Genomic DNA, 57671 nt, shown 5'->3' on the forward strand with positions numbered 1-57671 from the left:
TTTTTTTTTTTTTTTTTCTTCTTTTTTTAATAAAAAAACCCCCCCTTCGTCTCTTTTTTTCCAACCACATATTTGGTTTCTTCCAACAAAAGGAAGGGGGGGCAGCTCCTCCAGAAAAATTTAATTTTTTTTGGGTTAGGGGGGGGGCGTGTTTTCCCGCGGGGGGCCCTTTATGGTTTTTTAAAATGTTTGTTAAACCCAGATTTTTTTTACCCCGGGGTTTTTGGGGCGGGGTTGATGGGGGGTGTTTTAAATTCTTCGAATTTTAAGCCCTAATTTTTTTGTTTTTAACGGGCCCTTTTCAAGTTTTTTTTTTTTCCCAAATAATGTTTTTTTTTGGGCGGGGGCCCAGTTTTGGTTTTCTTTTTTTTCCTTTTTCAGGGTTCGGAAGTTTTTTTTGGTTTTTAAAAAACGCCCTGGGCTTTCAAAAAGGGTCGTGGCCAAAAACGAAGGTTTAAACCAAATAACTTCCTGCCTTCCTTTTTAGGTTTTTGGCGGGAATATTTTCCGGTAACCCGTTGAGGCCCCAGGGGGGGAGGAGCAGAAAAGCCCGCATCTTGGTGTTTAAGGGATCTCCTTCCCGCGGTTCCAATTTTGGAGGCGAAGGGAGGGTAAACTTCGGGAAAATTTTGCCGCAGGGGGTGTGGCTTATGCGCCACCGGTTTTATTGGGTTTTTTTTGTTGTTTTTTGGTTTTTCACTTTGGGGATACTTCCGCTTTCATTCCCCGAAAACCTTGCTTGACTTTTTCCCCGCCCCTGGTGCCATACAGCCGGGCCGAAAAAGACGTGACTATTGCCAATAAGTCCCTGACCAATTCGGATTGTGCGTCTTCCGGCTCTTTTTCAGCTATTGTATTATGTTTGTTAAGTTTTATCAAGGTTTGTCAGAAATAAGACAGCTATTACGCAACCTCCTTTTATTTATCCTGTACTGCTTTAACAACCACCCGGCTGCCCTCCACCGCAATCACCAGCACCGGTGTGCCGGCCAGAATAAATTCCCCTTCGGTGACCACGTCCACCCGTTTACCGTCAATCAGGGCTGCGCCGGCCGGGCGCAAAGGGGTAGCGGCAACTCCCGCCAAACCCACAAGTTTGGCCAGCTCCTGCCGGGGCGCCAGATAGCCCTCCTCCCGGTGCTGCCGGTTAGCCAGGGTAATTTTACGCCAGAAGTTAACTTTGTTAGCCAGCCAGATGCCCCCCAGCAGCGCCGCTATGGTTAAGAGCAGGGCCAGGGTTAAAGCCTGGGTGGCATGAAAGACATCCACCGATACCAGTAATATTCCCCAACTCAGGAGGATTACCCCCAAAACACCTGCTACGCCAAAACCCGGCACAAAAAATATTTCCACCAGGAGGGCAATCAGCCCTAAAGTAAAGGCGAGGGTAGCCAACCAGCCGGATATTTCAGCCAGATACAACATCCCTTTCACCTGCCTCGTGTGTGAAAATTATATCCTAAATTATCGTCAACCTTACCGCAATTTTATTATAACTTTGTCAGCCAGCCAAAGATAATCTTAACCCGGCAATTTAAAAAATGCCTGGCAAATACCTGCCAAGCATTTTTATGTCAGTTCTTTCTTTATTATCTAAAGTTTTTGCGCTTACGAGCTGCTTCAGATTTCTTTTTTCTTCTTACACTGGGTTTTTCATAATGTTCGTGTTTGCGTGCCTCAGCCAAAACGCCAGCCTTTTGACAGGACCGCTTAAAGCGCCGGAGGGCACTGTCCAGTGTCTCGTTTTTGCCTACTCTAACTTCCGCCACTCAATTTCCCTCCCTCCGCCAAACCATAAACCTGGAACAGACACCAAATGTATGTCGAGGTAAAGTTTACAAGAACACAACACCACTTAATTATAACTTGAACCTGGCCATCAGTCAATAATATATTAACCCGGCGGCCACTGCATTGATCTTCCTCCGATTAAATGGAAATGGACATGGTACACCGTTTGGCCGCCCTCTTCTTGACAATTGGCAACCACCCGGTATCCCCTGGCCAGCCCTAATTCCCTGGCCAATTTGGCCGCTGTCAGCACTATATGACCCATGATGTCGGCATCTTCGGGACCCAAATCCTCAAGGGAGGAAATATGCTTCTTGGGGACGATCAGCACATGCACCGGCGCCACAGGAGCAATATCTTTAAAGGCATAAACCTTCTCATCCTGATATACTACCTGGGACGGTATTTCCCCGGCAACAATTTTGCAAAAGAGGCAGTCTTGCACCAATTACACCTCCCCCCAAGAAAAGTAACCTGTTTTTAAATAGTCTTTCCTAAAAGTTTATTCAACACACCCGCATTATTATCCTGCAAGTTTGTTAAATAATTCTGCCTTTTAACCAAGCGTCGCCGGCTTCCTCAATATGAACTGTAACAATTTTGCCTCGCAAAGACTCATCGGCAGGGAATACCACCTTAAGATAGTTATCACTGTGGCCCTCGTAAAATCCCGTCAGTTTCTCACAGGGTTGTTCCACCAGCACCGCCAGGTTTTTACCCACTTGCCGGACAGCAAAATCATGGGCCAACCGTTGCCCCAGTGCAATTAGCCTTTTGCTGCGGTCTTCTTTAACGGCCGGCGGTACCTGGTCAGGCATAGCCGCCGCCGGCGTGCCTTTGCGGGGCGAGTATTTAAAAACATGGATGGACGCAAAAGCCGCCCGGCTTACAGTTTGCATCGTGTTTTGAAAGTGTGCTTCCGTTTCGCCGGGAAACCCCACAATTACGTCGCTGGTAATGGCCACCCCGGCAATGGTTTGTTTGATGTGATCGATTAATTCCAAAAATTGACCCGCCGTATAGCGGCGCTGCATGCCAGCCAGAATTTGATCATCGCCGCTCTGCAGCGGGATGTGCAGGTGACGGCAAATATTGGGGTGATTGGCCACCGCCGTAATGAGTTGTTGGTTAATGTCATGGGGTTCCACCGAACCCAACCGCAACCTGGTAAGGCCGGGCAGCCGGGCCAGCCGCTCCACCAGCCAGCCCAGGTTGATGCGGGGGTCCGCTAAATCCTGACCGTAGGCACCGATATGGATGCCGGTTAAGACAATTTCTTGGTAGCCCTGTTGGATCAATTGAGTGGCGGAACGCACAACATTTTCGGGCAGGCGGCTCCGCACCGGGCCCCGGGCGTAAGGAATAATGCAGTAGGCACAAAAGCTGTTGCAGCCCTCCTGAATTTTTAAAAAGGCCCGGCTTTTGCCCTGCTCGGTGGGTACCGGCAGTTCGTCAAAACAGTCCTTTGCCATCACGTCGGCCACTGCCTGCACCGGCGCCGTCCGGCCGGCATATTCTTCCACCAGTTGAACAATCCTGCTTTTATCAGCAGTGCCCACCACCAGGTTAACCCCCGGAATCTCCAATACTTCTCCCGGTGATGTCTGGGCATAACAGCCGGTTACCGCTATCACTGCCGCCGGGTTTTGTTTGGCGGCCCGCCGAATCATTTGCCTTGATTTGCGATCCCCCAGGTGGGTAACCGTGCAGGTATTAATTATATAAACGTCGGCCGGTTGCTCAAAGTCCACCACCCGGTAACCGGCCCGGCGGAACAAATCGGCCATGGCGGCAGATTCATACTGGTTTACCTTGCAGCCAAGGGTATAAATAGCGGCAGTTTTCATCTTCCTTTGCCTCCTTAGCCCAGCTCCCCGTAATGATACAAGACCATGGTTAAGGCCGCCGGTCCTGCCGTTTCGGTGCGCAGGATGCGTGATCCCAGAGTAACCCGGTAACATCCCGGCCGGCTGACCTGGGCCGCTTCAGCCGGCGTAAAACCGCCTTCCGGCCCAATAAACAGGTAAACTTCCGAGGGGGTCGGTACCATTTGCAGCACTTGTTTAAGACTTTGTTGTTTTTCTTCCTCCCAGGGCAGCAAAACCAGCGCTCTGTCAGGCAGGGCAGCCAGCACCTCGTGCCAGCGACGTAATTTTTGCACTTCCGGTACACAGGTGCGGCGGCACTGTTTGGCAGCTTCCACCGCCACCCGCTGCCACCGTTCCTGACGCTCTGCCGCCTTTTTGTCATCCAGCTTTACCACCGACCGGTGGGCTGCCAGGGGAATAATGCGGTATACGCCCAGTTCAGTACATTTTTGTATGATGGTTTCCATTTTGTCGCCTTTAGGCAAACCTTGCACCAGGGTTACCCGGAGGGCCGCTTCGGCGGCAGCCGCTTCCTGGGCCAGTAACATACAGAGGATCTCCTCTTTATGTATCTCACTTATGACAGCCTGATAAACACTCCCGGCGCCGTCCAGCAGAGTCAGGTTATCGCCTGTGGTCAGACGCAAAACCCGGCTGATATGTTTTACATCCGGTCCGGTAATACGGGCGGTGTTGCCTGTAATTTGCTCAGGCGGCACAAAAAACCGGGACATGCTTAACCCTCCCAAACACTAAGGTAAGATACCCACTCACCGTCCGCTTTGCTCTCTAACACCCGAAAGCCGGTCTCCAGAAGCTTGGCTTTTACTTCATCGGCCCGGCTGTTAATAATGCCCGAGGTAATAAAAAAGCCGCCTTTCTTGAGAATCCTAACCACATCCGGAGCCAGCCGGATAATGACGTCGGCCACAATATTAGCAATAACTGTATCCACCGGCTGACTTACCTGGTCCAGCAGGTTGCCGTGCAGCACTTCTACCCGGTCCTGGACTCCGTTCAGCCGTACATTGTCCCGGGCCACTTTAACCGCCACTTCATCCAAATCCACCGCCAGCACCCGGGCAGCACCCAGTTTGGCGGCAGTAATGGCCAGGATGCCTGTGCCGGTACCTACATCCGCCACCATTTCCCCGCCTTTTATAATGCCTTCCAAAAATTCCATGCACATGGTAGTGGTGGGGTGGTTGCCGCAGCCAAAGGCCATACCGGGATCCAGCTCCAGGACCAGGCGCCCCGGGGGTGGCGTGTATGCTTCCCAGCTGGGTTTTACCGCCAATTTCTGACCAATTTCCACCGGCTTGTAGTAAGCCATCCAGGCCGTGGCCCAATCCTCCTCGGCCACCCGGGCGGTTTCCCAGCTGGGCACAGCGGGCAGGGGCAGCTCGGCCAATTTTGCCTGCAGCAGGGCCAGCCGGTCCTCCAGGTCCGCTCCTTCGGGCAGATATGCCTTTACCACAGGCAACGGGCGGTTTAATACCTCGGGGGGAAATTCATAATGATCCCAGATATTAGCTTCAATGTATTGAGAAATTAAGGCGGGGTCTTCAATGACAACCCCGCCGGCACCCAATTCGTCAAAAATGTTGCTCACCATATCGATACCCTCATGGGGTACATGGACGGCGATTTCCAGCCAGTTCAAAACAGTTCTCCTCCCTACCGAGAGTTTGCAGGCTACCTTTATATTGTGTTTTAACAGTTGCCGTTTGGATGAGGCAGTATTATTTTATCCCATAAAGGCATCCTTCATTTTTTCAAAAATATTCTTTTCTGATCCTTTGGGGGGCTTTTCGCCGCTCAGCTTGGCAAATTCACGCAGCAAATCCTTTTGTTTTTCATTCAGTTTAGTGGGCGTTACCACCTTAACCCGCACATGCTGGTCACCCCGGCCGCTGCCGTTAAGATAAGGAATACCCTTCCCTTTGATGCGGAAGACGGTACCGGTCTGGGTACCTTCGGGCAGTTTGAGGTCTGCTGTACCGTCCAGGGTGGGTACTTCGATAACATCGCCCAGCGCCGCCTGAACAAAGGAAATATCGACGTCGCAGATTACATCGTTACCTTCCCGCCGGAAGAATTTGTGCGGGCGTACTAAAATGTAGACATAAAGGTCGCCCGGCGGGCCGCCCCTGAGACCGGCTTCTCCTTCGCCGCTCAAGCGCAGGCGCGAACCGTCATCCACCCCGGCAGGGATTTTAACGTGAATAGTGCGGAACTTTTTAATCTGGCCGGCACCCCGGCAGGTGGGACAGGGCCTTTCAATAACTTTTCCGGTGCCGCGGCACGCCTCGCAGGTATGGCTCTGCACAATGCGGCCAAAGGGCGTATGGGAAGCATACTGTACCTGCCCGGTACCCTGGCACACGCTGCAGGTCTTAGGCCGGCTGCCCGGTGCCGCCCCGCTGCCGCCACAGGTATCGCAGGTTTCGGTGCGGGGCACCTGGATATCCCGTTCCACTCCGAAAGCCGCTTCTTTAAAAGATATTTCTAAATTAACCCGCAGGTCACTACCCTTTTGGGGACCGGTACGCTGCCGCCCCATACCCCCGAAAAACATATCAAAAATATCGCCCAGGCCGCCAAAATCGGCACCAAAACCACCAAAACCACCGGCCCCGAAACCCTGGCCGTCGGTGGCAGCGTGGCCAAACTGGTCGTAGGCCGCCCGCTTGTCAGGATCGCTCAACACCGCATAGGCTTCGGCTATTTCTTTAAATTTTGCCTCGGCTTCCTCTTTGCTGCCCTTGTAAGCATCCGGGTGATACTGACGGGCCAACTTGCGGTACGCCTTTTTGATGTCCTCCTGGCTGGCGCCCCTGGGCACGCCTAACACCTCGTAATAATCTCGCTTTGCCATGCTTCACCACCTTACATTCATAAATTACAGGGGAACGGTCATTCCCCTGTAATATCCACTGCTTTATTATATTACATTATATTATAAGCGCCTATTTGTTGTCGTCTTTTACTTCGTAATCTGCATCCACCACATTATCCTTTGCCCCGTCGCTGCCACAGCTGCCGCCGGCGCAGCCGCCGCCCGGCGCAGCCTGCTGGGCCTGCTGCTGGTACATGGCTGAGGTCAGTTCGTACAGCGGTTTGGTAAGTTCTTCCAGTTTGTTTTTAATCAGGTCAACATCATTGCCGTTCATGGCCTGGCGCAACTGTTCAACCGCCTTTTGCACGGCTTCCACTTTGGCTTGGTCGGCTTTATCGCCCAGGTCTTTAATGGTCTTTTCTGCCTGATAAATCATGGAATCGGCCTGGTTTTTCACTTCTACCGCTTCTTTGCGTTTCCTGTCTTCTTCAGCATATTTTTCGGCTTCATTTACCATTCTGTTGATTTCATCTTCAGACAGGGCACCGGTGCCGGTAATGGAAATGCTTTGGGCTTTGCCGGTACCCAAATCCTTGGCGGATACCGACACAATACCGTTAACGTCAATGTCAAACTTCACTTCAATCTGCGGTACACCCCGGGGTGCCGGCGGGATGCCGGTTAATTGGAACCTGCCCAGGGTTTTGTTATCAGCCGCCATGGGACGCTCGCCCTGCAGCACGTGAATTTCCACGGTCGTTTGGTTATCAGCCGCAGTGGAGAAAATTTGGCTCTTAGAGGTAGGAATGGTGGTGTTGCGTTCAATCAGTTTGGTAAACACACCGCCCAGGGTCTCAATACCCAGCGACAGGGGTGTTACGTCCAGCAACAGCACATCCTTCACTTCGCCGGACAGCACCCCGGCTTGAATAGCCGCCCCAATGGCCACACATTCATCAGGGTTAATGCCCTTGTGGGGTTCTTTGCCCAGGAACTTGCGAATGGCTTCCTGAACAGCCGGAATCCGGGTTGAACCTCCCACCAGCAAAACTTTATCAATATCTTTTACATCCAATCCGGAGTCGGCCAGAGCCTGACGGGTGGGGCCCATGGTTTTTTCCACCAGATCGGCGGTCAGTTCTTCAAATTTAGCCCTGGTTAAGTTAATATCCATGTGCAGCGGCCCATCCGCCCCCACCGAAATAAAGGGCAGGTTAATATTGGTGGTGTACACGCCGGATAATTCAATTTTGGCCTTTTCGGCCGCTTCTTTCAACCGCTGCAGGGCCATTCTGTCTTTGGTCAGGTCAATGCCGGTGTCCTTTTTAAATTCAGCCACCAGGTAATCAATGATGCGCTGGTCAAAGTCATCGCCGCCCAAACGGTTGTTGCCGCTGGTGGCTTTAACTTCAAACACCCCGTCGCCCAGCTCCAGAATGGATACGTCAAAGGTACCGCCGCCTAGGTCATAAACCAGAATAGTCTGGTCTTCTTCTTTATCCAGGCCGTAAGCCAGAGCAGCTGCCGTGGGTTCGTTAATAATCCGCAAAACCTCCAGCCCGGCAATTTTCCCGGCGTCCTTGGTGGCCTGGCGCTGGGCATCGCTGAAGTAGGCAGGCACGGTGATAACCGCCTGGGTCACCGGCTCACCCAGATATGCTTCAGCATCTGCCTTTAGTTTAGATAAAATCATAGCGGAAATTTCCTGGGGAGTATACTCCTTGCCGTCAATGGTCACTTTATGGTTGGTACCCATATAGCGTTTAATGGATAAAACCGTCCGGTCGGGGTTGCTGACCGCTTGGCGCTTGGCCACCTGGCCCACCAGGCGCTCACCGGTCTTGGAAAAGCCTACGGCGGAAGGGGTGGTCCTGCCACCTTCGGCGTTGGGAATAACAACCGCTTCGCCGCCTTCCATAACTGCTACACAGGAGTTAGTAGTTCCTAAGTCAATACCAATTACTTTTCCCATCTTCCTGCCTCCTGAGAAAAAATATTTACTTGGTTTTGCATGGGGTCGGCCTGCAGCTGTCTGTCTATGAAACAGCCACCTTTACCATCGCAGGCCTGATTACTTTGCCCTTTAAGTAATAACCTTTTCTTAATTCCTCAACAACGGTATTTTCCGGTTGGTCGGCATCTGTTACCTGCATTACTGCTTCATGCAAGTTGGGATCAAAGGGCTCTCCCTGGGCCGGTATGGGCGCCAGGCCTTCGGCGGTAAGTACTTCATATAACTGGCGGTGAATCATCTGCACCCCGCTGATAAACTTTTCTCCCCCGTCACCGGCGGAGGCCAGGGCCCGCTCAAAGTTATCCAGCACCGGTAAAAGGTTTTTAATCAGGTGCTCGGCGCCAAATTTCAAGAGATCTTCCTTTTCCTGACGGCTGCGGCGGCGCAGGTTTTCGTAATCCGCCTGCAACCGTAAAGCCCGGTTATAGTTGTCGGCCGCCTCGCTGGTTTTTTCCCGCAGCAGCTTTTTTAATTCCTCCGGGTCATCAGGCAAGTCATCCGAGACAGCGGCATGCTCGGCCTCCAACTGTTCCGCAGCCGCCTCAGCCGCAGTGGGGCCGGCCTGCTCCTGCTCCGGCCGGTTGGCTTCCTCGTGCTCTGCCTGAGCCTGGTTAATTTTTTCTTGGGTCACTGTATCACCTCACCTATACTCCCGCTTCCAATCCTTCGCCGCCGGATTGCCGGTGCTCTTTCATTTTAATGATGGTATCAATGCGTAAAATTGCTTCGGCAATTTCGCCGGCTGCTTTGAGCGCATGAATTTTCACCAGGGCCGGGTCCAGCACACCGGCTTCATACATATCTGCAATTTCCCCGGTATCGCAGTCCACCGCCAGGGAATTTTTATTTTGTTCCGCCTGCGCCGCCAGTACATCGCCGATTTTTTCCAGCGGGTTGAAACCGGCATTGGCGACAATTTGCGCCATCGGCCGGCGCAGGGTTTCGGCGACACAGCCCACTCCATAGGCAGCCATGCCCCGGATGCTTTCCCGCACTTTCTCCACTTCCCGGGAAACCGCCAGCTCCAGGGCGCCGCCGCCGGGTACCACACCGCCTTTAACAGCAGCCTGCACCGAACTGGCTGCATCCCTGGCGATGCGTTCCCGTTCCCCCACTACTTCCTGGGTGGCGGCGCCCACCAGCACCGTGGCCATAGGTTTGCCCCGGCCGTTTAAAACCCAAACCTGCTCCAGCTTCTCGTCTTCCAGTACTTGGCCGGCCTGGCCCAGGAATTTCTCCAACTCAGCCGGCTCCTTCTTTAAACCGGTACGTTTGATCATACGGGCCCCGGTGTGTTCTGCCGCCCGGCGCAACTCCTTATTTAATACCCGCTGCACCACCATCACGCCGGCATCCGTCAGCATATCTTCCGCCGTGTCATCCACGCCCCGGTCTACCAGCACCAGGCCCACTCCCAAATCAATAATTTTTTGCACATTATTTTTAAACTCTGTCTGCAGCTCTAAATAACGGGCAAAACCGGCCTCGGTACCAAGGGCCTCGTCTTCTATTTCTTCCGGCTCCAAGGCATCGTCAAGCACCAGCACTTTAACCTCTGACAGCCGGCGAGGCATTTGCTTGTTCATGGTTTCCTTATTAATGATGACGCCCATGAATACCTGGTTGGCGGCTCCTTCTTTGGCCGTCACCGTATCGGCCAGTTTGAAATTGACATCCAATAATTTCTCCCTGCCAATCAAACGGGCCGCTTCCACCACCAGGTCGGCAATATCCCGGTGTTCCCGGCCGGCCACCAGCGCCACTTGCTGCAGCCAGGGGTGCTGCAAGTCTTCCAGCGGCACCGCCTGTTCCTTCATTACTTCCAGGGCCCGCCGTACTCCGGCCCGGATCCCTTCAATCACCCGGGCCACCGGCACCCCCTTGACTACTTGCTCCACACCGGCCCCCACCAGTGCGCCGGCCATGACAGTGGCGGTGGTGGTGCCGTCCCCGATTTCTTCCTGTTGGGCTTTGGCAATGTTAATTACCAGCCGGGCGGCCGGATGGTTAGCTTCCATCATGGTCAGGATAGTCACCCCGTCGTTGGTAATGACTACCTCGCCAAATTTATCCACCAGCATGGTATCCAGGCCCTTGGGCCCCAGAGTTCCTTCCACTGCTGAGGCAATGGCCCGCACGGCATTTGAATTGGTCATCAAGGCAGCCAGCTTTTCATTAACTTCGGCCCCCTGACTGGCCTGTTGTTTGAGACTCACCGGTGTTCCTCCTTAAATTAAACCTGACCCTTGAGCAGCCGCTCCAGGGCGCGGGATAAATTTTTAGACATACAGTCAATTACGGTAACCACCCTGGCGTAATCCATGCGGGTGGGACCCAAGACGCCAATGGTACCCAGGATTTTTTCTCCCACCTGGTAAGTGGCAGTTACCATACTGCAGTTTTGCATTTCTTTTCTGGGGTTTTCACTGCCTATCTTAATGGTAATGCCCCGGGCGTCACCCGGCAGTTCCAGTATATCCCGCAGGGTGTTTTCTTGTTCCAGCAGCGAGAGCAAAACCTTGACTTTCTCAATATTATGAAACTCCGGCTGGTTCAAAATATTAAATACCCCTTCAAGGTAGATTTTATCCTCACTGACCGAAGTGATGCGTTCCTGGATCAATTCCAGAGCCAGATCCAGAATATGGCGGTGTTTGGCCAGCTCAAAATAAATTTCTTTGATCAGGGTCAGCCGGATGCTGTCCATGGTCCTGCCCTGCAGCTTAGCATTTAATACGCCGGAAATTTGATCCAAGTCCTGCTGGGTAATGTTCTCCGGCACGGTCATCATTTGGTGGTGCACCGCACCGGTATCCATCACAACAATGAGAATGGCCTGGGCAGGCGCAATCAGAACCAACTGAATGTGTTTATATGAGCTGCCGCCAAAATACGGTGTCTGCACCAGGGCGGTGTAATTGGTAAGCTGCGACAGCATACGACCGGTACGGTTTAAAACCTCTCCCACTTCCCGAACTTTGTTTTCGTAACCGCGCCGGATAGCAGCCTGCTCCTGCTCGGGGAGCTGTTCCGTTTCCATCAGACAGTCTACATAGTAACGGTAACCAAGGTGGGACGGAATACGCCCGGCAGAGGTATGGGGCTGCTCGATATATCCCATTTCTTCCAGGTCTGCCATTTCATTTCTAATGGTAGCCGGACTGACGCCCAGTTTGTATTTGCGGGAAATAGTCCGGGACCCCACAGGTTCTGCGGTAGAAATATAATCTTTTATGATGGCCAACAGAATTTTTTGTTTTCTTTCATCCATTTTCACGTCGGCTCACCCCCTGCCGCACCTTGTTCGGGTGTTAGCACTCTAAGTCGATGAGTGCTAATCTAATTTAAAATGTAGCAAATGGAAAAAACTTTGTCAATGGCTAACAAGTGGCAGCCGCACCCCTGCTGCCGCATCAGCTAGACAAATTGGGCAAATACCTGATTGGCCAGCGGTAATCCCTTTTCTGTTAACTTAAGATACCCAGACACTAACTCTACTAAACCACTGTTTGTTAACTGCCGGATTTGTTGGGCAAACACCTCGGTCAGCGAAACCCCGAACCTCTGATAAAATTCCTGCAAATTGACGCCCCGGAGCAGACGCAGGCCTAAAAAAACCGTTTCCTCCATTTGCTCACGGCGGGACAGCTGCTGCATTTCTTGGATCGGCCTTTGCCCCGCCTGCAACAACATAAAATATTGATCAACATCTTCTACGTTGCCCCAGCGGCAACCCATGAGGTGGGAGTGGGCCGCAGGCCCCAGGCCCAGGTACGGGCGGTTGTGCCAGTAAAGCAAATTGTGCCGGCAGCTGTAACCCGGTCGGGCAAAGTTGGAAATTTCGTAATGCCGGTAGCCGGCAGCGGTTAATATTTCAATCACACTGTAATACATAGCCAGTTCCCGTTCTTCCGGGCAGGCCGCCAGCCGGCCCTGCTCCACCGCCGCTGCCAGGGGAGTTCCTTCTTCCAACTGTAAGCTGTAACAGGACAGGTGATCCGGCTGCAGGCTAAGTATTTCATATACAGACTGCCGCCACTGGGCGGCAGTCTGGGTGGGCAAACCAAAAATTAAATCCAGGTTAAGATTGGCAAAGCCCGCCCGCCGGGCAAACTGCACTGCCTGTCTGGCCTGCGCAAAATCGTGAGGACGCCCGATAAGTTTAAGCAATGACGGGTGGGTAGACTGCACTCCCAAACTGAGCCGGTTAAAACCTGCCGCCCTCAGTTCCTGTAAAGATGTCCGGGAAACGGTGCCGGGATTGGCTTCGACAGTAATCTCGGCATCGCCGGCAACGGTAAAAACCCGGGAAACCAGCTCCAACAGGCCGGCCAACTGCCCGGGCATAAGACAAGTGGGCGTACCGCCGCCCACAAAAATGGTTGCAATTTGTTTGTCTGAACTGTCCAGCATATCCCCGTAATAACAAATCTCTCGCTGCAGGCCTTCCAGATAATGTTCCACCTTTCCCCGGTTAATGGGGTAAGATGTAAAGTCACAGTACAGGCACTTTTGCAAGCAAAAGGGGACATGGATATACAAGCCAATTGTCACGGCTTTCACCCGCTTACGGCTTTATTCTTCAATGCTTAAGACAGCCATAAATGCTTCCTGGGGAATCTCCACGTTGCCCACTTGTTTCAGGCGCCGTTTACCCTCTTTTTGTTTTTCCAGCAGCTTTCTCTTACGGCTGACGTCGCCGCCATAACACTTGGCCAGCACGTCTTTACGCAGGGCTTTTACCGTCTCCCGAGCTATTATTTTATTACCGACGGCCGCCTGAACCGGAATTTCAAACATATGCCTGGGAATCAGGGAACGCAGCTTTTCCACCAGGGCCCTGCCCCGGCTGTAAGCCCTTTCCCGGTGAACAATGCAGGACAGGGCATCCAGTATCTCGCCGTTTAACAAAATATCCATCTTCACCAGGTCGGAGGCACGGTAACCTACCATCTCGTAGTCCAGGGAAGCATAACCCCTGGTTCGTGACTTAAGCTGGTCAAAAAAGTCATAAATAATTTCCGATAAGGGAATCTCATAGGTCAGCATTACCCGGTTGACTCCCATGTACTCCATGTTGCTGTAAATGCCCCGTTTGCCCTGGCACAGCTCCATAACCGTTCCCACAAAATCTTTGGGCACCATGATGGTCGCCTTAACAAAAGGCTCTTCAATTTTTTCGATTTTGTTTACCGGCGGCAGGTTAGTGGGGTTGTCAATTTCCAGCACCTCTCCTTTGGTGGTGGTTACCCGGTACACCACACTGGGGGCGGTGGTAATAAGATTTAAACCGTACTCCCGTTCCAGTCGTTCTTGAATGATTTCCATATGCAGCAATCCTAAAAAGCCGCAGCGGAAACCAAAACCCAGGGCTTCGGAAGTTTCCGGCTCGTAAATCAGGGAAGCGTCATTTAGCCGCAGCTTATCCAGGGCGTCCCGCAGATCTTCGTAATCAACCGTATCTACCGGGTACAAACCGCAAAACACCATCGGTGTCACCTTGCGGTAACCCGGCAGCGGCGCCGGGGCGGGGTTATCGGCGGAGGTAACGGTGTCGCCCACCCGCACATCCTGGACGTTTTTCATGCTGGCGGCCACAAAACCGACCTCGCCGGTACTTAATTCATCCACAAAGACCATGTTGGGATTAAAGACACCCACTTCGGTAACTTCAAATTCCTTGCCGTTAGCCATCATGCGGATCCGCATGCCGGGTTTTAACGTCCCCTGAACAATCCGGATGTAGGCTATAACGCCCCGGTAGGAATCGTAGTGGGAATCAAAAATCAAGGCTTGCAAGGGGGCCGCCGGATCTCCCTGCGGCGGCGGAATTTTGTTGACCACCTGTTCCAGAATTTCTTGAATACCCAGGCCTGTTTTAGCGGAAGCCAGCACCGCTTCCGAGGTGTCCAAACCGATGACATCCTCAATTTCTTGCTTGACCCGTTCCGGCTCAGCGCTGGGCAGGTCAATTTTATTAATAACCGGGATAATTTCCAGGTCGTTTTCCAATGCCAAATATACGTTGGCCAAAGTTTGGGCTTCGATGCCCTGGGAAGCATCCACCACCAGCAGGGCCCCTTCACAGGCAGCCAGGCTGCGGGAAACCTCGTAAGTAAAATCCACGTGACCGGGAGTATCAATCAGGTTTAACTGGTACTCCTGCCCGTCGGCAGCTTTATAAAAGAGACGTACTGCCTGAAGTTTAATGGTAATGCCTCTTTCCCGCTCCAAATCCATCTTATCCAGCACCTGCTCGGTCATTTCCCTTTCGCTGAGGGCACCGGTTTGTTCTAATATTCTGTCAGCCAGAGTAGATTTGCCATGATCAATATGTGCAATAATACAAAAGTTTCTGATACGGTTTTGGGGTGTTGCCATCCATACTACCTCCAGTTCTGGAAAACGACATACTCTTTTATTATAGCACCGGAGGAAGCAGGCTTTCAACCAGAAATACGGGACTTAGGGGTTCCTGCCGGGCCGGCAAAAAAGTTGCGCAAAGGCCACCGGGCCGGCCTTTTGCAACTTGGGTTTACAGTCCGCCGGCAGGCCATTGTTCTGTGATTACCTGTTTAATTACGGCAGCTTTTTCATTAATCAGGGGCATGTCTTTGATTTGCTGCCAGGCCCGGACGGCCCGCTCACGGGCAGCCGGCAGGTCGGCCGTTAGTTTTTCTCCCATTACCTGGATCTGCAGCACTCCGGGGGACGGTCGTTCCAGACTGTATAGACTCACCGGCCGGGCCGGTAATACCACGTCATTAAAGCAGCGGTGAGCGGTAACAATTCCCCCGGCCACAACAGACAGGAACACCGCCAGGGCCAGCATATAACGTAGTTTGGGCAAAAAAAGCACCTCCCCGATAAGGATGTGCCAAACTGTAAACAAACATTTCCGGTGGTTTATGATCCCCTTTAGCTCCGGTCTACGCACCGACAGCACTATGATTCGCTACAGTCGCCATTGGGGTCGCCTCAAACGGGCCATCCTGGCCCGGTTCGGCTGGCGCCCACGTCCTGTGGGCGCCACCCCATGGCTCCTTCCGCGCATCAAGTGCTGTTACCGGTGCTTCGACAAGTCGCTGGCAGGGGATCATAAAAACACCACAACCTTGTTTTTCAACCTTTGTCGACAGTCTGGCACCTCTTTGATAAGGATGTGCTTTAGAAACAGTTTATATACATATTTTGCCAGGCAGTTATATTTGTTTGCTTGCGCCGGTTACCTGCTCCACGGTCCGGTCTGCGGCGGGCGCCGGTGCTTCGGCCGGCGGGCCGCCCTCCGGCGGCAAGATTTGCCTGGCTTTCACTTCTTGCCGCACCAGTTGGGCCAGGGCGTGGGCCAGCATTTCCCCGCTGGCCAGCGCCTCTGTCAGGGAATTGTTATCGGTGCCGATTTCCAGCAGCAAGGCGCCGGGATGCAGGAACTGGTTATAGCGGCCTTCTTTAACCCTTACTCCCAGGCATAAACCGGGATACAAATGATTGATTTGATCGGCCAAGCGGCAGGCAAACCGGTAATTTTGCTGCCAGTCAGGAAACTCTGCCCGGGCATCAGACCCGACAATAATTAAAATAGGTGCCACTTTTTTTCCCTTTACCTCCACCAGGCTGTCCTGACGGCTTCGCCCGGCATCCCGGTGAATATCCAATAAAGCAATCAGGTGGGGATGATTCTCCACAATTTCCTGGGCGGTTTTTTTAGATTCAAGATAGGAGGTGGCATAACGGGCGTCGTGAATCCGGTCTGACAAAACCACCGGAATGCCATACTGTTCTTCCAGTGTCTTTTGCACAGCTTTGGCCACCGTCACCACGCCGCCCCGCCCTCCGGTCAGGCGGTCCCGGCCGTCTGTCAGCAGGTAAGTTTCGCCGGTATGGGTGTTATAAATCCCCACCAGCGCCTCCCGGCCTGTTGTCTGTTCGGGGGATAGGTTTGCCTGTTCAGGCTTCACCGAGTCACCGGCTCTTATCTCTGTCTCTGCCGGATTAATTTGCGCCAGCATAGGTATTTGAGCCTGCAGTATGCCTACCGGGTAATTGGCCAGACCGGCGCTGCCTGCCAGCCAGCACACCAGTGCCGGACGGAGATTTTCCATTTCTTCCGGCGTATCCTGCCAGGCTAAGGCGGGCAAGGAAGCCAGCAGCAGGCTCCGGGGATCCTGCAGCACCTTTTGTACCAACCAGTCGATTGATTGAGTAAAAGTTTTACCGATAAGCTGGTTTGACTGCCAAAAGCCAAATGCCAGAACAACCCGCAGCAGGACAACACCAAAAATAATCAGCATGACAGCGGTTGTATGATTTTTTCTTCGGCTTCCCCAGTAATATCTGCCTATTGCCATCACCCCCCGCCGGGGCTCTTATATTTTAAGATATGCCCGGCCGGGAAAGGGTATGTTAGACAGCAAGCCAACTGTCCTGACAAAAAAGAAACCTTACCCGGGAGGCAGGTTTCTTTATTTTGCTTTGTCAGCGCACCACGGTAGGTACCATCGCATCAATAAGGCCGATAATAAAAGCAGAAATCAGGGCACCAAACACACTGACATTGAGTAAGTTGGGAATGATAAATTGTGCCAGGTAAATAACTATCGCTGCCGTGATAAAGCCAACCAGGCCGCGGTTACGGGGAGATACCCGCTCGCCCAGCAGGCTTTCAGCTATATAGCCCATTACCGCAATAACCACCGCCGCAATAAGTGCGCCGATAAAACCACCGCGTACCACAAAGCCAGGAGACAGCCAGCTTACCACAATTAACACCAGTGCCGATACAATAAACCTGACAATCAAGCCTAACAAAACATTCACCTCCATTGATAAATTCTGTTATTATCATGTACCAAAATGGGTTATCATATACGAAAGCTGCTTGCATTTTACTTTTGAGCGTGGTAAAATACTGCTTGTTGGGGAGGTGAGAAAATTTGCCTAATATAAAGTCTGCTGCCAAGCGGGTTGAACTTACACGGAAACGCACCATTCGTAACGCCAGTATTAAATCCGCTGTAAAAACCGCCATTCGCAAATATGAAGAAGCTCTGGTAAATGCGGGTCAGGAAGCAGCGCAGGCTGCTCTGCGCAAAGCTCTGGTTGCTCTTGATAAAGCTGTTACCAAAGGCGTTTTACATAAAAATGCCGCAGCTAGAAAAAAATCTCGCCTAACCAAGCGTTTTAACAAAATTGCTGGTTAATAACAAAACCACCCTTAGGGTGGTTTTTTACATTAGCCTTAACTTTATTAAAGTATTTTCTATGGCGGGCAAGAACTCCTGCCGGCCGCTTTTAATGTCGGCATCAATTTCTGCCAGTTGCTCCAAAGCCCACTGCAGTTTGCGCAAACCGCTCTGACGGGCCTGCTGCAGTGCCTTTTTTACGACAAAATCCTGCAGTCCCAGTTTGCCGGCTACTTCCCTTTCCGGGCAGCCTTCCTGGATGAGGGCTGCGGCTTGCAAAGCAAGGCGAATCTGGCGGGCCAGCATAGCCAGAATTTTCGGCGGCTGTTCTTTAACGGCCAGCAGCTCACGGATTCCGGCCAGGGCACGGGAGGTACGCCCGGCCACCGCATCATCCACCACCGCAAATATATTTTGTTCCAGACTGGGTACCACCAACTGCGAGACGTCCTGGAAAGTAACGGTGTCCCTCTCCCCCAGGTAAGCGAGAAGTTTGGCAATCTCGTTGGACAGGTTTTTCAGACCCGATTTGCCATTGGCCTCGACTAAATACCTGGCGGCAGCCGGGTCAATTTTTTTGTTTGCTGCCTTTAATTTTTGTGTTACCCAGCTAACCGTTTCGGCAGGTTTAAGGGCTTTAAACTCGATGGCCTGTCCCACTGCCGTTAAGGCTTTATATAGTTTTTTCCGGCGGTCTGCCGGTTCACGGCTTAAAAAAACCAGGCAGCTGGCGGACGAAGGATGGTTTAAATAATTTAACAGGGACACCTCCTGGCTGTCTGCTTTGCTGTCTGCCGTCTCCCTGGCGCCGGTGTCTTTAGCTTTACCCCTGGCGGCAAACCAGGGCGTATTTTTGACGATGATCAGCCGCCGCTCAGCCAAAAAGGGTAAATTTTCTGCCAGGGCTGCCACCGCTGCCGGCCCGGTGGTTTCCCCATCCACCAGGTCCAGGTTGAAATCCGCCGCCTGGGGCAGCAATACTTCTTTAAATTTCTCCACCGCCATCTCCTGCAGGTATTCCTCCGGGCCGTACAACAGGTATACCGGGTAAACCTGCCCCCTGGCCAGGCTGTTCAGCAAACTTTGATAATATTCCATTTAGTCGGTACCGCCCGGTGCGGCTAATTTACCGGTTACTGAAGCAACCTTGCCCTGCATGGTGCCAGGCTTATCCCGCCGGTCATCAATCCGGATGGTGGTACTTACCCTGGCGGCACCTGCCAAAAAGGGCTGCTCGTGCATTTGGCTGACCAATTCCAGTAGCCTTGGCAGTTCCCCCTCCATCACGGTTCCCATCGGTGTCAGCTGGTATTTAATATCTGTCGCCTGTTCCAATACCTGCAGGCACCCGGCCACATAGCTGCTTAAACCGGTAGTGCCGGTTCCCAGCGGTATAACAGTTACCTCTACAATAGCCATAGATGCTCACCTCTCTACACTATTTCCGGTCAATACTATTATATTACAGCCTGGCCTGCCTGACAAAGTGATTCCGGCACGCCGTTAACAGCATCATATAAGCCCGCCAAAAACAGTGGCACCTGCTTCAAAACTGATGGTAAAGTTTAGAGTGGTGGACGGGTTAATATAAATAACCAATTCCGCAGCCGCCGCCAGACGCCTGGTACCCGGTGAAAACTCCAGATCAAAGGGTATGCCAAGTTTAATCAGCAGGGCGATCACGGCGTTTAGCTGGGTAACTTTCAAGGCATCGCTGCTGAATAGGGCCTTAAAGGTGTCATGAGCCAGCAAAACATTAATTTCCTTAAACCCTTTCGGCATTGTTACCGCTTCCTTTTGATTTTTGTTCATTTTATGCCCTTTGACCGTAAGGGGTTCAGACTGTTTTGCCTAACCTTTGTCGCAGCTTTTATTTGCCTGTTTTTACCGTCCATTTGGTTCCGTCGGTGTTTAGTATAACTGCTCCCTGCAAGTCTGTCCGGTAAATGTTGCAGTTCAGTTCTCTGAGGTTTTCCAGAGCAGCTTCTGCCGGGTGGCCGAAACGGTTGTTGGCTCCCACCGAAATAACCGCCGCCGCCGGCTGCAGCAGGTTGAAGAAAGCCGGGTGACCGTAAGCGCTGCCGTGGTGCGGTACTTTTAAAACCTCTGTCCGGGAAAGACCGCCCCCTTCAATTAAATCCCGCTGGGCCTCAGTTTCTATGTCACCGGTCAACAAGGCTGTCCTGCCGCGATAATTGATTAACAGCACCAGGCTGTTGTTGTTGGCGTCCGACCTGGTGCCGCTATACAAAGTCTGCGGCCCTAGGAACCGCATGTCCACCGCAGGATCAACCTTTAATTGTTGCCCGGCGACAGCTGTTTGCAGGGGAATTGCTTGCCGCCTGATTTGTTGCAGCAGTAAATCGTAGCCGTCATCCCCCTTGTGTGCGGCCTCCTGTCCGTAGGGCGATACCAAGACCAGCTTAACGGGCATGGCCTTGATCACGGCGCCAGCACCGCCGGCATGATCGTTATGGGGATGGGTAATCAGCAGCACATCCAGTTGATTGATCCCCAACCTGTGCAAATAGGGTACCACCACCTGATTCCCCGCTCCCTTGCCGCTCACCAATTCTTCCGGCCAGCCGCCGGCATCCACCAGTACGGTTCTTTTATTGGGCGTAATAATCAGGGTGCTGTCCCCCTGACCCACATCGATAAAATGCAGTGCCAGCCCGTGATTCACCGGCCGCAGCAGGCAGATACCGGCCAGCAATAAGCCTAAGGCCAAACAAGCGGCCCACCGCCGGTTGCGGCCCGGAACGGCCAACCGGCTGATCAGTTGTTTAATCGCCGCCTGCCGCTCCGGCCGCCTCAGTAATTCAAACACTCCCACCAGCATCAGATAGTAGACAGCCACCAGCCACAGCGGCGGCGCCGGAATGTACCAGGCCGCCCCGGGCAGAGCATGGCAAAATTGCACCAACCAGAGAAACAGCTCGGTCAATAACCCGGTGGCCACATTAATAAATTGGGCCAGCGGCAGCAGGATTACCCCCAGAAGCAGGGCTGTACCTCCAAACAGCATAATCAGCGCAACCAGGTGGGCTGTCAACACATTAGCCAGCAACGAAACCGGCGATACCAGGTTAAAATACAAGACCACCGGCAACCAAGTGGCCAGCTGGGCAGCCAGCGGCACAGTCAGCAGCGAACAAACATAGCCGGGCAGCCGGTGGCAAAAACGGTTCAGTTGCGGCGTTAAATACAGTAGCCCCCAGGTGGCAGCAAAAGACAGTTGAAAACCAATATCAAATAAATCAAGGGGGTTAACCAGTAAAATTATCCCGGCGGCGGCAGCCAGAGAAGTGGGCCAGTCGTTCTGCCGGCCCACCTGGCGTGCCAGCAAAAGCAGCACCGCCATCACGGTGGCGCGGCAAACCGCCGGTTCCAACCCGGTCATTACAGCATAAAAAAGCAGCACCGGGATAGCAATAACAGCGGTATAAGAGCCGGGTACCTTCAGCAGCCGCAAGAGAGCCAGCAAAGCAACAGTTACCACGCCCACATGATAGCCGGATACGCTGAGGATGTGGACCAGCCCCGTTTGATTAAAAGCCAATTGTACTTCCTGGGGAATTTCGCCCCGGGTGCCGAACAAAAGACCTTTAACTACCGCAGCGTTGGTTTTGTTCATGGTTTGATCGATTATCTTTTCCAGGCTGTCCCGTATCCCATAGGCCAGCCGCCACAGCCGGTTGCCCCCGCTGCCCAGGATCTTGACAGTCTCCCCGTCAGGCACCGTAAGAACAGCCGCCATACCCTGCCTGTTTAACCAGGCCCGGTAGTCAAAAGCGCCGGGGTTGCCGGGCGGCGGCGGCCGGTTGATAAACCCTGTCAAGGCCAAGCGGTCGCCGTAGCGAATATCCTTAACCGTACCTTTTATTTTAACTCGCAGCACTGCTTTAACAGGACTTCCGGGAGTATCGCCAACGGCAAATTTAAAAAAAACCGCCTCCGCTCTTACGTCCGGCCGGTCTATCACCGTTCCTGCCAGCTGCACCTGCCGGCCCTGCCGGTCGGCCGGCAGGTCTGACACCGCAGCCCTTTGATTGGCTGTTACCAGCAGGCCCAGGGTAAAAAAAAGACAAAAAAGAACCCAGCCATTGATGCGCCAGGCCCTGATGAAACCTATTACTGCTGTGCAAAAGGCAATAACCGCTGCTGTCATGGCGGCGGCAGTACTTATTTCACTGTAGGTGGCCCCAAGAATCCCCAAAGCCAGGGCCAATACCAGCAAAACCAGTGGGCGTTGCATCTTATCCCCCTGCGTAAAGGCGCCAAAAACCGGTTACCTTATCAATGTACTGCAGGGTTTCTCCGTAGGGAGGCACGCCCCGGTGGCGGTCCACCGCAGCCGGCCCTGCATTATAGGCTGCCAGTGCCAGTTTTACGTCACCTTTATACTTGTCCAGCATGGACTTCAAATAGCGAACTCCCGCATCTGCATTTTGTGCCGGATCATAAGGATTGGTTACCCCCAGACTCCGGGCGGTGCCGGGCATTAGCTGCATCAGGCCCATGGCACCCGCCTCGGATGTGGCACCTGGATTAAACCCCGACTCCACACGGGCCACCGCCTTGCACAGGGCAGGATCCACCCCATGGCGCAGGGCTGCCTTTTCAACCACAGCCTCATAGGGTTTGCTGCCCCGGGCCGCCTTAAAAGCCTCGGCCGCCGCCTGAGCGGCAGCCATGGCCGGTTTTTGATATTGCGGCAGCCAGGGTACCGCTGCCACCGGCGGGGCAGCCTGCGCCATACCGGCCGGCCCGGAACCTGCTTGCGCCGCCAGCAACCGGGCCAGCAGCAAAGAAAACTGTGAATCATGCTTTTCAGTTAACGAAACACTGTTGCGGCCGGCCGCCATTGCTTGCAAAAGGATCAGCCTGCACAACATAGATGTTTCCATGTGCTCACTCCTTAAACCGCCCAATAGCTACCGGACGGTGATTTTATGCTGCAGCTGAGCATATTTTTTCTCACCGATGCCGGAAACATTTTGCAAATCCTCGATGGTCTGAAAAGGGCCGTTAGCCTGCCGGTATTGAATAATTCTTTCCGCCAGAGCCGGACCAATCCCAGGCAGGGTATCCAACTCCGCCACACCGGCGGTGTTAATATTTACCAAGCCGCCGGAAGAACTAACCGGTGCCCCGGACGGCTGCGACAAGCCGGCGGCAACCGCAGTTTGGTGGCTCGACGGTGCTGTTTGGAGAGCCGCCTGTTGCTGTTCCTGCCGGAGCGGAACTACCAGCTTGCGTCCGTCCTTTAACGGTTCCGCCAGGTTTAAGGCACCCACATCAGCCTCCGGCAGGGGCACCGCCCGGACCAGGGCATCATTTACCCTGCTGCCTGGCGGCAGTTTATACAGACCCGGCTTTTCCACCGCTCCCACCACATGCACCACCGGACCGTTGTCACCGGCTTGCTCAGGCTGGCCGCCGGCGTTGGTCAATTCCACCGCCGGTTGCGACCGCTGGGCATACTGATAGCCGGCCACAAAAAGGACAATAGCTGCCACTATGATGATGAGGCCTTGTTCTTTACGACCCAGGTTCAACATAGGCACGCCCTCCCCAAAACCCGGCAGTTTAGCGGAGAAAATGTCCTGTCAGGTTTGCCTGCGCCAAGTTTTTTAATACTTCTATCTGATCTTACATTTTCCTGCAAAGCTCTCAAAAACAAAGCACCAGGTACCGGCAAGGTGCTGCCGGCCGGATTTTACTTGGTTGCAGCATCATGCTGGCAATCCACAATCAACTGCCCTTTGGTATTCAAAGTGGCCAGTAAAACTTTTTTGGGGTGCAAACCCTTTTCAGCAAGCCGTTCCTTTAACCATGCCTCACTAAGGTTTATTTTGCTGAGATTTTCCTTTAACACATCACCGTCCATTACCAATACGGTGGGCAAACCTTCATATTCGGTAGATATACCTAAATCTTCCGGGGTTACCGGCCGTTTCTGGGAGCGGGGAATAACGCTTAAGCGGCCGGAGGTTTCTAAAATGGCATATTCCACATCCTCAATATTATGGTAACCTTTTTCCCGCAGCTGGCTTAACAAGTCATCCAGGTTATAGCGGGAAGAACGCATCTCATGTTTTAACAACTTGCCGTTTTCTATAATGATTTGGGGCGTGCCGTATAATAATTTGCGCAGCGGACGATTAATTAGCGTCAGATAAGAAAAGCCCACCTCTAACAGCCCCAGGGTGGCAATGGGAATTATGCCGTGCCAGATGGGAATATCCAAAGACTCCATGGGAATGGCCGCCAGCTCTGCCAGGATGATGGCCACCACAAAGTCAAAGGAAGAAAGCTGACCGATCTCCCGCTTGCCCGTCAGCCGGACAATCACCAGTACCGCCAGGTAGATGACAACGGTTCGCCAAACATGCGCCAACAGTTCTTCCATACCTCCACCTCCGTAGGCATCTACATCTTAGTATAGGATGGCTGACGGCGGTACATACATGAATAATAATAAGGCACCCGCCAGGGGTGCCTTATTTTACGACTATATTAATCAGCTTGCCGGGCACGGGAATAACCTTAATTACCTGTTTGCCGGCAATTAACGCTTGTACCGATGCTTGATCCATCACGTATTGCTGCATTTCGGCAGGACTCATGTTGGCCGGTATATGCAAGCGTTCCCGAACTTTGCCGTTTATTTGAACAACAATTTCCACTTCATCTTCCACCAGGGCAGCCGGGTCGTAGGCGGGCCAAGGCTGGCGGTGCACGCTGTCTCGGTGTCCGGTGGCCTGCCATAATTCCTCCGCAATATGCGGGGCAAAGGGAGCCAGCAGGATAATCGCGGTGTTTACCGCTTCCGCCAAGACAGCCGCATCCCGCTCCACTTCCGCCACTTTATCGCGGTAGGTGTAAAGACCGTTAACCAGCTCCATAATGGCACTGATGGCGGTATTAAAGTTAAAGCGGCCGCTGATATCCTCGGTAACTTTTTTGATGGCATAATGGGTTAACCGGCGCATTTCTTTGTGTACGCCTACCAACGAAGTTCCCGGTTGGATAGCCGGGGCGGCAGCTACCTGGTCTTGCACAGAATAAACCAGACGCCATACCCGGTTAAGGAAGCGGTGGCAGCCTTCAACCCCCCGGTCGCTCCATTCCAAATCCCGCTCGGGCGGCGCCGCAAACAGGATAAATAACCGTGCTGTATCTGCCCCGTAGCGTTCAATAATTTCTTCCGGACTGACCACATTGCCCTTGGATTTAGACATCTTGGCCCCGTCTTTTAATACCATGCCCTGGGTCAGCAAATTGGCGAAAGGCTCCTCCGCATTAACCAGGCCCAAGTCATAAAACACCTTGGTAAAGAACCGGGAATACAGCAGGTGCAAAATGGCGTGCTCAACGCCGCCGATATACTGATCTACCGGCATCCAGCGGTCGGCTTTGGCTTTGTCCCAGGCCTGCCCGGTATCCCGGGGGCTGGTATAACGCAGGAAATACCAGGAGGAATCCACAAAGGTATCCATGGTATCGGTTTCCCGCTGGGCAGGACCGCCGCACTGCGGGCAGACGGTATTAACAAAGTCCGGCCGGCTTTTTAAAGGTGATTCCCCGGTGGGCTTAAAGGCTACATCGGTAGGCAGCAGCACCGGCAACCGGTCTTCCGGTACAGGCACAGCGCCGCATGTTTTGCAATAAATTATGGGAATCGGTGTACCCCAGTAGCGCTGGCGGGAAATTAACCAATCCCGCAGCCGGTAATTAACTACCCCTTTGCCAATGCCCTTGGCTTCGGCAAATTGAATTACCTTACGAATCCCCTGCCGGTTGGGGGTTCCGTCAAAGGGACCGGAATTTACCATAATGCCGTCGCCGGTGTAGGCATCGGTCATCTCAACCTCATTTAAAGGCTGTGCCGGCGAAGGATGAATAACAACTTTAATGGGCAGGTTATATTTTTTGGCAAACTCAAAGTCCCTCTCGTCGTGAGCGGGCACGCCCATTACAGCACCGGTACCGTAATGATAAAGCACATAATTGGCGGTTAAAATGGGAACCTGCTCGCCGTTAAAGGGGTTGATACAATAGGCTCCGATAAACACCCCTTCTTTTTCTGAGCTGGTGCGGGCCAATTCAGTTTGATTGCTCACCCGGTTAACAAATTCGGCCACTGCAGTTTCCTGGGGTGTACCGGCAGACAGCTTGGCCACCAGGGGGTGTTCCGGCGCCAGCACCATGTAAGTAACGCCGTAAACAGTATCCGGCCGGGTGGTGAAAACTGTAATTTCATCCCCGGTAGCAGCTGCTTTAAAGGTCAGCTCAGCTCCTTCGCTGCGGCCGATCCAGTTTTCCTGCATGATTTTAACCTTATCGGGCCAGCCCGGCAATTTTTTCAGATCATCCAGCAACCGCTGGGAGTAATCGGTGATACGGAAAAACCACTGGTCCAGTTCTTTTTGTTCCACCGGGGCACTGCAGCGTTCACAGGCACCCTCAACAACCTGCTCGTTGGCCAATACCGTGGCGCAATCAGGGCACCAGTTGACCCGGGCATGTTTTTTGTAGCACAAGCCTTTTTTGTATAGCTGGAGAAACAGCCACTGGCCCCAGCGGTAGTATTCGGGGTGGCAGGTGGCCACTTCCCGCCGCCAGTCATAACTTAAACCCAGTTGTTTGAGCTGCCCCTTCATGTGTGCAATATTATCCCAGGTCCAGGTGGCCGGCGGAATGCCGTGCTTGATGGCGGCGTTTTCAGCAGGCAGGCCGAAAGCGTCCCACCCCATGGGGTGCAAAACATCGTAGCCCTGCATGGTTTTAAAGCGGGCAATAACATCTCCGATGGAATAGTTGCGCACATGGCCCATGTGTAATTTGCCGGACGGGTAAGGGAACATTTCCAGGCAATAGTATTTAGGCCGTTGGGAGTCATCCGGTACCCGGTAAATATCCTGTTCTTCCCAATACTGCTGCCATTTGCTTTCTATTTGTTTAAAGTTATATTGTTCCTGCAAAACACTTGCCCCCTAGTCGTACTGTAATAGCGGAAAGCCAAACTCGTATTCCTCGCAAATTTTACCACGAACGGTGCGGTTTTTCAACAATCCTAAGCTGTTTCAATTTTGGTCAGGCTCTCCAGACCCAGGGTGCTAATGGCCTGTTCGCGCAATTTAAATTTTTGAATTTTACCGCTGGCAGTGGTGGGGTAGCTGTCGGTGAATAAGACATAAGAAGGTATTTTATATTTGGCAATTTTATCTTTACAGTAAGCCTGAACCTCTTCTTTGGTTAAACTGTATCCTTCCCTTAATTGAATGTAGGCCAGCACTTCCTCGCCGTACTTTAAGCTGGGCACCCCGATAACTTGCACATCTTTTATGGCGGGGTGGGTATAAAGAAATTCTTCAATCTCCCGTGGGTAAATATTTTCCCCGCCGCGAATAATCATATCCTTCAAACGGCCGGTAATTTTAAAGTAACCTTTTTCATCCATAATTCCCAGGTCACCGGTATGCAGCCAGCCCTCCCGGTCGATGGCCTGGGCGGTAGCTTCCGGCATTTTATAATAACCTTTCATTACATTATACCCTCTGGCGACAATTTCACCCTGAACACCCGGCGGGCAATCTTCCCCGGTTTCCGGATCTACGATTTTGGCTTCCACATTGGGAATCACCCGTCCCACCGTGGTTACCCGCAATTCAATGGGATCTTCAATCCGGGTCATGGTAATGGCCGGCGAGGCTTCGGTTTGGCCGTAGGTGATGGTAATTTCGCGAGCACCCATCCGGTTTACCACCGCTTTCATTACTTCAATGGGGCAGGGCGATCCGGCCATAATGCCGGTACGCAGGCTGCCGGTATCATAATTTCTCTTATTCATTTCCTCCAGTTCCATAATGAACATGGTAGGCACCCCGTGCACCGCCGTGCATTTTTCCCTCTCAATGGTTTCCAGCACTTTCACCGGGTGGAAAACTTCCAGCGGCACCATGGTAGCACCGGATACCACACAGGTCATAGTACCCAGCACACAGCCAAAGCAATGGAAAAAGGGCACCGGAATGCAAAGGCGGTCCCGGGGGCCAAAGGCCATGCAGTTAGCAATGCTGTGAGCATTGTTTACGATGTTAAAATGGGTCAACATAACACCCTTAGGAAAGCCGGTGGTGCCGGAAGTATATTGCATATTAATTACATCGTCAGGATCCAGGCTGGCCTGGCGGGCATCCAGTTCTTCGTCAGTTACCTGATCAGCCAGCGTCAGCAGATCTTGCCAGTTTAGCATACCCGGCGGAGTTTTATCTCCGATAAAAATAATATTTTTTAACAGGGGCAGCCGGGCCGACTGCAGCTGACCGGGCGGGCAATCGGCTAACTCCGGGCATAACTCATTAACCATTTTTATATAATCTGATGTTTTGGTGCCGCTGATCATCACCAGGGTTGTGCTGTCAGACTGCTTCAGCAAATACTCCAGCTCAAAGGTTTTGTAATTGGTATTGACAGTTACCAGGACAGCCCCCATTTTACCGGTGGCAAATTGCAAAGTTACCCATTCCGGCACGTTGGTAGCCCAGACGGCAATATGTTCGCCCTTTTGAATCCCCAGGGCCATCAGCCCTTTGGCCACCTTACGGCAAAGCTCGTTAAATTGCCGGTAACTGTAACGAAGATTGCGTTCGCTGTAAACCAGTGCCTCATGGTCAGGTTGTGCCGCCGCCACGCGGTCTAATAACGCTCCTATTGTAATTCTGTCCAATTCCTGCATAATATCCCTCCTGATTATTTTCCGGAAAATTCTGTTTTATGGGGCGTCAGATTTTTAGGCCCTGTCAAAAGCAAACAGGCTTTAAAAATATAAAAACCTCTCATCCCATAGGGACGAGAGGTTACTCCCGCGGTACCACCCCGGTTGATAAGCAAATGACTTATCCCCTTAAAAGCTGTAACGGGCATACCCGGTTTAAGGTAATATATTTCCCCCAAACAACTCCGGGGCGAGATTCAGCAATTTGGCCCACCGCCTTGCACCAACCGGCGGCTCTCTGCCGGGTTACACCGCTTACTGCTCCCCATCACCGTCAATAATGTATTTGCTTTTGTTTTTATATAGTGGTTATTATAACCAGACAATTCACTTATGTCAACGAATGTTTTGTTAATTTTACTTGTTGGCGGGTATTTCAACCAACCGGGCATCGCCCCAAAGACGCTCCAGGTTGTAAAAGCCGCGTTCCATCTCCTGGAATACATGAATTACCACATCGCCGTAATCCAGCAAAATCCAGCTGCCCTCCCGGAACCCTTCAATGCGCAGCGGGCGTACGCCCGCTTCCTCCAGGGTTTCTTCTATGTGCTCGGCCACCGCCTGCACCTGGGTGCTGGAACGACCGGTACAGATAAGGAAGTAATCACAGATAATAGAAATATGGCTGATATCCAAAACGGTAATATCGGTTGCTTTTTTATCATCAGCCGCTTTGTGTGCAATATTAACAATTTCTTTGGCGCTCAGCGTCAATGAAAACCCTCCCCGGTACTCTGCTTTTGTTTTGGCTTATGATATCTTATTACGTTATTTTCCCTTATGTTAGCAATTATTTATTCCTGTTAACGGCGGTAACATCCCCGGGCATACAAAATGGCATTGCGGGCTTTAACACTGGTAGGGTGCAACAGGCAACCGATTTTTAAAGCATAGCGAATACTTTCGTCAAAACAACTTAAGAGAGCAGCGTCCAAATCCTGTACTGCCAGCTTGCGCATCTCCTCCACATTTTGGTGGCGGCGGTTTGGCTCAATCTTATCCGCCACAAACAGTATTTTATCCAGTTGACTCATATCCTCTGAACCAACGGTATGTACGGCAATGGCATTAAGAATGTCCGGGTCGCTGATACCAAATTCTTCCCTGGCCATCACCGCCCCCACCGGCCCGTGCAAAAGTAAGGGCATGGCAAAGCCGTACTCACTGACCGGCAGGTTGGCCTGCCGGGCCCGCTTTAACATTTCATCATCACTGAAATCCCTGGCAATATCATGCAGCAGTCCCGCCAGACGGGCCTTTTGAGGATCCGCCCCAAAGCGGTGAGCCAGTTTTTCTGCCGTTTCTGCCACTCCTACCAGATGCTTAAAGCGTTCTTCCGGCATTTGCAGGCTAAGTTTTACCTTAATGTATTCTTCGTTAAACAATAAACTCCCCCCTGTCGTGAAAAAACCTCCAATCCCTGGGGTTGGAGGTTTAGTCCGTTAAGTCCGTGGCTCACGAGCCTTTGCCTCGTTTACGGTAATGATTCTGCCACCCAGTTCAGTGCCATTGAGGGCGGCCACCATTTTTTCCACATCAGCATCGTTTACTTCAACGAAACCAAAGCCTCGGGAGCGACCGGTCTCTCGGTCGGTAATCACCCGGCTGCTAAACACTTCACCGTATTGGGAAAAAGCTTCCTGCAAGTCTTCCGCCTTGGTAGCCCAGGGCAGGTTGCCCACATATAAAGTTGCCACTGTTGTCACCTCTTTCAGCAATGGTTCTCATATTTACCTGGTGCTTTTATTATTTGCCGATGACAGTGACTAAATGCAGCGGCCGGTTGGCTAAGATATTTCCATTTGAGGAGATAATTAGTTGTGGCAGGTGTATAAACGGTTTTTAAAAATATATGCCTCAACAGCTTCGGGCAGCAAGTATTTGATGCTTCTCCCTTCCCTGACTCTTTGGCGAATATCGCTGGATGAGATGGACAATGCCGGCACCTCCAACGGCAGTATCCTTTCAATAATGTCCTGCGGTAAGGATGCCAGGGATGACTGCAAATTATTCAGGTTGTAACCCGGCCGGGTGGCGGCAATAAAGGTACACATTGATAACAGTTGGGCTGCTTCTTTCCAGTTAATAATTTGCAAAACGGCATCCGCCCCGGTAATAAAATATATTTTTTCTGTTTGATAAAGCTGCTTGATTTGGCGCACTGTGTCTATGGTATAAGAAAGCCCCTGTCTCGCCACCTCCAGGGTTGATACCGCAAAATAGGGGTTGCTGGCAACCGCCAGGCGAACCATATTAACCCGGTGCGTAGCATCAGTAATATCCTGGTCTGTTTTATGAGGCGGCCTGGCGGCAGGAATAAAAAGTACCTTGGGCAGGTTAAATTTTTGCCGCACTTCTTCAGCTACGACCAAATGCCCGTAATGAATGGGGTCAAAGGTTCCTCCCATCAGACAGATCTTTTGCACTTAAAACTTTTCCCTTCCGACTGTTACTAACAGTAATTGTATAATTTAGCATGACAAAAAGCAACAATTTGCAAAAAAATGCCCTTGCTGGGCAAGGGCCAAAGTCCGCGTAAATCATGCCGGTGATTATAGGTTGGTCTGAACTGAGCAGGACTATGCAGGCACGGCCAGGTTAATTACGTTAGTTTTCTCCCCGCAGTTTTTCGATTGCTCCGGTTATTTTTTCATAGGTTCTTTGCAGCCCTTCCGAAATTACCCGGGTGTCTCCCACCACGGCCATAAAGTTGGCGTCGCCTTCCCAGCGCGGCACAATGTGGACATGGAGGTGGCCCGGAATGCCCGCCCCGGCCACCTTGCCCAGATTAATGCCGATATTGAAGCCATGGGGGTTGCCAAAAGCTTGACGCAGCGCCTGCACCATAAATTGTGTCATTTTGTTTAATTCCAGCAGCTCCTCGTCTGTTAACTCGGTGATGTCCGACACATGCCGCTTGGGGGCAACCAGTAAATGACCGTTATTATAGGGATATAAATTCATAATGACAAAGGTTTTATCACCCCGGTAAACAACCAGATTTTCCTGATCTTCCCGGGAGGCTAATTTTTCGCAAAAAATACAACCGGCTGGCGGCTTGCCAATATAAATTGACCGCCAAGGCGCCCACAAATTTTCCATTAAAGCATCAACTCCCGCTTTAAAATATTGTACATGCTAAGTTGTTAATTCTTTTTACACGAATAAATCCCTGCCGCCGCCAAGTTGTTTAAACTTTATTTTGCCTCGTTAGCGGTTTGTATGACAGGCTTAATTTATGGGGAATTTAGAGGATGGAGGCAAAAGCACAACAGAGAAAGGATCGAACTACCAACCATGACCTATCTACTCCTGATTGCCAGCCTGGCCATTATTTTGCTCAGCGCCGAGGTGTTTACCAATGGCATTGAGTGGTTGGGCAAAAAATTAAATCTATCGGAAGGAGCTGTGGGCAGCCTTTTGGCGGCAGTGGGTACTGCTTTGCCGGAAACCATGATTCCGGTGATTGCCATCCTTTTCGGTACCGGGGATATGGCTGAAGAAGTCGGCATCGGCGCCATTCTGGGTGCTCCTTTTATGTTGTCTACCCTGGCCCTGTCTATTACGGGATTTGCAGCTCTGGTGTGGAAAGTCAAAGGCAAACAGCGGGAAAGTATGTTAATCGACAAGCAAGTGATGAACCGTGATTTAAAATTTTTCTTGCTGGTTTATACCACTGCCGTCCTGGCAGGTATATTCAGTGACGGCTTTAAACCTGCGGTGGCTTTATTTTTAATAGCTGCTTATCTCTATTATGTTTATAAAACGTTGGGCTGCGCCGGGGATCAGTGTGAGAACCTTAACCCGCTGTACCTGGCCCGGCGCCAGGCCAACCCGGGGCTTCTGCCGGTTCTCAGTCAGGTTATTATCGCCCTGGCGGGAATTATCCTGGGTGCCCATTTGTTTGTGATAGAAATTGAAAGACTGGCTGCTGTCTGGGGAGTGCCGGCATTTATTTTATCTTTAATCATTGCCCCCATTGCCACCGAGCTGCCCGAGAAGTTCAACAGTGTTATCTGGGTGAGGCAAGGTAAAGATACGCTGGCTCTGGGCAACATCACCGGCGCCATGGTATTTCAAAGTTCAGTGATTCCCGCCCTGGGCATTCTGCTCACCCCCTGGAAGCTGTCTCCTCTGGGCCTTATTTGTGCCATCCTGGCCCTTACGGCAGCGGGCAGCGTGTTCCTGCTGCTCAGGTGGCGGGGAGAAATTCGCCCTCTTACGCTGGCCCTGAACAGCGTGTTTTATTTAATTTTTGTGGGAGCGGTTATTGTAATGTATTAATTTGCAAAAGGAAAAAACCGGCCTCCCTCGCCGGGAAGCCGGTGCGTTTTGCGTTAGGCTATTGCTTGGTAATCAGTTTTAATTCAGCAGGAATTTGCGCTTCTACCTTTTCGCCCTTCTTAACTTTTTCTGCCACCTGAACACCCAGCTCACCGATCAGCTTGGGTTGCTGAGCAACTGTAGCAGCCATTTTACCATCATTAACAGCTTTTACAGCATCATCGTTGCCGTCAAAGCCAACCACCAGGATTTGTTTTTTCGCAGCTTCAATGGCTTGCAAAGCGCCTAAAGCCATTTCGTCGTTGTGTGCAAACACAGCATTAATTTCCGGCTGGCTTTGCAGAATGTTTTCCATTACAGACATACCTTTAGAGCGGTCAAAATCAGCCGGCTGCTTGGCAACAACCTTAATGTCTGTTTGCTTATCCATTACCTCGTGGAAGCCTTGGCCGCGGTCACGGGCTGCAGAAGTACCGGCAATGCCTTCCAGTTCTACCACTTTGCCTTTACCTTTTAACTGTTCTACGATAAAGTCAGCAGCCATTTTGCCGCCGGCTACGTTATCAGAAGCAATATGAGATACTACGGTGCCGCCGTTTACGCTGCGATCCAGGGTGATAACAGGAATGTTGGCTTTGTTGGCATCCTTAACGGCTGTCACCAGACCGTCGCTGTCGGTGGGGTTCAACAGGATAACATCCACTTTTTGCTGAATCAGGTCTTCCACCTGAGAAACCTGTTTGGAAGCATCGTCCTGAGCATCCATCACTACAAGTTTGGCGCCGATTTTATCTGCAGCTGCCTGGGCACCGTCTTTCATGTCCACAAAGAAGGGGTTGTTTAATGTAGACAAAGCTAAACCAATGGTCAATTGTTTTTGTTCTTCCGCTTTGGGAGCTTCCTGGGCTTGTTGCTTACCGGCGCAACCGCTAACAAGGCCGGCCAGGAAAACAACGCTTAACAAAACAGCTGTTAATTTCCAAAATTTTTTCATATACTTCCCCTCCATAAAAGTTAAATATTTTTTCCTTAAAACTTCTTTCTTATTTTAACGGTTTTCCGGCCCTATCACCTCCTGACCGTGTTGCGACGATCCAGCAGAACGGCAATCAAGATAATCAAACCTTTTACTGCCTGCTGATAGAACGACGACACGTTTAACAAATTTAATCCATTATCTATTACGCCGATGATCAGCGCCCCCACCAGGGTGCCCAGAACACCGCCGGCACCGCCGCTCAAACTGGTACCGCCAATTACTACAGCCGCAATGGCGTCCAGTTCATAACCGTAACCGGCGGTAGGCTGAGCAGATAACAGGCGTGAGGTTAAAACGGCACCGGCTAAACCGGCTAACAGACCGCTGATTGAATAAACCAGAATTTTGTAACGGCTTGTTTTGATGCCGCTGAGTATAGCTGCTTCTTCATTACCGCCAATGGCAAATATTCTTCTGCCGGGCGTCATGTGATTAAGGAAAAACCAGGCCAGGATAAATACCAGCCCGGTAATAACTACCGGTGTGGGAACCGGGCCAAGATAGCCGCCGCCCAACTGGTTAAATCCTTCGGCCACCGCCCGGATGGGCCTGCCTTCGGTATAAATCAGGGTAGCCCCCCGGAATAAAGTCATGGTAGCCAGTGTAGCAACAAAGGGAGCAACCCGACCAAAAGCAACAATGGTACCGTTTATAACACCGGCCAATAAACCAACCAAACAGGCCACAAGAACTGACAGTACCGGATCAAACCCCAGGGCCAGAGAGCCTGCCGCCAGGGCACCGGACAGTGCTAATATGGAGCCAACCGACAGGTCAATCCCGCCTGTCAAAATAACGAAAGTCATACCCACTCCCAATAATGCGTTAATGGACACCTGGCGCGCCACATTAAGCAGGTTGGAAGCGGTAAAAAAACGGTCGCTTAAAAAACTTAGTGTCACGCAAATTAATGCCAAACCAATGAGGGGACCTAATTTGTATTTTTGCAAAAGATTTTTAAAACTATTCATTGTACACCTCCGGTGGCACAGTGCATAAATGCTTCTTCCGTTACTTCATGATGATGGAAATGACCGGTAATACGCCCCTCGTACATCACATAAATGCGATCGCTCATACCCATTAGTTCCTGCAAATCAGAAGAAATAAGGATAATGCCCAAACCCTTTGATGTTAGCCGGTTTATTAATTCATAAATCTCAACCTTGGCTCCCACATCAACACCCCTGGTTGGCTCATCCAGTATAAGGATTTCCGGCTTGGTTTCCAGCCACTTGCCAAATACCACTTTTTGCTGGTTGCCGCCGCTTAAACTGCCTACCCGCTGGGCCGGGTCGGCCACCTTTATTTTTAACAATTTAATATAATGATCGGTCATGGCAGATTCCTGCCGGTGCTTAATAACCCCGCCTAAAGAACGGGCCCTCAGGGTGGGCAAAGCCAGATTGTGCTGTACACTGAAGGGTAAAATCAATCCTTGATCCTTACGGTCTTCCGTAACCATGGCCAGGCCGTGGTCAATGGCTTCTGCCGGGTGCTTGAAACGCCCCTGAAAATATTTGTCCTTAACTTTAACCTTTAAAGTTCCGGATACCTTATCCAGTCCAAAAACAGCCCGAGCCAGTTCTGTTCGCCCGGAACCCATCAAACCGCCAATCCCTACCACTTCGCCGGCTTTTAGTGTAATGCTGACATTTTTCAAACGATAGTTTGTAAAATTTTCCACTTCCAACAGGGCTTCACCAGGGTTGCAACGAACTTTCGGAAACCGCTCGTTAACCTCACGCCCCACCATTAAGCTTACCAGGCGGTCAATGGAGGTAGTGGCTATATCTTGCGTGGCAATGTACTCACCATCCCGCAACACCGTCACCCGGTGACAAATCTCAAACAGTTCTTCCATGCGGTGGGATATATAAATAATGGACACACCTTTTTCTACCAGAGACCGCATGATGCTAAACAGTTTTTCTATTTCAGCCTCCGTAAGGGCTGCTGTCGGTTCGTCCATAATTAACAAGCGGGCCTGCTTGGAAAGTGCTTTAGCAATTTCAACCAGCTGCTTTTCCCCTACGCTTAATGCGGCCACCGGCGTTTTGGGATTAACCTTTAATCCCACTTGTTCCAGGTAGCTTTCAGCAGCTTCGGTTAAATCATGCCAATTAATTTTGCCCCAGCGGGTAAAGTTCTTTTCATTGCCCAGATAAATATTCTCAGCAACACTGAGTTGAGGGATTAAGTTAAACTCCTGGTGGATCATTACAATACCCAATTGCTCAGCTTGCTTCGGCCCGCTGATTTGTACCGGTGTGCCCTGGTACAGGATGGAACCGCTGTCCATCGAATAAATGCCGGTAAGAATTTTCATCAGGGTTGATTTCCCGGCACCGTTTTCGCCCAGCAAAGCATGAATTTCTTTTGGCCGTACCGAGAAATTTACATTTTTTAATACTTTGGCACCTGGAAACTCCTTGCATATTCCTTGCATTTCCAGTATTTCCACCAGTGTCTTTCCTCCTTTAGAAGGCCACCCCGGCATATAATAAGATGTTCGCATAGGGTGTCCATTCGCCGGTTCTGATAACCGCCCGGGCTTTTTCACTCAACTGCTTCAGTTCCGCATGACTAACCTTTTGCACGGCAACCGGACTGAGTTGAGCCGCTATATTATCCATCAATTGTACGTTAGGGACCAACTCCTGGGCTACCGTTGCCTTCTCAACCACCATTTCAAACAAAATGGCCTGCAATACATCCAGAAAAGAAGGCACACCTTTGGTTACCGCCAGATCAATGCATTTTACACCGGGCGGCACCGGCAGGCCGCTGTCGGCCACCACGATTAAATCCCCGTGCCCCAAACCGGCAATTAACGCTGCCAGCTCTTGATGTAATACCCCGTGCTTTTTCATTAGCTGTTTCCTCCCAACAATGCTTCTACTTCATGTCGATATGGCAGGGACGTTTGGGCTCCTTCTCTGGTAACCGACAAAGCTGCCACCGCACTGGCAAAAACAACCGCCTCTTGCATGCCCAGGTCTTCCGCCAATGCTATACTTAATCCGCCAATAAAGGCATCTCCGGCAGCAGTGGTATCCACCGGTTGAACTTTAAAGGCCGCCACTCGCTCAACAGTATCTCCTACTGCATAGGTCACACCCTTTTCACCCTGGGTAACCACCAGTGCATGCTTTAGCTTGGCACGCAAATTTGCATAAAAGTTATCAGGAGAACCGCCCAGTAAATTTACTTCATGTTCGTTGGGCACCAGGAAATCAATTTGGCCAAGCCATGCTTCAGGCACCGGCTGGGCCGGCGCCGGGTTTAAAATAACCGGCTTGTGACAGCTGTTGGCCAGTTCAATGGCCTTGCCTACCGTTTCCATGGGTATTTCCAACTGCAGCACCACCACATCCGCCTGCGCAAAGGCTTCCCGTTGTTGCTCGAGATCCCGGGGCGTTATTGCAAAATTAGCGCCGGGAACCACTACTATGTTGTTGTTGCCGTTGGCATCCACAGTAATTAAGGCAACTCCGGTGGAATTATTTACTCGCTTAACAGCAGAAACATCCACGCCGTTTTCTTTAAAATGTTGCAACAACAAATCACCGTAACTGTCGCTGCCTACCGCACCGATAAACTGTACCTGCCCGCCCAGACGAGCCGCCGCCACCGCTTGGTTGGCGCCTTTGCCGCCCGGCACCGTAACAAAGCGCTGGCCCAGCACAGTCTCCCCTACGCCCGGTATCCGCCGGGTATACCCAACCAGATCCATATTAATGCTTCCTACCACTAAAACCCGGGGCTTTTTCACGCTGGTTTCCTCCTTATGGATGAATCACGAATTTCTAAAATGGGGTCTAACTCAATATGCTTACATTCAGTTTGACCGGCTACAAGATTATCTATAATTATTTGCACCGCCTGCGTGCCCATGTGATAGGTGGGCTGAATTATAGTTGTCAGTTTAGGAAAAACGTATTTGCTCAAATGAATGCCGTCATAACCTACCAAAGCTATTTCATCCGGCACTTTGACACCCGTTTCTTGAAGAACCTCCAGGGCACCGATGGCCATTAAATCGTTGGCACAAAAAACCGCATCAGGCGGTGAACTTAACCGCAGCAGCCTGCGCATGGCAGCAGCTCCTCCGGAAATCCGGTAATCTCCTTCTGTTACCAAAACTTCATCGTATGGGATGTTTCCCTCAGCCAAAGCATTTTTATAACCTGCCAGCCTTTGTTGGCCCGAAGGAGACTGTTGGGGTCCGGAAATATGAGCAATCGTGCGGTAACCCTGATCAACTAAATGCTTAGTTGCTAAATAACCTCCCAGGTTATTATTGGCACTGATAGAGTGGATGCCCATGCCGCTGGAGCGGTCAAGCAAGACCATTGGCACCTTAAGCGTACCCAACAGCTTTGCCAGGTATTCTTCCCGCAGACGGGAACCCACCAGGATAATACCGTCCACACATTTAGCCTGCAAAAGACTTAAATACATTTTTTCTTTTTCAATATCCCAGTCAGAATTGCACAGCATAATGTTATAGCCATGACGCTGGGCCTCATCTTCTACTCCTCTGGCCAATTCAGGGAAAAAGGGGTTAGTAATATCCGGCAGGATCAAGCCAAAAGTCTTTGTCTTTTTACTGACCAATCCCCGGGCAATTTGGCTGGGCTTATAATGAAGCTGTTTTATGGCAGCCATTACCCTTTCTTCCGTGGTTTTATCAACATACCCGCTGGCATTCAGCACCCTCGATACTGTGGAAACAGACACTCCTGCCAATTTTGCTACATCCTTGATTGTGGCCATCTTTTACCTCCGAACTGGTAACGTTATCACCTTGGCTGCGAAACTATTTATGTTGACTGATTTTTTCTATGTGGTAACGTTTCCACATTAAGATTCGCTATTATTTTATTAAATCCTTTTAACAAAGATGTTGCATTTTAAATTTTTTTCTGTAAGTATTTACATAATTAAGCAAGCGAAAATGGTTTTATTAACCGTTATTTGAAGTACGCCCGGAAGAAAAGGCAATATTAAAAATTTACTGGGATCACATTGAAGTACTTAACCAGAATTACAAATTGATTGGCAGTTTTACGCGCCCATATACCCACAAGACCGCGGATGTTCCTTGGAATAAGGTACCTCGTACCCGGTTTGATGGACACTCCGAACTGAGATAAAATTAAACCATCGGAGGTGCCACGAAATGAGTAACAAAGGCAGAAAATACAACAAAGAATTTAAGTTAGTAGCTGTAAAGAGGAGGAAAATGCTATTTTAAAGGCTCTAAAATAAATGTTGGGGTGACAGGAAAAAGAAAAGCATTTGGTCGAATACCTTAGTCGCCAAACCAAACCCTCAAAGAGGAGGTATTCTTCCAAATGCAATTTCAGTCTATCAGAAATTTTATTAATTTGAAAGATGTTATTATTAGCAATGTTGAGCATTTTGACAGCCACTCTGAAATCTCTCTATCAATGCCCGTTAGACCCCATAAGTGCCCTGCTTGTGGGACATTAACTAAATCTATCCATGACTACCGAACTCAAAAGATTAAGGATATTCCCTGGCTAAATAAACCCCTTTACTTAATATATCGCAAGCGACGATATAACTGCCGTAAATGTAACAAGAAGTTTTACGAACAAGTTGACTTTATCGGTAAATATCAAAGAATGACTAAACGACTGATTATGGCCGTTGTGGATAGGCTCCGCTCAAACTCCAGTATGTGCTCTGTCGCTGATGATTTTTCTCTCTCTCCATGTACTATCACTAGAATCTTTGATTACCTATCCTATAGCCTTAAGGAATTGCCTACTGTCCTCTCTATTGATGAGTTTAAAGGCACTACTGACAAAGGTAAATACCATTGCATTCTGGCTGATCCCATTAGTTCCAAAGTCCTTGACATCCTTGAAAGCCGTACCCAGGATTATCTGGTTAGCTACTTTAAAAAGTTTAATAATCTCGATAAGGTTAAGTATGTTGTTATTGATATGTGGGGCCCTTATAAGCGGGCTGCCGAACTGGTTTTTCCTAACGCTACGATTGTTATTGATCGCTTTCACTACGTCAGAAACTGCATTTGGGCTATTGATAAGGTCAGAAAACGTGTTCAGCAGTCTTTACCTTATGAAAAACGCCGATTTTTAAAATTCAGCCGTAGACTCCTTCTCTCAAGACCCGATAAGTTAAGCGATGATTCTAAAATCAAATTGGCCAACATCCTTCGTTTTAATGATGAACTTAGAGTTTCTTATCTTTTGAAAGAACAGTTCATGGATTTTGTAAAGGCAAGTTCCTCTGTTGAAGCAGAATCAAAACTTAACCGGTGGCTAAATCTCGTTAAACAACATAAAATCAAAGAATTTTACTACCTGGCTAATACAATCGTAAACTGGAAAACTGAAATTCTAAATTCATTTGATGTCCCTTACTCAAATGGGTGTATTGAAGGCTACAACAACAAAATTAAAGTCATCAAGCGTAATGCTTTTGGTTTTAGAAATTTTAATAGATTCCGCTCACGTATTCTTCACTGCTGCGCTTAATTTTGGACATAAAAATATGGCGACAGGTATCCGTAGACACCTGTCACCCCAACATTTGACATAGAGCCTTTTAAAAAAGCAGCGGCCATCTTCGCAAACCCCCGAAAATAAGATATCAATTTATAGATGCACACCGCTTCGAATTCAGGGTGGAGAAGATATGCCAAGTGCTTGAAGTGTCAAGAAGCGGTTATTATAGCTGGCGTAAAAGGCCAAAAAGCAAACGTAAAAAGGCTAATGAAAAATTGTTGGAAGAGATCAAGGACATCCATAGAAGATCCCTGGGCCTATACGGGGTCAGGAAGATCACTAAGGAACTAAACAACAAAAAGAAGATAAAATGTGGTCATAACCGGGTATATAAGCTCATGAAGGAAAACGGATGGTTTTGTCAACACAAAAGTTGACCACTTGTGATAAAGTAAAAGTTAACCGGCCCCGATATTAAATGGTAAAGTGACAGATAATTCTGCCTGCAATAGCACTTATCATTATTCATTATTAAGTTGTTGAGATGTGTTTGCTTTGGTAAAAACTGTTCCTTAAGCGGTGCGGGTGGGGAAACTTTTCGTTTGTAACGTGTGACCTCTTCCACAGAAGGGAGTGTACAAAATTTTGTGTAATTGGATTATTCCGTCAGATATTGGGTAGGCTTATAGTGGCTCTTACCTGTCGGGAGGATAGGGCGTGGCTTTGGAGCAACCCGAGCGCCCGCAGGGTTCTGCCGGAGGTAGCTGGGAATATTATTCCCAGTTTTCTTCCTTTTATGACTATCTCCGGAAGAACTAAAGCGATAAACCCGTTACCTAACCCATTGTTTTTAGGCAATCCCTGGCTGAACTCTATCTCCAAAGTATATTGCAAGTTGGGAGATACAATTCCTCATTCCCGGATTGGCGTAGTCCACTTCTTTGAGATTGATTCTGTTGCCAGCATCGTAAGTTGGGTAAACAGTTTTTCTTGGCTTCTTAAGCCCATTTGTTTTATGGGATGGGAATTATGCAATTGGCTCTAATTACCCTTTTTACCCCGGTGATTCAGTTTAATGATTGCCTGGCCGCGCAGCTTTAAAGCCTGCAAGTATATGTATTCGGCGTCATAACCGGCAGGCCTGATATGCGGCATTCCCGGAATATAAATCTCTCGAATCCTTCAATCCGGCTGAACAACAATCCTTAAGTAAAATGCAGTTACAACAACTGAAGGAATTACTATGGGTTGAGCAGGCATACAATCTCATATTGCTTAGGTCTCCTGGAGTCGGAAAAACCCATTTGGCTATTGGCTTGGGTATTGAGGCTATTCGCCGGGGGTATAAAGTCAGCTTTATTCAGATGGATGCCCTGATTCACCTGTTTAAGACTCAGGAAATCACCCGCAGCGGCCGGGTTAGGATCAAACGGATAATTTCCTCAGACTTGGTCATAATTGATGACCTGGGCATTCCCGCCTCTAACGCAATAACGATGTTTTACAAGCAGATCATTCTCCGAAAAGGTCTGCCTTTTGAGGTGAAACTTCCGGATCATCCGCTCGACGTCAGCCGCATGACAACAGAACAGCTGAACACGGAGCTGGAAAAGGGCTATGCCCAGATGCAAAACGGACAAACGCTTTCGGCCGAGCAGGCGTTTGCTGATATCCGCAAGAAATACGGCGTATGAACTATGAAATTCAGTTAACCCCGGAAGCTCAAGATGACCTGCGCAACATTTTTGAGTACATTGCGCACGATTTGCAGTCTGTTTAGCATGCGGCAGGTCAGCTTGACCGTCTGGAGAAAGGAATCGCTTCGCTGCATCAAATGCCGGAGCGTTTCCGCACATACGGCAAAGAGCCGTGGCACAGCCGCAATCTGCGCATCATGCCCGTGGGCAATTATCTGATTTTTATATTCCGGATCATGATAAAGGGATGGTCACAATCCTTCGGTGTTGATTGTCAATAGATTTGACCCACCTTGTGCAAATAAATCTGACCCACCTGAATACCCAAAATAATAAAACAATTACCGAATGAGAGAAGCATGATTGGGTTAATTGCTTCGCCTCAAATCAATGATACCGGCTGCTGCCACCTGTCAAGGCAGCAAAACTTTAGCATTTGAAGGCTCCGTTCAAGCTCAAAAGAACATGAGGTTATAGGTTTTCATTTTAACAGGTTGTTTTCTGGTTTTGGCAGGAAGAACGACTCCTATCTTTGCGTCAGCAATACCGGGATATGCCTGTTTCGGTTTTTTACGATCAGCTAGTGGACCAAGGCGAGATCCTGCCCAAGGAAGTTTCTTACGCTACGGTTTACCGGTACACGGGCTGATTGCCAGAGATGCACCTGCAAAGCAAGAAAGAAAACGTTTTGCTTATGATAAAGTTAATATTTTGCGGCAGGGTGATATGTCAGTAGGACCGTATCTTTTGCTTAACGGCCGGAAAACCAAGACTTTCCTCTTCGGGTTTATTGATGATTGCTCCAGAATTGTGCCCTTTGCCCAGTTTACTGTCTCCGTGAAGTTTGATGCCCTTAAAAACGTATTCAAGGAGGCCTTGATCAGACGGGGCATACCTAAGATTGTATACGTTGATAATGGCAAGATTTACCGGGCAGATACTTTTCATATCGCCTGCGCCGGTCTGGGGATTGTGTTGACCCATACCAAGCCTTATGATGCGGCCAGTAAAGGGAAAATTGAGCGTTTTTTCGGTACGGTTAAGACCAGGTTTTTTCCACTTTTAAAACCTTCAATTTCACGCATTAGTCTGATATACTCTTGCTGAGGCACTGTCAACAACCTTTCTTTCCCCCTAACCGTCATTGTGTGGCAACTTTAACGGTAGGGTAAGAGTATGCTGTTGGCAAGTGTCTTTTTTATTACTGCCGATGGCAATCAAACTCTAAAGTTTTTGGTTGCCAAACTCCTTTGTCAAACGTAACGCTAATTAAACGGTTTCAATTCCTTATAGGTAGGCTAATAACTGGTTAGCCTGGTTAGCCTGGCTTCCCAAGTGTTTCAATTCCTTATAGGTAGGCTAATAACGTATACTCGTCGAATTTTGCTTTACCGTTGCCGATGTTTCAATTCCTTATAGGTAGGCTAATAACGTAAATCTCGGACGGAAGGCGACCTTTTTGCACGGTTTCAATTCCTTATAGGTAGGCTAATAACCCTTCCAGGTGGACCGGCATGTTATCAATGCGGATTTTGTTTCAATTCCTTATAGGTAGGCTAATAACCTATTGTCACCTGCAGTTCCTCACGTTTTTCCTTGTTTCAATTCCTTATAGGTAGGCTAATAACGTCTTGAGAGAAGGAGTTGTGACCGTCAAGTACTTTTGAACAAATTTCGGTAAATAATTTTTAGCATCTAATTATTTCCAAAAATGGATTTGCGATGTTTGATTCGGTAGCTGTCACCACTTAAATGAACCACCTCACTTTTATGGATTATGCGATCCAAAATTGCGGTTGTAATTGCCGGATCACCGAGCAACTCTCCCCAATCTTCAGGACCTTTGTTAGAGGTAATTATCAGAGAGGTTTGGCCATAGAGCCGGTTGACCAGTTGGAAGAACATATTGGCTTCATTGCGGTCCATGGCCATAAACATCAGGTCATCAATTATGACCAAGTCTGAGGAAATTATCCGTTTGATCCTAACCCGGCCGCTGCGGGTGATTTCCTGAGTCTTAAACAGGTGAATCAGGGCATCCATCTGAATAAAGCTGACTTTATACCCCCGGCGAATAGCCTCAATACCCAAGCCAATAGCCAAATGGGTTTTTCCGACTCCAGGAGGCCCAAGCAATATGAGATTGTATGCCTGCTCAACCCATAGTAATTCCTTCAGTTGTTGTAACTGCTTTTTACTTAAGGATTGTTGTTCAGCCGGATTGAAGGATTCGAGAGATTTATATTCCGGGAATGCCGCCCATTTCAACCGCTTTTCCTGGTGTTTTTCTTCCCGTTTATGCAGCTCATACTGGATGAGTTGATGTAGAAACTCCCGGCAGGTAAGTTGTTTGGCCTCTGCGTCTATTAAAAAATCATCAAGAATCTTTGCTGTTTCAGAAAAATTCAACAACTTCATTTGCTGTTTTAATTCAGCGGTTACTCCTGGCATATCAGGCCTCCATTCATAATTTGTTGATAAATTTTAATATCTCGCACCTGAGGTTTGGTTTTCAGTTTGCTTCGGTCTGTTTCGTCTAAAGGCTTAATTTCTGGTGAAACATCTTTATATACGGGTTTTCCCAAAGTATCCTGTTCTTTAAAATGCTTTACAGCGTCAACAAAATCTGTTGCACTAAACAACTTGTGTTTCAAACAATATCCCAGCGCCTTTGCAATTACCTGCGTGCTTAAATCCGTGATATTTTGCTGGATTAATTGCAACTGATCCCGGATATATCGTGGTTTTTGTTCCCGGATTTTTTCGAGAAATGCTCTGGCCTGTGAAGGGTCGTTAAAAAGGTTAGCTACACTGTCAATATACTTGTCAATTCCCTTGGAACGGTCCCGGCTGTGATTATTATTTTTAATCAGCTTGCCTTTTTCATGACATATATTGTGCCTGGCCAGTTCCTGGCGGTAGCTTGGTCATAAATTACCAGGACATTATCATCAACTACTTCGACCAAGACTTCTTTATCCATGCCGTCGTATGTTCCCAACGGAACCGAGTAGCGATTGCCGTTGTACCAAACAGTATTGTCTTTTCGAACTCGTCTTGTTATACTATTGGTACAACTTATTTCCATTTTTTCAAGAACCGGTCGAAGGTGTTGTTTTTCGAGTACGAACACTTCCGCCGGTATTTTCTTTGTCGTGTTATGCTTCTTTCCGTTACCTGTCCGTTCTAGCCAGGCCAAGCAATCTTCGTTTAGCTTGTCCAGGTTAAAAAACATCCGATGTTTAGCAAAGTTCTTTTTTACGTATCCCACTACGTTTTCTGTCCGTCCTTTGCTCTCTGGGTCCTGTTTACGGCACATGTAGATTTGAAAACCCCGTTTTTTCGCATAAGCGGCAAATTCATGCGTCATAATCAGGTCTCCGTAGTTTTCGCTGACCAGGATAAGATGATCTTGGTCGTAGACAATCTCTTTTGTCATACCACCAAAGTATGCAAAAGCATTTTCATGAATCTGGATAACATCTGCCGTTGTAAAGGGCCGGTCAAGCCACGCCACGTATTTATACCGGGAATGGGACAGCACAAAGGTAATGAACCAAAGTTTGATTAGATTCCCTTTGATATTTTTAAGTTTGGTCTCACCAAAATCAACCTGCATCTGATAACCCATGGGCGGGTCTTCGACGGCTTCGTACTGCCTTTTATGTATGGTTTTCGGGATATCATGCTCCTTTCTTAATCTAGATACATAATTTCTTACGGTACTCTCACAGACATCTACCTCCGGGTGCCTTTCTAATAACCAGTCCAGTACCTGAGCTGCTGAAAAATCCGGATATTCCTTAAGCCACGATAAAATTTCTCCACCAACACAGTCCAGCTTTTTCTGCCGGGTCTTCAATTCTTTAATGGCCTTCTCTAATTCATCTGGCTCAAGCCTTTCGTACTTGTACACGGTATTTCTGGAAATGCCTAAATGTCTGGCTATCTGTGATACATTTAATCCTAACTCCTTAAGCCGGTGTATTTCTAAATACATGCTCCACCTTTCCGCAATTTTCATTATACCCTCTCCCAATGATGATTGAATTGCCAGTTCAATCATACAGGAAAGGTATATTGTGGTAAATACTGTTCATTTTTATTTAGCGGAATCTGTTAATTATATTTTAGCGGTTACAGAGTCTGCGGCTGAGCCTATCCAGTTTCAATTCCTTATAGGTAGGCTAATAACTTGGTTATCCTGACGTTTTTCGATATAGGAAAAACCGGGTTTCTGGAGTTGTCAAATTTGGTTTAGTCCCTAAACTCGTAATTTTAGAAAATGTTAATAAGTGGATTCCTTCTGGAAATACTATATTCAGCTCTTATCTACTGGCAGGATAGGGCAATGCTGGAGAGCAACCCGAGCGGCCAGTAGAGTTCTGCTGGGGATAGCCAGGGAATCGTTTGATTACCCTGGTATCTTCTTTATCTATCCCTGGGAGAACCAAGCGGTAAACTCCGGGGGTTCGGGGGCAGAGCCCCTGAATAATTAACGTATACGCTTTTACACTGCCTGGGGCAGGTTTTCCTGGTAATAGTGTGAACGCTTAACCAAGGGCGGATAACCTCCGTTAGTAGTGTAAATTCGTTTTCGGTTGTAATAAATTTCTATAAATCTAAACACTATGCTTTTTACAGTCTCCATTCTCATGGTTTCGGTTTTGAATTTGTTAGTGCTTTCTTTTTTTAATGTGGCAAAAAAGGACTCCATTCTGGCATTGTCATAGCATTTTCCGGTTTTGCTCATGCTCTGAACTGCTCCATACCTCGCTAAGACGTCACGGTAAATCCGGCTGGTATACTGGCTTCCTCTATCACTATGAAAGATCATACCGAAAGCCTGGTATTTCTTAACTGCTGAAGTGAAAGCATCTACACAAAGCTCTGCCCTCATATGATCAGCCATTTTAAACCCTACGATAGCTCCGTCAAAACAGTCTAATACTGCGGCTACATAAAGCTTGCCATCAGCTGTTGGGATTTCTGTAATATCCCCAAGCCATTTTTGATTGGGCGATGAGGCGGTAAAATCCTGTTGAATCAGGTTTTCACTGGCTTGTGCCGCAAGATCTGCTTTGGTTATTCCTCTGCTGTGGTGTTTCTTCTTCAGCATGAGATGGTGAATTTTACAGAGCTTAAGGATTACATAATAACTGCCGGTATAGCCTTGATAAAGTTTCAAATGGAGATAGATCCTGTGCGCTCCATAGTCTGGGTTGGCTGCACGAATTTGACGGATCTTAGCCAAAAGCTCATCGTATTTGTTGGGCTTGGACTGCCTTTTTAACCACTTGTAATATCCGGTTTCACTGACGCCTAATACCCTGCACATGGTTTTTATGCTGTGCTTGGTTTTCTCTTTGGTTTTGTGCAGCCATATCCACTGAAAAAGTTCTCGTGCAGCTACTTCTTTTGGCTCCCTGCGAAAAAACCCAAGGCTCTTTTCAAAATATCATTAGCAGCTTCAAGTTCTTTGATCTTTTTTTCCATTGCCCGAATTTCAGCTGTTTTAGGATCAACACGCTTATGCCCGCTGCCAACAAAAGCAATCACTCCATACCGTTTTGCGTTGTTTCGCCATGTGTATAGCGTTGTTACTGGAATTCCCAGCTTCTCTGCGGCCGCTGTCGGCCCTATTTCGCAGGATAACTTGATGGCTTCTTCTTTAAAGTCTTTGTCATACTCTCGCATCTGGATTACCCTCTTCCTTTTTATGATATTTTTCCCAGAATTACGAGTTTTCTGACTCAACTAAAATGCCTCTACGCCATGCCGACTTTGCTGCAGCGATTGGGCTTGTTCACAAAAGTATGCAAAGTTCGACGCCCCGAAACAAAGGGAAAAGTGGAACGAGGCGTTCAATACGTAAAAAACAACTTTCTTCCTGGCAAACGCTTCGTTGATTTACAGGATCTCAATCAACAAGCCCTACACTGGTGCGAGCGGATTAACCGCCGTATTCATGGAACAACCGGCGAACGTCCCATCGACCGACTCCGTGAGGAAAATCTGTCGCCTATCCCTTCAGCTGAACGATGGGAAAAATACTTGCATGAACCAAGACAGGTCAGCCGAGACGGATTTGTTAGCTACGATGGTGTACGATATGGGGTTCCATGGAGGTACAGTGGACGTGAGGGTACCGTGCGAGAAGTGAATGGGTGGGTGGAAATCTGGGCCGACGGCACATGTATTGCTCGACACCAAAAGGTCTATCGATCCCGTGCAACTGTTTTTTGTGAAAACCAGTATGCAGGTCTTACGACTGCTCAAGGATATGCCTATCCACGTCCGCAAGCCCGACAGATTTCATCGCAGCAAGTGGAAGTGCGTTCGCTGGATGTCTATGAGCAGCTGACGGGGGGTGGGAGCATGATTGAACTGGAACAAGCACGGCTACGTCTCGAGGAACTTGGGCTTCAGCAAGCGGCTCTACTCTTGGATGCCCATTTGGAAGCGGCAAGTCATGGACAGCCCACCTATCTGTCCTTTCTCAACATGCTTCTAGATGCAGAGATAGCGGAACGTCAAAAACGGAATATGGAGGTACGCACCAAACTCGCACACTTGCCTTACCGAAAAACGCTGGAGGAGTTCGATTTTGCTTTCCAACCCAGCATTGACGAACGGTTGATTCGAGAGCTGGCCACGATGACTTTTGTAACCCGACACGAGAATGTCTTGTTCTTAGGGCCTCCCGGAGTAGGAAAAAGTCATCTGGCGGTGGCGTTGGCTGTAGAAGCCATCTCGCAAGGGATATCCGTTTACTTTGTCAGTCTCTCGCAACTCATCGAAGATCTGCGAAAAGCTTACACGGAAAACAGGCTGGATAAACGCCTACGCATCTATATTCGACCAAAGCTCCTGATTATTGACGAAATTGGTTACTTACCGTTTGACAGTTTGGCAGCTAACCTCTTTTTCCAGGTAGTAAGTGCAAGATACGAGAGAGGGAGTATTCTGTTGACCAGCAACAAGAGTTTCGGTGAATGGGGGGAACTGATGGGCGATCCGATACTTGCTACGGCTATCCTGGATCGGCTCTTACACCATTCCCACATCGTCAATATTAGGGGGAATAGTTACCGACTTCGTGAGAAGATGAGGACTGGAGCCTACGGCTCCCCCTCTACCACCTAACCAACAAAAAATCGCCGGGTGGGTCAATTCTAAACCGGCGATGGTGGGTCAAAATAAAGTCGGCGTTGACAGCCTTATTATGGCAGGCTTTTAAAGAAAACTATAGAAAAATGCAGAAAATAGAAATATCGGCGAAAATACAAGAAGTCTTACGTGCTAATAATTTTTTAAGGGGGATAAATTAAACATGTTAACCATTAAAAACAAGTTAACTATTATATTAATGTCTATCGCATTAATTCCTACGGTAATAAGCGTGGTTATAATTTCCTTGTATTTGCAAAAAGCAGTACAAAAAGACTTTATAGATAACACAACGGAACAAATACAGCAGGTTAACAATGCCATTAATCTTTTTTTTCAAGGAATAGAAGAAAACTGTCAGTTTCTTTCTTCCAACGATTTTCTTCCAACGATATAGTAAAAAGTGCTGATAATACTCTAACATCCTATGTGGAAATAGATGGAGATGCAGACGGCTTAATTCAAATGACACCTGCATCGAATTCGGGTATAGAAAATAAAATATATAATTTCTATGCTAATTTTGCTCAAACACATCCTAAAGCTCAATACGTTTACATGGCCACCACCCAGGGTGGGTATGTTCAATGGCCGGAAGGTAAAATTATGGCGCATTTTGATCCGAGGGAAAAACTGTTTTATAAAACCGGTATGGAAAGCAACGGTAAACCGGCCAGAACAAAACCATATTTTTTCCCTGCAGATAAAATATTTCTCATCAGTACAGTGACCAAAATAACAGATAGCTCAGGTCAAGTTATAGGGGTTCAGGGGCTTGATGTAAGTTTAAAAAGCATAACAGATTTGATTAAGGACATTCAAATAGGTGAAACGGGTTATATTATCTTGACTGACGGTGATGGCAACATTATTGCTGATCCTCGGAAGGCCGAAAGGAACGGCAAAAATATTAAAGAGCTTAAAGTTGAGCAGTTAAACGACGTACTACAACAAAAAACAGGTACCTTAGAGGCAAAAATTGACGGCAAGGAGTCTTTAATAAATATTTATACATCTCCGGAAACAGGTTGGAAATTTATCGCTATAGTAGAAAAAGCTGAAATGATAGCTAAGTACACCAAAATGATCAATTCATTGTTATTGATCTTAGTAATATTCTTGGGGATAGTTTTTTTTGTCTCCAGAGTAATGTCGAAAAAGATTTCTCATCCAATTATTGCTTCGGCAAACTTTGCTAAGGAAATTGCTAATGGAAACCTGGCAATTACCCCCATTAATATAAACCAAACTGATGAAAACGGCATGTTAATCGATTCGCTAAATAAAATGCAAAAACATTTAAAAGAAGTTATCGAGGGCATACAAAATGCAACCGGAGAACTGGCTTCGTCAACTAAAACTCTTGCAACCCATGCCCAACAAACTTCAGCCGGCTCCTCAGAAACGGCAGCTACAGTAAATGAGATAGCTGCTACAATTGAACAAGTAGCAAGTAATGTACAAAAAGTCGCTGGTTTGTCAGAAAAAGTTTCCAGGGAAGCTGATCAAGGATTCAATAGCGTCCGGCAGATAACCGGTCAAATACAAAACATTGCTTCTTCCAATGACCATGCATCCCAAGTGGTAAATGAACTTTCACAAACTTTAAATCAGGTTAATCAAATTGTCGAATTAATAACCAATATTGCCGAACAAACCAATTTACTTGCCCTAAATGCAGCCATTGAAGCAGCAAGGGCCGGAGAACAGGGGCGTGGTTTTGCAGTTGTAGCCGAAGAGGTAAGAAAACTGGCGGAACAATCAGGCGCCGCCGCTAAAAATATAAATGACTTAATTGTAAGGGTTCAAACAGAATCAAAAAAGGCAGTACAGGCGATGAGCGAAGGCAATATCCAGGTTAAAGAGGGGGTTGCGGTGGCTGAGCAAGTTGGTAAAAACTTTAGCGGCATTACTGATTCCATAAAAATTCTGGTTGAACAAATTCAAAGCATTGCTGCTGCTTCCGAACAGGTTGCCGCAGGAATACAAAACGTAACTGCCACGGCAGAAGAACAAACTGCCGCCATGGAAGAAGTATCAGCCGCTACCGAGCAAATCAATAAAATGGCAGACAACTTAAATAATATGATTAAATGGTTTGCAAAGTAATGGCATACCATATCTAGTATTGCTTCAAATCAAAAGCTTCCGGCCTTTTTGCCGGAAGCTTTAAGATTTTAGCTTAAGCCGCCAGCACTTTGCAAGCGCTATTTTTTCATACATTTCAATGCTTAACTGAATTAGCATATAGTCAATGTTAAGTAAATAATGGTAGAATAAAAAAGTTATCTTTTTTATTAGTTAATCCGAAATATAACCAGCGTGTGGTGAAAAGTTTGTTTATTTATGTGTTTTCCATTGTACTTATTGTGGCCTCAAATGTTCTATATAATATATGCCAGAAATCAACACCGGAAAAAGCTAACCCTTTTTCAGCATTACTTGTTACATATTTAACCGCAGCAGTTTTAACCTTAATTGCATTTCTGTTTTCCAAAAACGATAAGAGTTTTTTTCAGTCATTTGCAGATTTAAATTGGACCAGTATAGTGCTTGGTTTTTCGATTGTTGGTCTGGAATTGGGGTATTTGCTGGCGTACAGGGCAGGCTGGAAAATCAGTGTTGGGTCTTTAGTGGCTAACATAGCCCTGGCCCTCATGCTGATACCAATAGGAATATTCTTTTACAAAGAAGGGTTTGGGCTTAATAAAATACTGGGGGCGGTTTTCTGTATCATTGGCCTTATCCTTATAAATAAATAGAAATTACATCATGTTAGTTATTCCCAACAAGCAAATGCCCCCGCATTATTAAAATCTTGTTTAAAGTCAGCTAATTAATTTTAGAACAAACATTACTGACATGCCCAAACCTAAGGTAGCAATAATATTACGACTCTTATAAGCAACAAAAGCCGCAACCAGACCCGCAACCAGATAATGATTGTTAAAGCTAATATCCAAATATCCCCTGGGCAAAAGTAATGACGGTGCAATTAATGCTGTCAAAATAGCAACCGGAACATATTTAAACCACCTGCTTAACCAGGCAGGCACCCCGGTAAAACGGAACATAGCCAGGGCACCGAATCTGGTAAAATAAGTAACCAGGGCCATTCCTAAAATGATGTAAAAAATTTCGCTGCGCATCCTAGTTTTCCTCCTCCAATAACCCCCCGATGATACTGGCCGTCAGGCAGGCGATAATTATATACCACTTGCCGGGCAAATACAGGGCAGCAATTACCGAAACCACCGCAGCAACCCCGCACACAATAAGTCCGGTGCGGCTTGTCAACAGCGGTACCAACAATACCAAAAAAGTTGCCGGCATGGCAAAATCAAGCCCCCAGGTCAAGGGATCGGAAATATAGCTGCCCAAGACTACTCCGCCGATAGTAGATAAAACCCACGCTAAATAAAGCAATATGCTTACGGTTAATTGATAAACCATGCTGTATGCGGCCTTGTGAAGCCGGCTGACAGTAAGGGCGTAGGTTTCATCAGTTAAAAAAAACGCCAGGAATGCTTGCAGAGACAGCGGCAGTCTGGTCATATAGGGCGCTAAGGACATGCCCATTATCAAGTGACGCAGGTTTACCAGTAAAGTAGTGAAAACAACTATTCCCCAGCTTGTAATACCCGCGCCCAGCATAGTAATACCAATAAACTGGGACGCACCGGCAAAAACAAAGACAGACATAAGAATAATTTCGCCGGCTGACATTTTGGCTGTCAGCCCCATGATGCCGCAGGTGATGCCAAAGGGCACTGCTCCAAACACCACCGGAGCACAATCCCTGATTGCCTCCCATACTTCTAAGGCTGTTTCGCTCTTACCTGACAACAAATTTGATAACTGCATAATTATGCCACCTACCGTAAATATATTTTTAAAATCTTAACCGGCAGGAGAAACATTGTAAATATCCAATTAAATTAGATGTTGGATAAATTGGATACATAATAAGGAGAAACGCCAAATGGACATATCCAAACATCTGATTAACTCAGAACTGGATACCTCAGATAAACGTCCTCTCTATATGCAAATTGCCTTTCTTATTGCTGACAAAATACAAAAGCAAACTCTGCCGCCGGGCATAAAGCTTCCATCTGAACGGGAATTAGCCGACCTCTTTGGTGTCAGCCGAACCACTGCCATCAATGCCTATCGTCAATTGGAACAACAGGGATTGGTCTGGACAAAAGTGGGCAGCGGGACTTATGTATCGCCGGTGCGGCATGTCGAATCCCAACCCGAAGTTCCCTGGCTCCAGCTGTTTACTCCCTACCCGCAAGATCCCCTGGCTTCAACATTAAGGGATCTGGTTGCCACACCGGCCTCAAATACTATATCCCTCGCCGCCGGCTTGCCTGATCCTGCCCTTTATCCTTTGGAAACTTTTACTGAATTATTTAATTACCATATAGACAGGGTGTCCCCGGCTGATTTCGGATACATTCCCGTAGAAGGCTATCATCCTTTTAGAAAGTCCGTTGCCGCCATGTTAAACGAGAAGGGTATAGCGGCTTCAGCAGAAAATATACTTGCTCTCTCCGGATCTCAACAAGGATTATATTTAGTCAGTAAAATATTGTTAGCCCCCGGCGACTACGTTGTGACGGAAACCCCCACTTTTATCGGTGCCATTCAGGTTTTTCAGGCTGCCGGGGCAAGAATTTTAAGCCTGCCCTGCCGGCAAAACTTAGAACTGTTGGAGGACTATCTAATTCGCTATCGGCCTAAATTGTTATATATCATACCTACTTATCAAAACCCCAGCGGCCGGGTTTTGCCGGCACATGAACGCCAGGATTTAATTAAACTGGCCAAACGGCACCGGCTAATTATACTGGAAGACGACCCCTACAGTGAGTTATCCTATGACACACAGCCCCCGCCGGCCCTGAAAGCTTTAGATCACTACGAAGGGTTAATTTATCTGGGAACTTTCTCAAAAATTCTCTGCCCCGGTTTGCGTACAGGCTATCTTGTAGGGCCGCCTGTTTTAATCAACCGGCTTGCCCTGGAAAAACAGTTTATTGACCTGCATTCAAACAACCTGGCCCAATGGCTGGTGACCATGTTTTTAAGTGAAGGTATGCTTGCCCAGCACCTGGCCACAGTGCGCAGGGAATATAAAAGGCGCCGGGATGCCATGGCGAAAGCTCTGCAGCGTTTGTGCGCCGGCGAAATTGAGTTTGCGGTACCCGAGGGCGGATTTTTCTTCTGGTGTAAGCTAAAACAAGCAGGCACCTCACAACAGCTTCTACAGGAAGCGGTAAATAACCGTATTTCCTTTGTACCTGGCGAAGTCTTCCAAACGGTACCTACTAACCAGGATAAAGAGTTTCGCCTCTGTTTTGCCGCTCATAATGAAGCCATTTTGCTTGAAGCAATACAGCGCCTGGCCAAAACTTTGTCGCAAATAAGAAAAAAACATTTATCAACTGCTTCGCCGCCCTGTTCAGTGCGGCCGATTATTTAATACTACGGCATATTACGGCCCAGGCACAAGGAGGTATTGTAAATGAATAAAAGAAATTTTACTCTGATCGGGCTAGCAATTGTAAGCCTCTTGCTGTTTTCCTTTAATCAGCTTCATGGTAGCTTGAGATTACCTTTGGCTGCTCCAACAGTCGGGGCAACAGCAGGAAAACAAAAGGTTGCTTATCACAACATCTCAGCTCAAGAACTAAAGCAGTGGATTAACTCCGGCAAGGACATGCTTCTGATTGATGTTCGCGAACCGTCCGAGTTCCAAGAAGGTTACTTGCCGGGCGCTGTTAATATCCCTCTTGGCCAGCTTGAAAACCGGCTGCAGGAAATCAGCAAAGACAAAGACGTGGTTTTATACTGCCGCAGCGGTCGCAGAAGTGCCCTGGCCGCAGACATAATGGTTAAGAACGGCTTCCAAAGGGTGTTTAATCTGGCGGGGGGCATCCTTAGCTGGCATTAAAACAAAAGGCGTGCGTGGCACTTCCTGACATGTCGGGAAGTGCCACGCACGCCTTATTTTTTTCGGCACCGGATAAATTTGCATCTTGTAAGAAAAAATATTCCCCAAGGAGGGATAAACCATTGAGCAGTTTAGAATATGGAGCAAGGGTTGCCTTAGAGGTCTGCCTTGGCGTGAAAAAGGGTGAACAGGTGCTGGTGGTGGCCGACCGGGACACCCGAACGGTGGGTCGGGCCCTGTGGGAACAAGCAGTTTCTTTGGAGGCAGAAGCCGTGTGGCTGGAAATGCTGCCCAGGTCTGTTAACGGCCAGGAACCACCGGCAGCTGTGGCGGCAGCTATGAAACAGGCCGACATAGTCGTGGCAGCCACCAGTAAATCAATATCGCATACCCGGACCCGCCGGAAAGCTAATCAAAGCGGCGCCAGAGTACCCTCCCTGCCGGGTATTACAGGAGAAATTCTGGCCCGCACCATGACCGCTGACTATCAAAAAATCAGTGAACTAAGCAGCCGGGTGGCGGAGCTGTTAAGCAAAAGCAACCAAGCGCGGATCATCACCCCGGCCGGCACCGATTTAACCATGTCCCTGCGGGGTCGGGCCGCTCATGCCGATACCGGCTTGCTGCAGGGTAAAGGCATGTTTGGCAACCTGCCCGCCGGAGAAGCCTATATTGCCCCCCTGGAAGGGACAGCCAACGGTACCCTGGTAATTGACGGGGCCATGGCCGGAGTAGGTATGCTTAAAGGGGAAATCATCCGCATTACGGTGCAAAACGGTTATGCCGTAGGGATTCAAGGCGGTCAGGGTGCCAAAATACTGGAAGACCTGCTGAAGCCCCTGGGTAAAGAAGCCGGCAATATTGCTGAACTGGGGGTTGGTACTAACGACAAGGCCATTATTACCGGCAATGTCCTGGAGGATGAAAAGGTGCTGGGTACCGTCCATGTGGCCCTGGGCAACAGCATCAGCTTTGGCGGAACGGTGGATGTGCCCATTCATTTAGACGGCATTCTCTTAAAGCCAACTCTTATGCTTGACGGGCAAATAATCTTGCAGGAAGGAAATATGCAAATCTGATCATTTTAAGGTGGTGATACCATGGCTGATGCAACCAAAGCAAATCAGGATGTGGTAGAACATAGCAGTATGTTGGAAGGCGCTTACGGCGGCATACCCGGTGAACGTTACGTCCCCTTTGTAGCGCCTGAAAAATCGGTGGTGGAATTTACGGCCCGGGCCCTGGTCATCGGCGCCCTGCTGTCGGTTCTTTTTGGTGTGGCCAATACTTATCTGGGGCTGAAAGTGGGTTTAACCGTCAGTGCCTCCATTCCTGCCGCAGTGTTAGCTACCGGTCTATATAAGATATTTTTCCGGAGCGGCAATATTTTAGAAAGAAATATCGTTCAAACAGTAGCCTCTTCCGGCGAAAGCATTGCCGGCGGCATCATTTTTACCATTCCCGCCCTGTTGCTCTGGGGTATGGACATCAGTGTGCTTACTGTCGTTATTGTTTCCGCGCTGGGCGGCCTCATCGGCATCCTGTTCTTTGTTCCTCTGCGAAGGTATCTGACAGTGGAAGAACACGGCAGCCTGATTTATCCGGAAGGAATGGCCTGTGCTGAGGTACTGGTTTCCGGCGAAAAAGGCGGCGCCGGCGCCGGCTTGGTGTTTACCGGTATTGCCGTGGGCGGCCTGTACAAGCTGTTCTCCGGCGGTTTCCTGGCCTGGAATGAAAGCCCGGAATGGAAATTGCCCTTTCTTTCCAATGGCCTGATTGGTGTCAATGCCCTCCCCTCATTGTTAGGCGTCGGCTTTATTGTTGGTTATGATGTAGGCAAGTTCATGCTGGCCGGCGGTCTGGTGGCCTGGATGCTGGTGATTCCCCTGATCAGCTATTTCGGCCAGGGATTAGCTAACCCTATTTTCCCCAGTACGGTGCCCATTGCCGAAATGGACGCCTGGAGCATCTGGAGCAAATATGTGCGTTACATCGGCGCCGGCGCAGTGGCTGCCGGCGGGTTTATCTCTTTGGCCAGATCGGCTCCCACCATTATTCGTTCCTTTCGGGCAGCTATGAGCGGCCTTGCCCAAACCAAGGGGGCAGCCGGCCAAAAGCGAACCGAACAGGATCTTTCCATGGCCGTGGTGATCGGCGGAACGCTGCTGGTGGCACTGCTCATTGTTTTCTTGCCTCAGGTGCCGGGCGGTATTATAGGTGCCCTGCTGGTTCTTTTCTTCGGCTTTTTCTTTGCCGCTGTGTCCAGCCGCATCACCGGTATTGTGGGGGTTTCTAACAACCCGGTGTCCGGCATGACCATTGCCACACTGCTGGTGGTGAGCGCCATTGTTAAAGGTCTGGGCTGGTCACCGGAAACCGGTATGGTGGTGGCCATTACCCTGGGTTCTATTGTATGTGTAGCCATTGCAGTGGCCGGTGCCACCGCCCAGAACGGTAAAACCACCTTTATTTTAGGCGGTACCCCCAAGTTTGTACAGATTGGCCAGTACGTGGGAGTGCTTGCCTGTGCCTATTT

The 57671-nt window shown here is 49.1% G+C and carries 56 protein-coding genes, 5 pseudogenes, 1 CRISPR repeat array and 1 other annotated feature (1 of these 63 running past the window's edge); of the genes and pseudogenes, 16 read left to right on the forward strand and 45 right to left on the reverse strand.

The annotated features are described in order from the left end of the window. Positions 1–696: 696 nt before the first annotated feature. The 17 genes and pseudogenes from DESHY_RS14850 to DESHY_RS05290 all read right to left on the reverse strand — a co-directional run. Positions 697–846, reverse strand: a pseudogene (locus DESHY_RS14850) (IS607 family transposase); the annotation flags it as partial. Between the two features lie 72 nt (positions 847–918). Next, a complete protein-coding gene (locus DESHY_RS05215) occupies positions 919–1425 on the reverse strand; it encodes an NfeD family protein (RefSeq protein WP_008410979.1) in 507 nt (168 codons plus the stop codon). Between the two features lie 164 nt (positions 1426–1589). Beyond that, a complete protein-coding gene (rpsU, locus tag DESHY_RS05220) occupies positions 1590–1769 on the reverse strand; it encodes a 30S ribosomal protein S21 (RefSeq protein ID WP_008410981.1) in 180 nt (59 codons plus the stop codon). A gap of 125 nt (positions 1770–1894) precedes the next feature. Further along, a complete protein-coding gene (locus DESHY_RS05225; RefSeq protein ID WP_008410983.1) occupies positions 1895–2236 on the reverse strand; it encodes a histidine triad nucleotide-binding protein in 342 nt (113 codons plus the stop codon). Between the two features lie 94 nt (positions 2237–2330). Next, entirely contained in the window at positions 2331–3638 is a 1308-nt protein-coding gene (gene mtaB, locus DESHY_RS05230; RefSeq protein WP_008410984.1) for a tRNA (N(6)-L-threonylcarbamoyladenosine(37)-C(2))-methylthiotransferase MtaB, read from the reverse strand. 14 nt (positions 3639–3652) lie between these two features. Then, positions 3653–4393 (reverse strand): 16S rRNA (uracil(1498)-N(3))-methyltransferase, encoded by a 741-nt coding sequence (locus tag DESHY_RS05235; RefSeq protein ID WP_008410986.1) that lies wholly within the window; start codon positions 4391–4393, stop codon positions 3653–3655. Positions 4394–4395: 2 nt separating this feature from the next. Next, positions 4396–5322, reverse strand: coding sequence for a 50S ribosomal protein L11 methyltransferase (gene prmA / locus DESHY_RS05240; protein WP_008410988.1), 927 nt, complete (start codon positions 5320–5322; stop codon positions 4396–4398). A gap of 84 nt (positions 5323–5406) precedes the next feature. Next, positions 5407–6537: a molecular chaperone DnaJ gene (dnaJ, locus tag DESHY_RS05245; protein WP_008410990.1), complete on the reverse strand. Its 1131-nt coding sequence runs from the start codon at positions 6535–6537 to the stop codon at positions 5407–5409. 91 nt (positions 6538–6628) lie between these two features. Next, positions 6629–8470 (reverse strand): molecular chaperone DnaK, encoded by a 1842-nt coding sequence (gene dnaK / locus DESHY_RS05250; protein ID WP_008410992.1) that lies wholly within the window; start codon positions 8468–8470, stop codon positions 6629–6631. A gap of 64 nt (positions 8471–8534) precedes the next feature. Beyond that, positions 8535–9143: a nucleotide exchange factor GrpE gene (gene grpE, locus DESHY_RS05255; RefSeq protein ID WP_008410993.1), complete on the reverse strand. Its 609-nt coding sequence runs from the start codon at positions 9141–9143 to the stop codon at positions 8535–8537. A 13-nt stretch (positions 9144–9156) separates the two neighbouring features. Beyond that, a complete protein-coding gene (locus tag DESHY_RS05260; RefSeq protein ID WP_008410995.1) occupies positions 9157–10728 on the reverse strand; it encodes a TCP-1/cpn60 chaperonin family protein in 1572 nt (523 codons plus the stop codon). 17 nt (positions 10729–10745) lie between these two features. Continuing rightward, positions 10746–11789: a heat-inducible transcriptional repressor HrcA gene (gene hrcA / locus DESHY_RS05265; protein ID WP_008410996.1), complete on the reverse strand. Its 1044-nt coding sequence runs from the start codon at positions 11787–11789 to the stop codon at positions 10746–10748. Between the two features lie 140 nt (positions 11790–11929). Continuing rightward, positions 11930–13066: a radical SAM family heme chaperone HemW gene (gene hemW / locus DESHY_RS05270; protein ID WP_048817912.1), complete on the reverse strand. Its 1137-nt coding sequence runs from the start codon at positions 13064–13066 to the stop codon at positions 11930–11932. A 21-nt stretch (positions 13067–13087) separates the two neighbouring features. Then, positions 13088–14893: a translation elongation factor 4 gene (gene lepA / locus DESHY_RS05275; RefSeq protein WP_008410998.1), complete on the reverse strand. Its 1806-nt coding sequence runs from the start codon at positions 14891–14893 to the stop codon at positions 13088–13090. A gap of 154 nt (positions 14894–15047) precedes the next feature. After that, complete coding sequence (locus tag DESHY_RS05280; RefSeq protein ID WP_008410999.1) at positions 15048–15362, reverse strand: hypothetical protein; 315 nt, start codon at positions 15360–15362, stop codon at positions 15048–15050. Positions 15363–15714: 352 nt separating this feature from the next. After that, complete coding sequence (spoIIP, locus tag DESHY_RS05285) at positions 15715–16860, reverse strand: stage II sporulation protein P (RefSeq protein WP_008411000.1); 1146 nt, start codon at positions 16858–16860, stop codon at positions 15715–15717. A 127-nt stretch (positions 16861–16987) separates the two neighbouring features. Beyond that, positions 16988–17335, reverse strand: coding sequence for a phage holin family protein (locus DESHY_RS05290; RefSeq protein WP_048817913.1), 348 nt, complete (start codon positions 17333–17335; stop codon positions 16988–16990). A 110-nt stretch (positions 17336–17445) separates the two neighbouring features. On the opposite strand from DESHY_RS05290, the gene rpsT reads away from it, so the two are divergent. Further along, entirely contained in the window at positions 17446–17712 is a 267-nt protein-coding gene (gene rpsT / locus DESHY_RS05295; protein WP_008411002.1) for a 30S ribosomal protein S20, read from the forward strand. Between the two features lie 27 nt (positions 17713–17739). Here rpsT and holA read toward each other — a convergent pair whose 3' ends face one another. From holA to DESHY_RS05370, 14 genes are all read right to left on the reverse strand, one after another. After that, a complete protein-coding gene (holA, locus tag DESHY_RS05300; RefSeq protein WP_008411003.1) occupies positions 17740–18792 on the reverse strand; it encodes a DNA polymerase III subunit delta in 1053 nt (350 codons plus the stop codon). Next, entirely contained in the window at positions 18793–19113 is a 321-nt protein-coding gene (locus tag DESHY_RS05305; protein WP_008411004.1) for an MTH1187 family thiamine-binding protein, read from the reverse strand. It abuts the gene before it with no gap. Between the two features lie 93 nt (positions 19114–19206). Beyond that, complete coding sequence (locus DESHY_RS05310; RefSeq protein WP_008411006.1) at positions 19207–19476, reverse strand: hypothetical protein; 270 nt, start codon at positions 19474–19476, stop codon at positions 19207–19209. Positions 19477–19564: 88 nt separating this feature from the next. Continuing rightward, positions 19565–21952 (reverse strand): DNA internalization-related competence protein ComEC/Rec2, encoded by a 2388-nt coding sequence (locus tag DESHY_RS05315; RefSeq protein WP_008411008.1) that lies wholly within the window; start codon positions 21950–21952, stop codon positions 19565–19567. A 1-nt stretch (position 21953) separates the two neighbouring features. Then, a complete protein-coding gene (locus DESHY_RS05320; protein WP_008411009.1) occupies positions 21954–22604 on the reverse strand; it encodes a lytic transglycosylase domain-containing protein in 651 nt (216 codons plus the stop codon). A gap of 27 nt (positions 22605–22631) precedes the next feature. After that, complete coding sequence (locus tag DESHY_RS05325) at positions 22632–23258, reverse strand: helix-hairpin-helix domain-containing protein (RefSeq protein ID WP_008411010.1); 627 nt, start codon at positions 23256–23258, stop codon at positions 22632–22634. A 158-nt stretch (positions 23259–23416) separates the two neighbouring features. Beyond that, positions 23417–24109 carry a DUF421 domain-containing protein gene (locus tag DESHY_RS05330; protein ID WP_008411011.1) on the reverse strand — a complete coding sequence of 231 codons (693 nt, stop codon included), beginning with the start codon at positions 24107–24109 and terminating at the stop codon, positions 23417–23419. Between the two features lie 91 nt (positions 24110–24200). Continuing rightward, positions 24201–26684, reverse strand: a complete 2484-nt coding sequence (gene leuS, locus DESHY_RS05335) for a leucine--tRNA ligase (protein ID WP_008411012.1) — start codon at positions 26682–26684, stop codon at positions 24201–24203. A 92-nt stretch (positions 26685–26776) separates the two neighbouring features. Further along, positions 26777–28441, reverse strand: coding sequence for an AMP-binding protein (locus tag DESHY_RS05340; protein ID WP_008411013.1), 1665 nt, complete (start codon positions 28439–28441; stop codon positions 26777–26779). Positions 28442–28547: 106 nt separating this feature from the next. After that, positions 28548–28761 (reverse strand) — a binding site (T-box leader). Positions 28762–28837: 76 nt separating this feature from the next. Continuing rightward, entirely contained in the window at positions 28838–29194 is a 357-nt protein-coding gene (rsfS, locus tag DESHY_RS05350) for a ribosome silencing factor (RefSeq protein WP_008411014.1), read from the reverse strand. 89 nt (positions 29195–29283) lie between these two features. Further along, complete coding sequence (yqeK, locus tag DESHY_RS05355) at positions 29284–29865, reverse strand: bis(5'-nucleosyl)-tetraphosphatase (symmetrical) YqeK (RefSeq protein ID WP_008411015.1); 582 nt, start codon at positions 29863–29865, stop codon at positions 29284–29286. A gap of 57 nt (positions 29866–29922) precedes the next feature. Continuing rightward, entirely contained in the window at positions 29923–30177 is a 255-nt protein-coding gene (locus tag DESHY_RS05360) for an RNA recognition motif domain-containing protein (RefSeq protein WP_008411016.1), read from the reverse strand. Between the two features lie 117 nt (positions 30178–30294). Beyond that, complete coding sequence (nadD, locus tag DESHY_RS05365; protein ID WP_008411017.1) at positions 30295–30906, reverse strand: nicotinate-nucleotide adenylyltransferase; 612 nt, start codon at positions 30904–30906, stop codon at positions 30295–30297. A gap of 181 nt (positions 30907–31087) precedes the next feature. Beyond that, positions 31088–31582: an HIT family protein gene (locus DESHY_RS05370; RefSeq protein WP_008411018.1), complete on the reverse strand. Its 495-nt coding sequence runs from the start codon at positions 31580–31582 to the stop codon at positions 31088–31090. 195 nt (positions 31583–31777) lie between these two features. On the opposite strand from DESHY_RS05370, the gene DESHY_RS05375 reads away from it, so the two are divergent. Further along, the gene (locus DESHY_RS05375; RefSeq protein ID WP_008411020.1) at positions 31778–32764 is read left to right on the forward strand and encodes a sodium:calcium antiporter; all 987 of its coding nucleotides are present in this window, start codon (positions 31778–31780) and stop codon (positions 32762–32764) included. A gap of 58 nt (positions 32765–32822) precedes the next feature. Here the strand turns inward: DESHY_RS05375 and rbsB are convergent, their stop codons facing one another. The 6 genes from rbsB to DESHY_RS05405 all read right to left on the reverse strand — a co-directional run bounded on the left by rbsB (position 32823) and on the right by DESHY_RS05405 (position 38582). Then, a complete protein-coding gene (gene rbsB / locus DESHY_RS05380; RefSeq protein WP_008411021.1) occupies positions 32823–33758 on the reverse strand; it encodes a ribose ABC transporter substrate-binding protein RbsB in 936 nt (311 codons plus the stop codon). 74 nt (positions 33759–33832) lie between these two features. Beyond that, positions 33833–34774 carry an ABC transporter permease gene (locus DESHY_RS05385; RefSeq protein ID WP_008411024.1) on the reverse strand — a complete coding sequence of 314 codons (942 nt, stop codon included), beginning with the start codon at positions 34772–34774 and terminating at the stop codon, positions 33833–33835. Next, positions 34771–36303 (reverse strand): sugar ABC transporter ATP-binding protein, encoded by a 1533-nt coding sequence (locus DESHY_RS05390; RefSeq protein WP_008411026.1) that lies wholly within the window; start codon positions 36301–36303, stop codon positions 34771–34773. Before DESHY_RS05390 ends, DESHY_RS05385 begins: the two co-directional genes overlap by 4 nt. Continuing rightward, the gene (rbsD, locus tag DESHY_RS05395; protein ID WP_008411027.1) at positions 36284–36676 is read right to left on the reverse strand and encodes a D-ribose pyranase; all 393 of its coding nucleotides are present in this window, start codon (positions 36674–36676) and stop codon (positions 36284–36286) included. The genes DESHY_RS05390 and rbsD overlap by 20 nt, the downstream gene beginning before the upstream one ends. Beyond that, positions 36676–37578 (reverse strand): ribokinase, encoded by a 903-nt coding sequence (rbsK, locus tag DESHY_RS05400; RefSeq protein ID WP_008411030.1) that lies wholly within the window; start codon positions 37576–37578, stop codon positions 36676–36678. The genes rbsD and rbsK overlap by 1 nt, the downstream gene beginning before the upstream one ends. Continuing rightward, a complete protein-coding gene (locus tag DESHY_RS05405; protein WP_008411032.1) occupies positions 37575–38582 on the reverse strand; it encodes a LacI family DNA-binding transcriptional regulator in 1008 nt (335 codons plus the stop codon). The genes rbsK and DESHY_RS05405 overlap by 4 nt, the downstream gene beginning before the upstream one ends. A 581-nt stretch (positions 38583–39163) precedes the next feature. Here DESHY_RS05405 and DESHY_RS05410 point away from each other — a divergent pair. Continuing rightward, positions 39164–40336 (forward strand): ISL3 family transposase, encoded by a 1173-nt coding sequence (locus tag DESHY_RS05410; protein ID WP_008411033.1) that lies wholly within the window; start codon positions 39164–39166, stop codon positions 40334–40336. A gap of 176 nt (positions 40337–40512) precedes the next feature. Beyond that, a complete protein-coding gene (locus DESHY_RS14855) occupies positions 40513–40743 on the forward strand; it encodes an IS3 family transposase (protein ID WP_420795111.1) in 231 nt (76 codons plus the stop codon). A gap of 413 nt (positions 40744–41156) precedes the next feature. On the opposite strand, the pseudogene DESHY_RS14860 reads toward DESHY_RS14855, so the two are convergent. Then, positions 41157–41281: pseudogene (locus DESHY_RS14860) on the reverse strand (IS256 family transposase); the annotation flags it as partial. A gap of 233 nt (positions 41282–41514) precedes the next feature. On the opposite strand from DESHY_RS14860, the pseudogene DESHY_RS14805 reads away from it, so the two are divergent. The 3 genes and pseudogenes from DESHY_RS14805 to DESHY_RS05425 form a co-directional block, all read left to right on the forward strand. Next, a pseudogene (locus tag DESHY_RS14805) lies at positions 41515–41721 on the forward strand (ATP-binding protein); the annotation flags it as partial. 33 nt (positions 41722–41754) lie between these two features. Beyond that, positions 41755–42000 (forward strand): type II toxin-antitoxin system RelB/DinJ family antitoxin, encoded by a 246-nt coding sequence (locus tag DESHY_RS14810; RefSeq protein WP_337999091.1) that lies wholly within the window; start codon positions 41755–41757, stop codon positions 41998–42000. A gap of 514 nt (positions 42001–42514) precedes the next feature. Beyond that, positions 42515–43071 (forward strand): annotated as a pseudogene (locus tag DESHY_RS05425) (transposase family protein); the annotation flags it as partial. Between the two features lie 208 nt (positions 43072–43279). Further along, positions 43280–43631: direct repeats of the CRISPR family, unit length 30 nt; unit sequence GTTTCAATTCCTTATAGGTAGGCTAATAAC. Between the two features lie 67 nt (positions 43632–43698). On the opposite strand, the gene istB (DESHY_RS05430) reads toward DESHY_RS05425, so the two are convergent. The 5 genes from istB (DESHY_RS05430) to DESHY_RS05445 form a co-directional block, all read right to left on the reverse strand. Then, the gene (istB, locus tag DESHY_RS05430; protein WP_235695531.1) at positions 43699–44421 is read right to left on the reverse strand and encodes an IS21-like element helper ATPase IstB; all 723 of its coding nucleotides are present in this window, start codon (positions 44419–44421) and stop codon (positions 43699–43701) included. 20 nt (positions 44422–44441) lie between these two features. Beyond that, complete coding sequence (locus DESHY_RS14395; protein WP_008409514.1) at positions 44442–44657, reverse strand: hypothetical protein; 216 nt, start codon at positions 44655–44657, stop codon at positions 44442–44444. A 215-nt stretch (positions 44658–44872) separates the two neighbouring features. Beyond that, positions 44873–46027: an IS21 family transposase gene (gene istA, locus DESHY_RS05435; protein ID WP_008411043.1), complete on the reverse strand. Its 1155-nt coding sequence runs from the start codon at positions 46025–46027 to the stop codon at positions 44873–44875. Between the two features lie 486 nt (positions 46028–46513). Continuing rightward, the gene (locus DESHY_RS05440; RefSeq protein ID WP_337999092.1) at positions 46514–47389 is read right to left on the reverse strand and encodes an IS3 family transposase; all 876 of its coding nucleotides are present in this window, start codon (positions 47387–47389) and stop codon (positions 46514–46516) included. A gap of 23 nt (positions 47390–47412) precedes the next feature. Beyond that, positions 47413–47700, reverse strand: coding sequence for a transposase (locus DESHY_RS05445; RefSeq protein WP_008411046.1), 288 nt, complete (start codon positions 47698–47700; stop codon positions 47413–47415). A gap of 78 nt (positions 47701–47778) precedes the next feature. Here DESHY_RS05445 and DESHY_RS05450 point away from each other — a divergent pair. From DESHY_RS05450 to DESHY_RS05470, 5 genes and pseudogenes are all read left to right on the forward strand, one after another. Further along, positions 47779–48186, forward strand: a pseudogene (locus DESHY_RS05450) (Mu transposase domain-containing protein); the annotation flags it as partial. A 195-nt stretch (positions 48187–48381) separates the two neighbouring features. After that, positions 48382–49149 (forward strand): IS21-like element helper ATPase IstB, encoded by a 768-nt coding sequence (gene istB, locus DESHY_RS05455; protein ID WP_008409491.1) that lies wholly within the window; start codon positions 48382–48384, stop codon positions 49147–49149. Positions 49150–49336: 187 nt separating this feature from the next. Further along, positions 49337–49570, forward strand: coding sequence for a hypothetical protein (locus DESHY_RS05460; RefSeq protein WP_008411049.1), 234 nt, complete (start codon positions 49337–49339; stop codon positions 49568–49570). A gap of 32 nt (positions 49571–49602) precedes the next feature. Beyond that, a complete protein-coding gene (locus DESHY_RS05465; protein ID WP_008411051.1) occupies positions 49603–51282 on the forward strand; it encodes a methyl-accepting chemotaxis protein in 1680 nt (559 codons plus the stop codon). A 227-nt stretch (positions 51283–51509) separates the two neighbouring features. Beyond that, positions 51510–51935: an EamA family transporter gene (locus tag DESHY_RS05470; protein ID WP_048817916.1), complete on the forward strand. Its 426-nt coding sequence runs from the start codon at positions 51510–51512 to the stop codon at positions 51933–51935. A 66-nt stretch (positions 51936–52001) separates the two neighbouring features. On the opposite strand, the gene DESHY_RS05475 is transcribed toward DESHY_RS05470, so the two are convergent. Both DESHY_RS05475 and DESHY_RS05480 read right to left on the reverse strand, forming a co-directional pair. Beyond that, positions 52002–52322: an AzlD domain-containing protein gene (locus tag DESHY_RS05475; RefSeq protein ID WP_008411055.1), complete on the reverse strand. Its 321-nt coding sequence runs from the start codon at positions 52320–52322 to the stop codon at positions 52002–52004. A gap of 1 nt (position 52323) precedes the next feature. Beyond that, positions 52324–53037 (reverse strand): AzlC family ABC transporter permease, encoded by a 714-nt coding sequence (locus tag DESHY_RS05480; protein WP_008411057.1) that lies wholly within the window; start codon positions 53035–53037, stop codon positions 52324–52326. Positions 53038–53155: 118 nt separating this feature from the next. Here DESHY_RS05480 and pdxR point away from each other — a divergent pair, with 118 nt between their 5' ends. From pdxR to DESHY_RS05500, 4 genes are all read left to right on the forward strand, one after another. Next, positions 53156–54664 carry a MocR-like pyridoxine biosynthesis transcription factor PdxR gene (pdxR, locus tag DESHY_RS05485; RefSeq protein ID WP_008411058.1) on the forward strand — a complete coding sequence of 503 codons (1509 nt, stop codon included), beginning with the start codon at positions 53156–53158 and terminating at the stop codon, positions 54662–54664. Between the two features lie 42 nt (positions 54665–54706). Then, on the forward strand, positions 54707–55135 hold the full coding sequence (locus DESHY_RS05490) for a rhodanese-like domain-containing protein (protein WP_008411060.1): 429 nt from the start codon (positions 54707–54709) through the stop codon (positions 55133–55135). Between the two features lie 122 nt (positions 55136–55257). Further along, complete coding sequence (locus DESHY_RS05495; protein WP_008411062.1) at positions 55258–56214, forward strand: aminopeptidase; 957 nt, start codon at positions 55258–55260, stop codon at positions 56212–56214. 21 nt (positions 56215–56235) lie between these two features. Continuing rightward, on the forward strand, positions 56236–57671 hold the 5' portion of the coding sequence (locus tag DESHY_RS05500; RefSeq protein ID WP_008411064.1) for an OPT family oligopeptide transporter. 523 nt of this gene lie beyond the right edge of the window; the window shows 1436 of its 1959 coding nt (coding positions 1–1436); it begins with the start codon at positions 56236–56238; the stop codon falls past the right edge of the window.

The organism is Desulforamulus hydrothermalis Lam5 = DSM 18033, assembly GCF_000315365.1.
GTDB classification, from domain to species: Bacteria; Bacillota; Desulfotomaculia; order Desulfotomaculales; family Desulfotomaculaceae; genus Desulfotomaculum; species Desulfotomaculum hydrothermale.

Coding starts and splice junctions, on each gene's coding strand:
- rbsD (WP_008411027.1), bottom strand. CDS start 36,676: ATGAAAAAGCACGGGGTATTACATCAAGAGCTGGCAGCGTTAATTGCC.
- DESHY_RS05490 (WP_008411060.1), top strand. CDS start 54,707: ATGAATAAAAGAAATTTTACTCTGATCGGGCTAGCAATTGTAAGCCTC.
- DESHY_RS05235 (WP_008410986.1), bottom strand. CDS start 4,393: ATGTCCCGGTTTTTTGTGCCGCCTGAGCAAATTACAGGCAACACCGCC.
- pdxR (WP_008411058.1), top strand. CDS start 53,156: ATGGACATATCCAAACATCTGATTAACTCAGAACTGGATACCTCAGAT.
- istB (WP_235695531.1), bottom strand. CDS start 44,421: ATGAAGTTGTTGAATTTTTCTGAAACAGCAAAGATTCTTGATGATTTT.
- DESHY_RS05460 (WP_008411049.1), top strand. CDS start 49,337: ATGTTAACCATTAAAAACAAGTTAACTATTATATTAATGTCTATCGCA.
- DESHY_RS05375 (WP_008411020.1), top strand. CDS start 31,778: ATGACCTATCTACTCCTGATTGCCAGCCTGGCCATTATTTTGCTCAGC.
- DESHY_RS05445 (WP_008411046.1), bottom strand. CDS start 47,700: ATGCGAGAGTATGACAAAGACTTTAAAGAAGAAGCCATCAAGTTATCC.
- DESHY_RS05310 (WP_008411006.1), bottom strand. CDS start 19,476: ATGCCGAAAGGGTTTAAGGAAATTAATGTTTTGCTGGCTCATGACACC.
- dnaJ (WP_008410990.1), bottom strand. CDS start 6,537: ATGGCAAAGCGAGATTATTACGAGGTGTTAGGCGTGCCCAGGGGCGCC.
- dnaK (WP_008410992.1), bottom strand. CDS start 8,470: ATGGGAAAAGTAATTGGTATTGACTTAGGAACTACTAACTCCTGTGTA.
- DESHY_RS05475 (WP_008411055.1), bottom strand. CDS start 52,322: ATGCGCAGCGAAATTTTTTACATCATTTTAGGAATGGCCCTGGTTACT.
- DESHY_RS05320 (WP_008411009.1), bottom strand. CDS start 22,604: ATGGAAACATCTATGTTGTGCAGGCTGATCCTTTTGCAAGCAATGGCG.
- DESHY_RS05405 (WP_008411032.1), bottom strand. CDS start 38,582: ATGGCCACAATCAAGGATGTAGCAAAATTGGCAGGAGTGTCTGTTTCC.
- DESHY_RS05305 (WP_008411004.1), bottom strand. CDS start 19,113: ATGGCTATTGTAGAGGTAACTGTTATACCGCTGGGAACCGGCACTACC.
- spoIIP (WP_008411000.1), bottom strand. CDS start 16,860: ATGGCAATAGGCAGATATTACTGGGGAAGCCGAAGAAAAAATCATACA.
- DESHY_RS05480 (WP_008411057.1), bottom strand. CDS start 53,037: ATGCAGTTATCAAATTTGTTGTCAGGTAAGAGCGAAACAGCCTTAGAA.
- mtaB (WP_008410984.1), bottom strand. CDS start 3,638: ATGAAAACTGCCGCTATTTATACCCTTGGCTGCAAGGTAAACCAGTAT.
- istB (WP_008409491.1), top strand. CDS start 48,382: ATGATTGAACTGGAACAAGCACGGCTACGTCTCGAGGAACTTGGGCTT.
- DESHY_RS05370 (WP_008411018.1), bottom strand. CDS start 31,582: ATGGAAAATTTGTGGGCGCCTTGGCGGTCAATTTATATTGGCAAGCCG.
- DESHY_RS05315 (WP_008411008.1), bottom strand. CDS start 21,952: ATGCAACGCCCACTGGTTTTGCTGGTATTGGCCCTGGCTTTGGGGATT.
- DESHY_RS05215 (WP_008410979.1), bottom strand. CDS start 1,425: ATGTTGTATCTGGCTGAAATATCCGGCTGGTTGGCTACCCTCGCCTTT.
- istA (WP_008411043.1), bottom strand. CDS start 46,027: ATGAAAATTGCGGAAAGGTGGAGCATGTATTTAGAAATACACCGGCTT.
- DESHY_RS05330 (WP_008411011.1), bottom strand. CDS start 24,109: ATGGAAGAACTGTTGGCGCATGTTTGGCGAACCGTTGTCATCTACCTG.
- DESHY_RS05385 (WP_008411024.1), bottom strand. CDS start 34,774: ATGAATAGTTTTAAAAATCTTTTGCAAAAATACAAATTAGGTCCCCTC.
- holA (WP_008411003.1), bottom strand. CDS start 18,792: ATGGAATATTATCAAAGTTTGCTGAACAGCCTGGCCAGGGGGCAGGTT.
- DESHY_RS05290 (WP_048817913.1), bottom strand. CDS start 17,335: ATGGAGGTGAATGTTTTGTTAGGCTTGATTGTCAGGTTTATTGTATCG.
- DESHY_RS05410 (WP_008411033.1), top strand. CDS start 39,164: ATGCAATTTCAGTCTATCAGAAATTTTATTAATTTGAAAGATGTTATT.
- rbsB (WP_008411021.1), bottom strand. CDS start 33,758: ATGAAAAAATTTTGGAAATTAACAGCTGTTTTGTTAAGCGTTGTTTTC.
- DESHY_RS05340 (WP_008411013.1), bottom strand. CDS start 28,441: ATGCAGGAATTGGACAGAATTACAATAGGAGCGTTATTAGACCGCGTG.
- DESHY_RS05325 (WP_008411010.1), bottom strand. CDS start 23,258: ATGTTGAACCTGGGTCGTAAAGAACAAGGCCTCATCATCATAGTGGCA.
- lepA (WP_008410998.1), bottom strand. CDS start 14,893: ATGGCAACACCCCAAAACCGTATCAGAAACTTTTGTATTATTGCACAT.
- DESHY_RS05390 (WP_008411026.1), bottom strand. CDS start 36,303: ATGCCGGGGTGGCCTTCTAAAGGAGGAAAGACACTGGTGGAAATACTG.